49 protein-coding genes and 1 pseudogene are annotated in these 57,671 nt (G+C 52.4%); 31 read left to right on the forward strand and 19 right to left on the reverse strand.

Annotated elements, in window-relative coordinates; genetic code table 11:
* Positions 1–64: 64 nt before the first annotated feature.
* The 3 genes from DB48_RS04755 (at position 65) to rlmM (ending at position 2,333) form a co-directional block, all read left to right on the forward strand.
* Positions 65–760, forward strand: a complete 696-nt coding sequence (locus DB48_RS04755) for an alpha/beta fold hydrolase (protein WP_041509170.1) — start codon at positions 65–67, stop codon at positions 758–760.
* A complete protein-coding gene (locus DB48_RS04760) occupies positions 753–1,142 on the forward strand; it encodes a DUF423 domain-containing protein (protein ID WP_041509171.1) in 390 nt (129 codons plus the stop codon). Before DB48_RS04755 ends, DB48_RS04760 begins: the two co-directional genes overlap by 8 nt.
* A gap of 99 nt (positions 1,143–1,241) precedes the next feature.
* The gene (rlmM, locus tag DB48_RS04765) at positions 1,242–2,333 is read left to right on the forward strand and encodes a 23S rRNA (cytidine(2498)-2'-O)-methyltransferase RlmM (protein ID WP_041509172.1); all 1,092 of its coding nucleotides are present in this window, start codon (positions 1,242–1,244) and stop codon (positions 2,331–2,333) included.
* 118 nt (positions 2,334–2,451) lie between these two features.
* Here rlmM and DB48_RS04770 read toward each other — a convergent pair whose 3' ends face one another.
* Positions 2,452–3,459, reverse strand: coding sequence for an isocitrate dehydrogenase (locus tag DB48_RS04770; RefSeq protein WP_041509173.1), 1,008 nt, complete (start codon positions 3,457–3,459; stop codon positions 2,452–2,454).
* A gap of 300 nt (positions 3,460–3,759) precedes the next feature.
* On the opposite strand from DB48_RS04770, the gene DB48_RS04775 reads away from it, so the two are divergent.
* Both DB48_RS04775 and DB48_RS04780 read left to right on the forward strand, forming a co-directional pair.
* The gene (locus DB48_RS04775) at positions 3,760–6,573 is read left to right on the forward strand and encodes an alpha/beta hydrolase family protein (RefSeq protein ID WP_041509174.1); all 2,814 of its coding nucleotides are present in this window, start codon (positions 3,760–3,762) and stop codon (positions 6,571–6,573) included.
* A 214-nt stretch (positions 6,574–6,787) separates the two neighbouring features.
* A complete protein-coding gene (locus tag DB48_RS04780) occupies positions 6,788–7,270 on the forward strand; it encodes a methyltransferase family protein (protein ID WP_041509175.1) in 483 nt (160 codons plus the stop codon).
* A gap of 23 nt (positions 7,271–7,293) precedes the next feature.
* Here DB48_RS04780 and DB48_RS04785 read toward each other — a convergent pair whose 3' ends face one another.
* The 5 genes from DB48_RS04785 to DB48_RS04805 form a co-directional block, all read right to left on the reverse strand.
* On the reverse strand, positions 7,294–7,680 hold the full coding sequence (locus tag DB48_RS04785; RefSeq protein ID WP_041509176.1) for a DUF3192 domain-containing protein: 387 nt from the start codon (positions 7,678–7,680) through the stop codon (positions 7,294–7,296).
* Positions 7,681–7,832: 152 nt separating this feature from the next.
* Positions 7,833–8,603, reverse strand: a complete 771-nt coding sequence (gene xni, locus DB48_RS04790) for a flap endonuclease Xni (protein ID WP_041509177.1) — start codon at positions 8,601–8,603, stop codon at positions 7,833–7,835.
* Positions 8,604–8,621: 18 nt separating this feature from the next.
* Positions 8,622–9,974 (reverse strand): nucleotide 5'-monophosphate nucleosidase PpnN, encoded by a 1,353-nt coding sequence (gene ppnN / locus DB48_RS04795; protein ID WP_041509178.1) that lies wholly within the window; start codon positions 9,972–9,974, stop codon positions 8,622–8,624.
* Between the two features lie 74 nt (positions 9,975–10,048).
* Complete coding sequence (locus DB48_RS04800) at positions 10,049–11,605, reverse strand: GGDEF domain-containing protein (protein WP_041509179.1); 1,557 nt, start codon at positions 11,603–11,605, stop codon at positions 10,049–10,051.
* A 191-nt stretch (positions 11,606–11,796) separates the two neighbouring features.
* Positions 11,797–13,953 carry a tetratricopeptide repeat protein gene (locus DB48_RS04805; RefSeq protein WP_041509180.1) on the reverse strand — a complete coding sequence of 719 codons (2,157 nt, stop codon included), beginning with the start codon at positions 13,951–13,953 and terminating at the stop codon, positions 11,797–11,799.
* A 127-nt stretch (positions 13,954–14,080) separates the two neighbouring features.
* Here DB48_RS04805 and DB48_RS04810 point away from each other — a divergent pair, with 127 nt between their 5' ends.
* Positions 14,081–15,877 carry a M61 family metallopeptidase gene (locus DB48_RS04810; RefSeq protein WP_041509181.1) on the forward strand — a complete coding sequence of 599 codons (1,797 nt, stop codon included), beginning with the start codon at positions 14,081–14,083 and terminating at the stop codon, positions 15,875–15,877.
* Positions 15,878–16,054: 177 nt separating this feature from the next.
* Here the strand turns inward: DB48_RS04810 and rdgC are convergent, their stop codons facing one another.
* Entirely contained in the window at positions 16,055–16,966 is a 912-nt protein-coding gene (gene rdgC, locus DB48_RS04815) for a recombination-associated protein RdgC (protein ID WP_041509182.1), read from the reverse strand.
* A gap of 301 nt (positions 16,967–17,267) precedes the next feature.
* Between rdgC and DB48_RS04820 the strand changes: the two genes are divergently transcribed.
* The 7 genes from DB48_RS04820 (at position 17,268) to DB48_RS04845 (ending at position 25,921) form a co-directional block, all read left to right on the forward strand.
* Positions 17,268–18,218 carry a porin gene (locus tag DB48_RS04820; RefSeq protein WP_041509183.1) on the forward strand — a complete coding sequence of 317 codons (951 nt, stop codon included), beginning with the start codon at positions 17,268–17,270 and terminating at the stop codon, positions 18,216–18,218.
* A gap of 187 nt (positions 18,219–18,405) precedes the next feature.
* Positions 18,406–19,095 carry a phosphate regulon transcriptional regulator PhoB gene (phoB, locus tag DB48_RS04825; protein WP_041406681.1) on the forward strand — a complete coding sequence of 230 codons (690 nt, stop codon included), beginning with the start codon at positions 18,406–18,408 and terminating at the stop codon, positions 19,093–19,095.
* A gap of 358 nt (positions 19,096–19,453) precedes the next feature.
* A complete protein-coding gene (phoR, locus tag DB48_RS04830) occupies positions 19,454–20,746 on the forward strand; it encodes a phosphate regulon sensor histidine kinase PhoR (protein ID WP_041509184.1) in 1,293 nt (430 codons plus the stop codon).
* A 278-nt stretch (positions 20,747–21,024) separates the two neighbouring features.
* On the forward strand, positions 21,025–21,996 hold the full coding sequence (locus DB48_RS04835) for a PstS family phosphate ABC transporter substrate-binding protein (protein WP_041509185.1): 972 nt from the start codon (positions 21,025–21,027) through the stop codon (positions 21,994–21,996).
* Positions 21,997–22,632: 636 nt separating this feature from the next.
* Complete coding sequence (locus DB48_RS04840) at positions 22,633–23,583, forward strand: phage exclusion protein Lit family protein (protein WP_041509186.1); 951 nt, start codon at positions 22,633–22,635, stop codon at positions 23,581–23,583.
* A gap of 43 nt (positions 23,584–23,626) precedes the next feature.
* A complete protein-coding gene (locus DB48_RS20060) occupies positions 23,627–24,001 on the forward strand; it encodes a hypothetical protein (RefSeq protein WP_152619098.1) in 375 nt (124 codons plus the stop codon).
* Positions 24,002–24,961: 960 nt separating this feature from the next.
* Positions 24,962–25,921: an alpha/beta hydrolase gene (locus DB48_RS04845; protein WP_052813661.1), complete on the forward strand. Its 960-nt coding sequence runs from the start codon at positions 24,962–24,964 to the stop codon at positions 25,919–25,921.
* Positions 25,922–26,000: 79 nt separating this feature from the next.
* Here the strand turns inward: DB48_RS04845 and DB48_RS04850 are convergent, their stop codons facing one another.
* Complete coding sequence (locus tag DB48_RS04850; RefSeq protein ID WP_041509187.1) at positions 26,001–26,882, reverse strand: collagenase; 882 nt, start codon at positions 26,880–26,882, stop codon at positions 26,001–26,003.
* A 184-nt stretch (positions 26,883–27,066) separates the two neighbouring features.
* On the opposite strand from DB48_RS04850, the gene DB48_RS04855 reads away from it, so the two are divergent.
* Positions 27,067–28,887, forward strand: a complete 1,821-nt coding sequence (locus DB48_RS04855) for a M1 family metallopeptidase (RefSeq protein WP_052813662.1) — start codon at positions 27,067–27,069, stop codon at positions 28,885–28,887.
* 859 nt (positions 28,888–29,746) lie between these two features.
* Here DB48_RS04855 and DB48_RS04860 read toward each other — a convergent pair.
* Positions 29,747–30,226 carry a glutathione peroxidase gene (locus tag DB48_RS04860; RefSeq protein WP_041509189.1) on the reverse strand — a complete coding sequence of 160 codons (480 nt, stop codon included), beginning with the start codon at positions 30,224–30,226 and terminating at the stop codon, positions 29,747–29,749.
* Between the two features lie 384 nt (positions 30,227–30,610).
* Between DB48_RS04860 and DB48_RS04865 the strand changes: the two genes are divergently transcribed.
* Positions 30,611–31,144, forward strand: a complete 534-nt coding sequence (locus DB48_RS04865; RefSeq protein WP_041509190.1) for a YfaZ family outer membrane protein — start codon at positions 30,611–30,613, stop codon at positions 31,142–31,144.
* Positions 31,145–31,203: 59 nt separating this feature from the next.
* On the opposite strand, the gene DB48_RS20200 is transcribed toward DB48_RS04865, so the two are convergent.
* Positions 31,204–31,374 carry a hypothetical protein gene (locus DB48_RS20200; protein ID WP_160290139.1) on the reverse strand — a complete coding sequence of 57 codons (171 nt, stop codon included), beginning with the start codon at positions 31,372–31,374 and terminating at the stop codon, positions 31,204–31,206.
* Between the two features lie 173 nt (positions 31,375–31,547).
* A pseudogene (locus DB48_RS04870) lies at positions 31,548–32,983 on the reverse strand (RsmB/NOP family class I SAM-dependent RNA methyltransferase).
* Positions 32,984–33,374: 391 nt separating this feature from the next.
* Between DB48_RS04870 and DB48_RS04875 the strand changes: the two are divergent.
* From DB48_RS04875 to DB48_RS04925, 11 genes are all read left to right on the forward strand, one after another.
* Positions 33,375–33,818, forward strand: a complete 444-nt coding sequence (locus tag DB48_RS04875; protein WP_041509191.1) for a carboxymuconolactone decarboxylase family protein — start codon at positions 33,375–33,377, stop codon at positions 33,816–33,818.
* Between the two features lie 615 nt (positions 33,819–34,433).
* Entirely contained in the window at positions 34,434–35,039 is a 606-nt protein-coding gene (betI, locus tag DB48_RS04880) for a transcriptional regulator BetI (protein WP_041509192.1), read from the forward strand.
* Positions 35,030–36,493 carry a betaine-aldehyde dehydrogenase gene (gene betB / locus DB48_RS04885; protein WP_041509193.1) on the forward strand — a complete coding sequence of 488 codons (1,464 nt, stop codon included), beginning with the start codon at positions 35,030–35,032 and terminating at the stop codon, positions 36,491–36,493. The genes betI and betB overlap by 10 nt, the downstream gene beginning before the upstream one ends.
* A gap of 9 nt (positions 36,494–36,502) precedes the next feature.
* Positions 36,503–38,194, forward strand: coding sequence for a choline dehydrogenase (gene betA / locus DB48_RS04890; protein WP_041509194.1), 1,692 nt, complete (start codon positions 36,503–36,505; stop codon positions 38,192–38,194).
* A gap of 258 nt (positions 38,195–38,452) precedes the next feature.
* Complete coding sequence (locus DB48_RS04895; RefSeq protein WP_041509195.1) at positions 38,453–39,670, forward strand: choline transporter; 1,218 nt, start codon at positions 38,453–38,455, stop codon at positions 39,668–39,670.
* 49 nt (positions 39,671–39,719) lie between these two features.
* Positions 39,720–40,424: a TorF family putative porin gene (locus tag DB48_RS04900; protein ID WP_041509196.1), complete on the forward strand. Its 705-nt coding sequence runs from the start codon at positions 39,720–39,722 to the stop codon at positions 40,422–40,424.
* Between the two features lie 161 nt (positions 40,425–40,585).
* Positions 40,586–41,062, forward strand: coding sequence for a MarR family winged helix-turn-helix transcriptional regulator (locus DB48_RS04905; RefSeq protein ID WP_041509527.1), 477 nt, complete (start codon positions 40,586–40,588; stop codon positions 41,060–41,062).
* Positions 41,063–41,064: 2 nt separating this feature from the next.
* The gene (locus tag DB48_RS04910; RefSeq protein WP_082035582.1) at positions 41,065–41,985 is read left to right on the forward strand and encodes a patatin-like phospholipase family protein; all 921 of its coding nucleotides are present in this window, start codon (positions 41,065–41,067) and stop codon (positions 41,983–41,985) included.
* Between the two features lie 354 nt (positions 41,986–42,339).
* Positions 42,340–42,726, forward strand: a complete 387-nt coding sequence (gene pcaC / locus DB48_RS04915) for a 4-carboxymuconolactone decarboxylase (RefSeq protein WP_041509197.1) — start codon at positions 42,340–42,342, stop codon at positions 42,724–42,726.
* A 518-nt stretch (positions 42,727–43,244) separates the two neighbouring features.
* Positions 43,245–43,679 (forward strand): hypothetical protein, encoded by a 435-nt coding sequence (locus DB48_RS04920; protein WP_041509198.1) that lies wholly within the window; start codon positions 43,245–43,247, stop codon positions 43,677–43,679.
* Positions 43,680–43,768: 89 nt separating this feature from the next.
* Positions 43,769–44,287: an NADPH-dependent FMN reductase gene (locus DB48_RS04925; RefSeq protein ID WP_041509199.1), complete on the forward strand. Its 519-nt coding sequence runs from the start codon at positions 43,769–43,771 to the stop codon at positions 44,285–44,287.
* Between the two features lie 99 nt (positions 44,288–44,386).
* Here the strand turns inward: DB48_RS04925 and DB48_RS04930 are convergent, their stop codons facing one another.
* Positions 44,387–45,022, reverse strand: a complete 636-nt coding sequence (locus DB48_RS04930) for a glutathione S-transferase (protein ID WP_041509200.1) — start codon at positions 45,020–45,022, stop codon at positions 44,387–44,389.
* A gap of 202 nt (positions 45,023–45,224) precedes the next feature.
* Here DB48_RS04930 and DB48_RS04935 point away from each other — a divergent pair, with 202 nt between their 5' ends.
* The gene (locus tag DB48_RS04935) at positions 45,225–45,824 is read left to right on the forward strand and encodes a TetR/AcrR family transcriptional regulator (RefSeq protein ID WP_041509201.1); all 600 of its coding nucleotides are present in this window, start codon (positions 45,225–45,227) and stop codon (positions 45,822–45,824) included.
* A gap of 34 nt (positions 45,825–45,858) precedes the next feature.
* Here the strand turns inward: DB48_RS04935 and DB48_RS04940 are convergent, their stop codons facing one another.
* Together DB48_RS04940 and DB48_RS04945 are read right to left on the reverse strand one after the other, a co-directional pair.
* Positions 45,859–46,728 (reverse strand): SPFH domain-containing protein, encoded by an 870-nt coding sequence (locus DB48_RS04940; RefSeq protein WP_235375342.1) that lies wholly within the window; start codon positions 46,726–46,728, stop codon positions 45,859–45,861.
* A gap of 12 nt (positions 46,729–46,740) precedes the next feature.
* The gene (locus tag DB48_RS04945; RefSeq protein ID WP_041509202.1) at positions 46,741–47,439 is read right to left on the reverse strand and encodes a DUF2461 domain-containing protein; all 699 of its coding nucleotides are present in this window, start codon (positions 47,437–47,439) and stop codon (positions 46,741–46,743) included.
* A gap of 326 nt (positions 47,440–47,765) precedes the next feature.
* Here DB48_RS04945 and DB48_RS04950 point away from each other — a divergent pair, with 326 nt between their 5' ends.
* The 3 genes from DB48_RS04950 to DB48_RS04960 all read left to right on the forward strand — a co-directional run bounded on the left by DB48_RS04950 (position 47,766) and on the right by DB48_RS04960 (position 50,484).
* Positions 47,766–48,218, forward strand: a complete 453-nt coding sequence (locus DB48_RS04950; protein ID WP_041509203.1) for a YaiI/YqxD family protein — start codon at positions 47,766–47,768, stop codon at positions 48,216–48,218.
* A gap of 266 nt (positions 48,219–48,484) precedes the next feature.
* Positions 48,485–49,576: a PfkB family carbohydrate kinase gene (locus DB48_RS04955; RefSeq protein ID WP_041509530.1), complete on the forward strand. Its 1,092-nt coding sequence runs from the start codon at positions 48,485–48,487 to the stop codon at positions 49,574–49,576.
* A complete protein-coding gene (locus DB48_RS04960; RefSeq protein ID WP_041509204.1) occupies positions 49,570–50,484 on the forward strand; it encodes a pseudouridine-5'-phosphate glycosidase in 915 nt (304 codons plus the stop codon). The genes DB48_RS04955 and DB48_RS04960 overlap by 7 nt, the downstream gene beginning before the upstream one ends.
* 80 nt (positions 50,485–50,564) lie before the next feature.
* On the opposite strand, the gene DB48_RS04965 is transcribed toward DB48_RS04960, so the two are convergent.
* From DB48_RS04965 to DB48_RS04975, 3 genes are all read right to left on the reverse strand, one after another.
* A complete protein-coding gene (locus tag DB48_RS04965) occupies positions 50,565–51,101 on the reverse strand; it encodes an NUDIX domain-containing protein (RefSeq protein WP_041509205.1) in 537 nt (178 codons plus the stop codon).
* Positions 51,102–51,156: 55 nt separating this feature from the next.
* The gene (locus DB48_RS04970; RefSeq protein WP_041509206.1) at positions 51,157–51,858 is read right to left on the reverse strand and encodes a tRNA (adenine(22)-N(1))-methyltransferase; all 702 of its coding nucleotides are present in this window, start codon (positions 51,856–51,858) and stop codon (positions 51,157–51,159) included.
* A 145-nt stretch (positions 51,859–52,003) separates the two neighbouring features.
* Positions 52,004–52,252 carry a hypothetical protein gene (locus DB48_RS04975; RefSeq protein ID WP_041509207.1) on the reverse strand — a complete coding sequence of 83 codons (249 nt, stop codon included), beginning with the start codon at positions 52,250–52,252 and terminating at the stop codon, positions 52,004–52,006.
* Between the two features lie 356 nt (positions 52,253–52,608).
* On the opposite strand from DB48_RS04975, the gene DB48_RS04980 reads away from it, so the two are divergent.
* Entirely contained in the window at positions 52,609–54,438 is a 1,830-nt protein-coding gene (locus DB48_RS04980; protein WP_041509208.1) for a S8 family serine peptidase, read from the forward strand.
* A 282-nt stretch (positions 54,439–54,720) separates the two neighbouring features.
* On the opposite strand, the gene rsmS is transcribed toward DB48_RS04980, so the two are convergent.
* Complete coding sequence (gene rsmS, locus DB48_RS04985) at positions 54,721–54,915, reverse strand: pleiotropic regulatory protein RsmS (RefSeq protein WP_041509209.1); 195 nt, start codon at positions 54,913–54,915, stop codon at positions 54,721–54,723.
* A gap of 141 nt (positions 54,916–55,056) precedes the next feature.
* Positions 55,057–57,468 (reverse strand): TonB-dependent receptor plug domain-containing protein, encoded by a 2,412-nt coding sequence (locus DB48_RS04990; RefSeq protein WP_041509210.1) that lies wholly within the window; start codon positions 57,466–57,468, stop codon positions 55,057–55,059.
* Between the last annotated feature and the right edge of the window lie 203 nt (positions 57,469–57,671).

Here is a 57,671-nt window from a genome sequence, read left to right on the forward strand (position 1 = left end):
CTATTCATTAAATCAGTCGCGAGTCGTGCCTCTTATGGGGCCTGACCAAAGATAAAGAGTTGAGATGAGTTTTACGCAAAAATTAGATGCGCGGCTTAAGCAGGCCGAGCTGCCCGCGAGTCAGTGTCTGTTTTCCGGCGCCGTCGATGACAGTGGCCTTGATTGTGACACCTTAGTCGTGCTGGCCCATGGGGCAGGCGCCAACATGGCACACGATTTCATGGCGCAGATGGCCGAGCGTCTCGCAGGCCAGGGGCTTGGGGTGATCCGCTTTAATTTTCCCTACATGCGCAACAACGCCATCGATGGCAAGCGCAGGCCGCCGGACAGGGCGCCTAAGCTGATTAAGGATTTTAGCCTGCTGATAGAGACGGTGCGTGAGGTTTACCAGCCCAAGCGTTTGATTGTGATGGGTAAGTCCATGGGCGGACGCATGGCGGCGATGCTCGGTGCCGAGCAAGCGCTCGATGGCGTGATCTGCCTTGGTTATCCCTTCGTGCCGCCTAAAGGGGGCGAGCCCAGACTCGAGCCTATCGGTGAGTGTCGGGCGCCGCTGCTGGTGATACAGGGCGAGCGTGATAAGTTTGGCGCCAAGGGCCAGGTCGAACCTTGGCTTGCACCTTTTAACGCCAAACTCGAGTGGTTAACCGATGGGGATCATAGTTTTCTGCCAAGAAAGTCGTCAGGCACGACCCAAAGCGCTAATCTGGATCGGGCAGTCTCACATAGTATTCAATTTATTAGGGGGTTAGATGCGTAAAGGTTTTCTATTGCTGGCAGCCTTGAGTGGTTTTTTAGCCGTGGCCCTGGGCGCCTTTGGTGCCCATGGACTCAAGCAGGTGACCACGCCAGAGATGATCGACATCTTTAATCTGGGTGTCGAGTATCAGTTTTATCACACCTTTGCCCTGATCGCCGTGGCCTTTAGCGGTCACTGGCTCAAGTCTCGCCTGATCGACTGGGCGGGTTATCTGTTTCTGCTGGGCATAGTGATGTTTTCCGGCTCGCTCTATCTCTACGTGCTGGTGGGCAGCAAGTGGACAGGGCCCGTGACCCCCATGGGTGGTGTCTGCTTCCTGCTGGGCTGGTTGTTTATCGCGGTGGCCGTGTGGCGTAATCGTGTGGTGGAGCTGGACGATTAGCACCGCGAGCGGGCGTTAAGATAATCGTATTCATTTTCGAGAAAGTGTAGAATGGCGGCCCAATGATATGGGTCGCCATTTTTTATTCAGGATGTTCCGATGATAAACCTATTTTTATATTGCCGTGCCGGCTACGAGAAAGACTGCGCAGCCGAGATCCAGCAGCGAGCCGCGGAGCTGAATGTTGGCGGCTTTGTAAAGACTAATCGTAACGACGGTTACGTGATTTTTCAGTGCTTTCAGGCGGGTGATGCCGATCTCTTGGCCGAGCAGCTCGAGCTGGATTCCTTGATCTTCACCCGTCAGATGTTTGCCGCCAACGAGCTGCTAAAAGATTTGCCCGAGGGCGATCGGGTTACGCCTATCGTCGATGCCCTGGCAAAGGTGAATAAGGCGGGTGAGCTTAGGGTCGAGACGCCTGATACCAACGAGGCCAAGGAGCTGTCGACCTTCTGTCGTAAGTTTACCGTGCCCCTGAGACAGGCGCTAAAACGCAGCGGTGCCTTGCTTGAGAAGGAAAATCCCAAGCGTCCCATCATCCACGTCTGTTTCGTCGGTCCGGGCACCGCCTACGTGGGCTATTCGCTGAGCCACAACAGCTCTCCCTATTTCATGGGGATCCCAAGGCTCAAGATGGCCAGCGATGCGCCGAGCCGCTCGACCCTCAAGCTGGATGAGGCCTTCATCCACTTTATTCCCAAGTCGGAGCAGGAGCAGCGTCTACGCAGCGGCATGAACTCGGTCGATCTCGGTGCCTGTCCAGGTGGCTGGACCTATCAGCTGGTTCGCCGCGGCATGTTCGTGGCGGCGGTCGATAATGGCCCCATGGCGCAGAACCTGATGGACACAGGGCAGGTGAGACATTATCAGGCCGACGGCTTCCGTTTCGAGCCGCCGAAGAAGAATATCTACTGGCTGGTGTGCGACATGGTAGAGAAACCCTCGCGTGTGGCCGAGCTGATGGAGGCCTGGGCGATCAACGGTTGGTTTAAGGAGGCTATTTTTAACCTCAAGCTGCCGATGAAGAGCCGTTATAAAGAGGTGTCGACTATCCTGGCCACCATGCAAGAGGTGCTAAGGGAAAATGGTATCGATGATTTCCATCTGGCCTGTAAGCATCTTTATCATGATAGAGATGAGGTGACTGTGCATCTGTGGCTGCGCCCCAGCGTCGGATTTAACTTTGGTTAACAACAGAACCAATGGTTAATTTAAGAAATGTCGGTTAATTAAAGAATTTTCGGATAGAATAAAGCCCCGCGTTTGCGGGGCTTTTCTATTTCAGCAATTAGATCTCGCAGCTTGTCGATTACAGACGCTCGAGTACCGCCTGGGTGAAGTCAGAAGTACCGTGGGTACCGCCAAGGTCGCGAGTGGTGCGATCGCCTTCTTCGATCACGGCAGAGACTGCCGAGCGAATGGCTGCCGCCTTGTCAGACATGCCCAGGTATTCCAGCATCTGGATAGAAGCCAGGATAACTGAAGTCGGGTTAGCCAGGTTCTTACCTGCGATATCTGGCGCACTGCCGTGAACCGCTTCGAAGATCGCCGCGTCCTTGCCGATGTTGGCGCCTGGGGCCATGCCCAGGCCGCCTACCAGACCGGCACACAGATCCGATAGGATGTCGCCGAACAGGTTGGTGGTAACGATCACGTCGAAGTTTTCTGGGTTCATTACCAGCTTCATGCAGGTTGCGTCGACAATCATCTCTTCGGTGGTGATGTCTGGGTAACGCTGGCTGACTTCACGAGCCACCTTCAGGAACAGGCCTGAGGTCGACTTCATGATGTTGGCCTTGTGTACGATAGTCACCTTCTTACGACCCTCTTTGCGCGCTAGCTCGTAGGCGAAGGTGGTGATCTGCTCGGCACCCTGACGGGTAATGATACTGGTGGCTTCTGCCGTCGCACCGTCTTCAGAAACGGTTTGACCTAGGCCAGAGTACATACCTTCGGTGTTTTCACGTACCGTGATGATGTCGATGTTGTCATAACGTGCCTGAGTGCCTTTAAAAGACAATACAGGGCGTACGTTGGCATATAAGCTGAATTTTTTACGTAAAGTGACGTTGATTGAGGTGAAACCTTCGCCAACAGGGGTCGTTAATGGCCCTTTAAGCGTGATACGGTTCTTCTCGATCATATCCAGTGTACGTTGAGGTAGAAGTTCACCTTGTTTCTCAAGTGCGGCTAGACCAGCATCGGCAAACTCGTATTCGAAATCACATCCTGCTTTATCTAAGATCTTGATTGCTGAGTCGATTATGCTTGGGCCAATCCCATCACCCGGGATAACGGTAATAGTTCTTTTTGACATGGAGAGTCCTTCCACGGTTGGTCGTTACTGCTATTGTCTGACCATGTCGAAAGACACGGTGTTATGACTATGAATTTTTAGAATCTTTATCGGCTTTATTTTAACTACTTTTGCGCAAATTTCACAGGAATTAGTGAGCAATCTCACGTTTTTTTGTGTAGGCTAACTTGCAATAACAAAGGCTAATGACGATGATTGATCCTTAACCGTTAAAAAAGTCTACTTTAGTCTAATACCCCAGGCTACACACGTTAATGACAAGCTGCATCCGTTAATAATAAGTTAAAAATGAGGAAGACCTTGAAGCCATTACCGACCCTATCTCTCCTGTGCGCCAGTCTCTTTTCCTGCGCTACCTTTAGCGCCGATGTGACACCCGATGTCATCATGAAATTCGAATCCCTCAAGAAACCGGTGCTCTCGGCCAATGGCAGTGCCTTTGCCGTCGAAGTGAGTCCGGATCGGGGAGACAATCATGGCATGGTGAAGCGCCTAGACGGCGACCAAAGCTTTACCGTGGCGGGAGGCAGTAAGCCACTGATCAGCCACGATGGTCGCTTTGCCGCCTTCGCTATCGAACCTGCCTTGCTTGAGCAGGAGAAGGCCAGCCCTAAGGCCCGCAAGAAGCTCAAGGCCGGTTTGGCATTATTGGATACCGAGTCTGGCAAGGAGACGCGTTACGATAAGGTCAAGGAGTTCGCCTTTAACGAGGCGGGAACCCATCTCGCTATCTGGTATGAGGCCGGTGAAGAGGACGATGGTGACAAGCAGGACGAGGGCGAAACCAACGACAAAAATAGTCAGGCCAAGGCCAAAGAGAGCGAAAGCAAGCCAAAAGTCGACAAATATGACAAGGGGCGCACTCTAGAGGTGGTTAACCTCAAGGCGGGGAGCAGTGAGAAACTGGCCCATGTTACCGCCTACTATTTCGATAAGGCGGGCCGTAGCCTGGTCGCTGCCCAAAACGATATTGCCAATAATCTGCACCGGGTGCAGCGCCTGGATCTCAACAGCGGTGAGCTTGAGGTGGTTGCCGGGTTTGTGGATCAGCAAATAGGCGCGGTCTCCGCCAGTGAAGACGGCAAATATGTCGCCTTCACCTATGGTAATGCCAGCGAGGCGCCCTGGGGACGTGAATATCATCTCGCCCTGCACCAGTCGGGCAGTGACAAGCTGCATAGGGTGGCCAACACCAAGGAGTGGACCCTAAACCGTTATAGCGAACTGACGTTTTCTGAAGACAGTAAGCGACTCTTCTTCGGCCGCGTGCCCGAGGTGAGCCAGCAGCTGGAGTTACCTAAGGTGGCCAAGGCTGACGATCTCTATGATGCGGATGTGATAGCTGGCCAGCGCGAGCTGCGCGTCTGGCATGGGGACGACCCTCGCATCAAGCCAAACGAGGTAAAGCAGTACAAGAAAGCCCTTAAACAAACCTATCTGGCGGTTTTGCATCTTGGTTCTAAGCAGGTGGTACAGTTGGCAGATCAGGCGGTGCCGGATATTGAGCTTGGCCAGCAGCAACGCTTCATGCTCGCCAGCACAGATGTGCCTTACCTTAAGATGATCACCTGGGCCGGTTTCTACCGCGACTATTACCTGGTGGATCTCAACACGGGACGCAAGCAGGCGTTTCTTATCCAGCAGCCGGTAGGCCAGGAGCCATCGCTTTCTCCCAACGAGCGTTTTGTGGCCTACTATCAGCAGGGCAATATCTTCCTCTATCAGATAGCGCAGGATAGCCGAGTCAAGCTGACCAAAGATTTCAAGACGCCATTTGCCGACGAAGATCATGACTATCCTTCGGTAGCCCCAGGCTATGGTCTAGGCCCCTGGGTCGAAGATGGCTCGGCCTTCCTCGCCTACGACAAGTATGATATCTGGCAGTTTAATACCGACTCATTAGATGCATTTCGCCTCACGGCCGCCAAGGGACGCAAGGCGCAGATCCAGTATCGCGTCACGGGTCTGCTAGAAAAGGCGGATAAGCCGGTTCGATTACAGCCGGATCAGAGCCTACTGCTTCATGGCTATAACGAGCGCACTAAGGGTGATGGCTTCTATACCGCCAAGGTAAGCGTCTCCGGCGTTAAGCCTCTGATGCAGGGCGACTATAAGCTTAAGCTTTTGGCCCGCGCCGAAGAGAGTGACAAGGTGCTGTTTTCCAAGCAGCGTTACGATCTCTATCCTGACCTCTATGCCAGCGATCTGCTGAGCCCTGAGCAGGCGAGTCGCCAGACCCGACTCGATGATCAGAAGCGTCAGCTCGATTGGGGCAAAGCTGAGTTGGTGCATTGGACCAATGGTGACGGCAAGCCACTCGATGGCGTGCTGATCAAGCCCTCTAACTATGTGGCGGGTAAGCGTTATCCCGTGTTGGTTTATTTCTACCGATTCATGAGCGACAGGTTGCATGCCTTCCCAGACATGAAGCTCAACCACAGACCTAACTTCGCCTGGTATGCCGATAACGGCTACGCCATCTTCCTGCCGGATATCCGTTTCGAGGTGGGTTACCCAGGTGCAAGTTCGGTACAGGCGCTGACCTCGGGCGTGCAGAAGCTCATCGATATGGGTATTGCCGATGCGAACGCGGTAGGTATTCAGGGTCACTCCTGGGGCGGCTATCAGACCGCCTTCGCGGTGACTCAGACCTCTATCTTTAAGGCGGCGGTCACCGGCGCACCTGTCTCTAACATGACCAGCGCCTACAGTGGTATTCGTCACGGTACCGGGCTTGCGCGTCAGTTCCAGTATGAGACGGGGCAGAGCCGCATCGGTGAGAGCCTGTTTAAGGCGCCACAGAAATATATCGAAAACTCACCCGTCTTCTATGTCGAGCGGATCAAGACCCCTATGATGATCATGTTCGGCGACAAAGACGATGCTGTGCCTTGGGAGCAAGGGGTCGAGCTGTATCTGGCCATGCGCCGTGCGGGTAAGGATGTGGTGTTCCTGCAGTATCAGGATGAGCCTCATCATCTGAAGAAATACCCGAACAAGCTCGACTATAGCCTGCGCATGATGCAATACTTCGATCATTACCTGAAGGGCAAGCCGGCACCTAAGTGGCTGTCTGAGGGCGAGGCCTATCAAGAATATAAGAAGGCGGGTTAAGCCCCAGGTGCATTGCGTAAGCCGGGCCTAGCCCGGCTTTTTTATGCTGCTCAATGAGGCGCAGCATTTGAGAGGATGAACTCAGGGCTTATAGCCGTTAAAGGCATTCAGGGCTTTAGACGCTCAGGGCTTAAGGTGTTTAGGTTTCAAGATGTTTAGGTGTTCAGGGTTTAAAGACGGTTAGGTTTAAAAGGATTGAGGAGAGTAAAGGAATATGGCGCAGGGGATTACAGAAACCGATAGCAAGGGAGCCAGCGTCAAGGTGCCGCCGCCTCTTATCTTTATCTTATCTATGCTGGCGGCATTGGGATGTGAGAAGCTCTTTCCCTTGGGCTTGCCCACCCATCCAATCGGTCAGGTTGCCGGTGTCGCCCTGCTGGTCACGACGACTCTGGTCTTGTTACATATCTTATTGATCTTCAAGCGGCGCCAGACGGCTATCGAGCCCTGGAAGCCCACCTCCAACATCATTACTGCCGGCTACTACGGTTATAGTCGTAACCCTATCTATGTGGCCTTCTGTGGTTTTCCCCTGGGACTTGGGCTACTGCTGGCGTCACCCTGGTTGGTGTTGAGCATCTTGCCGGCCTGTATAGGGGTCTATTGGCTGGCGATTCGCCGTGAGGAGGCCTATCTGCTGGCGAAATTTCCCAAGGAGTATGGCGCGTATAGACGCCGTGTCAGGCGCTGGTTGTGACAGCGCCTGCAGGAGTGCGGCGGTTAGCCGCCAATGGGGGAGTCGAGATATTGCTGATAGGTGTCCTGGCCCCAGGCGATCAGCTTGTTGTTCTTAAACAGTAGCGGCGTACATTCGTCGCGGGTCGTCTCACCGTCTGACTTGCTGTGATGGGTGCGATAAAAGAGTACCTGTAGGGTATCTTGGTTACTGCTCTTGGCCTCAGAGAAGTCGGCCTTACCCATGAGTGTTCTGATCTGCTCTATCGGCTGGCCTATAGAGAGCTCGGTTAATTTAGCGTTGTTGTAGGCCTGTCTGTCTTCCCAGTCCATATCATCTGGTGTGGGTTCATAAACCAGGACGACGACGGCGACAAAGGCCAGATAGGCCGCAAAGATTGAGCCTATTATCACTGGAACTTTAGATTTCATCTTACCTTGGGATCCTTCCATGCTGCGGGTGTATCTGCAGTGGATTAAACCACTGCAACATATTGGTTACAATATAAAGCAGATGAAAAAGGGATGGTAGTACCCTTTTCGCTTGCGGCGTCGACAAAGCCAATAAATAAGTAAGCGAATGTTTACGCCTTCGCGGTCTGCTCGACCCTGAAGTTCGCCAGGCGGGTATTGAGGGGGATATCTGTCTGCAGTTGCACCAGCTTGTAGCTTAACCTCGCCGACGCGCGCCCCTCCTCGAGCTTCTTAGCCTGTTTTGCGCCTATCTTATCCAGTGAGGCGTAGACATTGGCCAGGCTGCGGAAGGTTTTCAGCAGCTCACAGGCCGACTTAGGGCCTATGCCTGGGATGCCGGGGATCTTGTTACCGCTGTCGCCGGCCATGGCGAGAAAATCGATAAACTGACTGCGATCGACGCCCAGTTGCTGCTCACGATCTTCTATGCTGATGACCTGCTGATTAAAGTGATCCCACAGCTGTATTTGGGGAGAAAGCAACTGGGTAAAGCCCTTGTCGGTGGAGACGATGATCGCCTCGCCATTGGCCTTAACCATCTTGCTGGCCAGGGTGGCGATGACATCATCGGCCTCGGCAATGGCATCGATGGAGTGAAAGCCCCGTTCGGCCAGGTGTTGCTTAAGCGCGGGTAGGGCCTGGCTCAAGGCCTCGGGCATCGGCTTGCGCCCCTTCTTATAGTCACCATAGAGCTGTTTGCGCCAGGAGATGGCATCGCCGTCCCAGACCAGGGTGACGTGGCTGGGGTCGTGTTTGTTTAGCAGCTTACGACAGGCGGAGGTGACCCGCTCGGGCAGGCCATTAACATCGTTCTCGTTTGGCTGGGCGGCGTGGATGCGCCGCACCAGGTTGAGTCCATCTATGATTAAAAATCGATTCATTATCTATCTAGCGTTAGGTTAAGTCGCTATCCGATAGCAGGGAACATAGGCGCTGCCGGGCAGCTTCATCCGCTGCTGATCGACGAAGGCCTGCAGCAGGGTGTCCATCAGCTTCATCAGTTGTTTATCCCCTCGAATCTCGAAGGGGCCCGAACGTGCTATCTCTCGCATTGTGTCCATCTTGACGTTGCCCGCCACTATACCAGAAAACGCGCGTCTCAGGTTGGCCGCCAGATCTGCCTTATTGGGCTGATAGTAGAGATTGAGGTTGTTCATGATCTCATGATCCGGCACGAAGGGCAGCTGAAACTCGGGTTCTATCTTCAGCGACCAGTTGTACTGGTAGGAGTCGCCCGTGTCTCTACGGTGCTGTTTGATGACCGTCATGCCATGGCTCATGATGCGCGCCACCCTTACCGGATCATCGATGACTATCTCATACTTGCTCTGGGCCTCTTCACCTAGGGTGGCGGCGATAAACTCATCTATCTTGATGAAGTAATCGGCGCTCTCTCTGGGGCCGGTAAGCACCAAGGGGAAGGGGATGTTGGCATTTTCCTTGTTGAGCAGGATCCCCAGCAGATAGAGCAACTCCTCTGCGGTGCCGGCGCCGCCGGGGAAGATCACTATGCCGTGACCCAGGCGGACGAAGGCCTCCAGGCGCTTCTCGATATCGGGCAAGATCACCAGTTCGTTAACGATCTGATTGGGAGGCTCGGCGGCGATGATGCTGGGTTCTGTCAGGCCGATATAGCGGGCGGTACGCACTCGTTGTTTAGCATGGCCGATGGCGGCGCCCTTCATCGGTCCCTCCATGGCGCCCGGGCCGCAGCCGGTGCAGATATCCATGCTGCGTAGGCCAAGCTCGTAGCCCACCTCCCGGGTGTACTGGTATTCGTTGGGGTTTATGCTGTGGCCACCCCAGCAGACCACTATGTTGGGGTCCTGGCGCGGGATCACCTGTGCGTTACGTAAAATGTCGAACACCACGTTGGTGATATGGCTGGAGTTAGTCAGGTTGATGTGTTTCAAGTTGTCGTAGCGGTCGCTCAGATAGACGATATCCCTGAGTACCGCAAACAGATGCTCCTGGATCCCGGCGATGATGTGGCCATCGACGAAGGCGGCCTCGGGGGGATTGACCAGCTCTATCTTGATGCCGCGCTCACGCCTGAGCACGTTGATGTTGAAGTTGCTGTATTGCTCAAAAAGGGTGCAGGCGTTATCGCTCTGTAATCCTGAGGCGAGTACCGCCAGGGAACAGTTGCGGAAGAGTTGATAGAGTTCACTGCTAGCGTTTTGCTTGAGGCGATCAACTTCCAACTGGGAAAGTTGATCCATACTGCCTCTGGGACTGATATTGACGATCATGGCGACTCCTTAGCTGCAGACTCGAGCCATGACGCCGGGGAAAAGGATGGAGAATTCCTGGGGCAACCCCAGGATTAGGCGTCAATAATTACTCTGTCTCTGCTCTCATGTTTGGCCTTATAGAGTGCTGCGTCGGCGCGTTCGAAGGTTTCACTTATCTGCTCGTTTTCAAGAATTTGTGCAGCACCTATTGATACTGTAACTGTAATTCTCTGATTTTTAAACTTAAAGGGAATATTTTTTACTTTCTCCCTCACGCGATTCAACAGATGTTCTATGTCGTTGGCCGACACATCTGGGATGATGAGGACAAACTCTTCACCGCCGTAACGGGCGACAAACTCAGATTCACGCAGGGAGTTTTTCAGCGCCATGGCGATCACCTGTAGTGTCTTATCGCCCGTGCTGTGACCAAAGTTATCGTTGATGGACTTGAAGTGGTCTATGTCGGCCACGGCGACCCATAGCGGATGGCGGTGACGTTGATAGTTACGGAACTCCTGCTCCATACGCTCTTCCAGCGCCGCGCGGTTAGGCAGCTGGGTCAGGGTGTCGAGCAGGTTGAGTTTCTGCTGTTCGAACAGACGTTCCTTGTAGGCGTTGGCCTCTTTGCTCAGTTCGTTGAGCTCGTCGCGCATGGTCTCCATCGACTTGCGCAGCATCGCCTGTTCGCGCTGCTCCAGCGCCTCTTTGCGTCCCAGCGCGGTGCGGATAGAGGCCAGTTGTTCGGTGACCTGCAGCTTGAGATGGTCGATGTCGTCGATGTCGATGATGGCATCGCCCACATTGTCGACCCGCGAGTTGATCTCACGGTTGAGCTGTTTCTTCAGTTGATAGCTGCGCTGGTTGCTGTTGTAAGAGTCGTTCACCACCTCACGCACCGCAGAGAGGGCATCGTTGAGGGCGTAGAGGAACTCCTGAGAGGCACTCTTCTCCAGCGCGATATTATCCAGCAGCAGCGAGAGTATGGTCTGATAGGCGTCGATTAGACCATCGACATCGATTTCGCCGGCCAGATAATCCTTGATCACTAACACCTGGTCGCGCTGATCCTTACGAAACTCTATCTCGGAGATCATCTGTGCCAGTTCGTGGGCCAGCTGCCTGTGTTTTGGCAAGACCTCTAACTTGTCACCCTGGCTAAGCTGTTCATGCATGATGGCTTCGAAGAAGCCGACCAGGCGCTCCACCTTAGGGAAGTAGTCCCAGTAGGTGTGAAACGGCTTGCCCAGATCCTGCTTATAGTAGGCGATCTCTTTCTTGAGTTTGTCTGGTACTGAATCGACACGTTGCAGCTGACGTATCACCTTGGCGAGGCTGGCGCGACCATCTTCGAGCTGTCCCATCACATGGTGGTACTGCTGCTTGAGTAGCTGTTCGACCTCGAGTAGGTCGGGTAACACCTCTTCGATATGCTCGATATTGAGCAGGTTATGACGCAACTTGGCCAGCTTGTTGTCAAGCTCTATGCTCTGCCCCTTACAGGCGAGGCTGAGATGACCGATAAATTGCAGCAGTGAGCTTTGGCTCTGGGCCTTCTGATCGTTGAGTTCAGCCAAGGCAATTTTGGCAGAATGAAGTTTCTGCTGAAGGAGGGATACCTGGGAAAGGCTTGTCATAGCGTCTTTCATTCTAAACCTTGTCAATAAGCTTCAGCGTCAGTTGATGGAAGAAACTTCTATATTGTAAGCCGCTTAGAAGTTGCCGAACAATTTTACCATTGGCTAATGGAGAGCTATTTAATGCCAATGGTATCCTATCTTTTAGGTTATGCAATTGTACCTTCGAGGGGATGTGACCCAAGCTGGATACTTTTATAAAATTATGTGGGGTCTGCATCGTTTGTTCCCTGCCATTTTGGCCATTGGATGAGTGCCTTATTCTCATTGCATTCGACCTTAACCAATCCTCGGCTAATCCCTTTTTCCAAGTGTAAGTATAGCGGGTTAGATAAAATTGCCGCTGGGGCAAAGTTTAGTGGCGTGATGCTGACATAACAATCTTTTTGCGTCCCCAGGCTCGTGGCGCCCGCCACCAACATCTGCAGTACATTGAAGTAGGTATCTGGCGCCACCTTGACATCCGGGTTGCCCAGCAGCGGCACCTTGATGCAGCCCAGCTTGAAATGGGCCCCCTGGGTGTGAGGCTGCTCATCGAGCAAGCCGCGGATCTTATCCAGCAGGACTTGATGTTCGCTCACGCCGCTAAGGGATAACAGAATAAGCCCAGGGCGGATCAGGTAGGCTTCGCCGCCTAGCGTTCGACTCAGGGTGTCCATCAGGCGCGCCGTGGCTTCGAGATAGGTATCGGCTCCGAGGCGCTGATCCAGCTTATGGCCTTCGTCGAGTGAGAGCAGGGCCAGCTGGGCAATATCACTGCTGCGCATCATGCGTGCGATGAAGCCATGGTAGCCCGGCAGTTGGGTGATGGGCTCCTGATTCACCTTCTGTCTCAGGCTGGCCAGTTGTTGTTTCAGCTTGGCCTTGCCGCGCCACTGGTTGATGCCCACCAGAGCCAACAGCAGACTCACGATAAAGATGATACTGGCCGCCAGCCTAAACTGATGCGCCTGCTTCTCCTGTACCTTGTTCGATGCCTGAAGCTGATTGAGCTGCAGCTTGAGCTGCTGCTCGGCCAAGACGCTTGGGCTATAGTCTGAGGGTTTCTGACCCTCGTGTTCGAGTTCCTGGCTCAGGGTGATCAGTTGATCCAGCGCCACCAAGGCCTTGTCGATATCGCCCAGCTCTTTCAGGGCACGGGTCTTATACTGCAGCGCCTCAAACATCTGCTCGGGCAGTTTCTTCTCCCGGGCCAAGACAAAGGCCTTGGCGGCATAGGCGTTGACCATGCTCCAGTCCTCGAGTTGGCTCGCGACCTCGGCGATCAGCAGATCGTTATAGATAAGGTAGTGTTTACTCTTCTTCTGCAGAAACAGGCCGTTGGCCTTGATGAGGTTGCTCAGGGCGCGCTTGGGTTCCTTATTGTTGAAATAGGCTTCCCCCAGATTGTGCAGGTTGAGGGCCTGGGCAGTCAGGTTGCCGCGTCTGACATCAATCTGCTGGGCATTGAGGTAGTAATCGATCGCCTGATTCCAGCGTTCCTGCTCGCCATACACCATGGCGATGACCGTCATGGCGCTGGACAGATAGTTGTCTTTTCCGACCTTGGTAAAGCCATCTGCTGCCTTGTGGGCATAAGTCAATGCCTCGTCCCAAGACTTGAGATCGCGATAGACGCGGGCGAGACGCAGCGACAAGATGGCATTCAGGAAGGGCTTGTCCAGCCCCTCGGCCAGGCGGATCGCCTCTGTGTAGTGCTGCAGCGCCTTGGCAAATTGCTCATCGCCGCTGTAGTAGCGCCCAAGGGTCGCCTCGGCCTTGGCGATCAGGTAGTCGTCTCTGAGCTGGTAGGCCAACTCGCGATACTGGTTGAGATGGGTCAGGGCGGCATTCTTCTGTAGCGTGATGCGATAGACATCGCCTAACTGGTAGTGAATGCTGTGCAGCAGCAGCTGAGTGGCTAGATCTTCGCTGCTCTTGAGCTGGGCGAGCGCCTGCTGATAATGGGTGATTGCCTGCTGGTAATCTTGTTTTTCCCGGCCGACTTTACGCCCTGCGAGCATCAGCAGATAGGCCTTGTCGTAGGGCGTATCGGCGATGATCTCAAGCAAGGTCATCAGCCGCTGCGCCTTGTCCATGGCGTTATCGACCCCAATGCCGGGTTCCAGGTAGACACGGGCCAGCCACTGTAATTGTCGCTCCAATTCCTCGCCGCCAAAGCCCTGGCTGTCGGCGAGATGGTTGAATTCCACTTCGCTGCTAAATTCGATGGGGAAGGAGAGGCTGGCGATGGCGTCCTGGTAAAATTCGGCGGCCGACTCTTTAAACTTAACCTCTTTACTGATCAATTGACTGGAGGCCGCCTCGATCGAGGCTGCACAGCAAAAGAACAGAATCAGACTGTAGAGAAAAACGCGCATTTTTTAAGCATTACCTGGCCGCAGGCGGGCATATTATGTTTTTAGAATTCTGTCCGCAGTGTGAGGGATAAATCGGGTTATACTGACGAACTTCACATTACAACTATGATAACAGAAGGAAGCCAGAGTGAAACTAGCTGTACCCTTGATTTTGATTTTTAGTCCTTTTTTCCTAGCTCAAGCTCACGCAGATGTTAATTACCGGATCGATCTCACCCAGCCTCAGCACCACCTGGCTAAGGTCGAGGTCGACTTTCCCCGCAGCGAGGGCAACTTGCTCACGGTGAATCTGCCCGTATGGCGTACCGGCAAGTATCAGGTATTGCCACTTGCCGATGCTGTTCGTTATTTCAAGGCCGAAGATGAATCGGGTAAGGCGCTGGACTGGCAACGCAGTGCCAGCGGCGAGTGGCAGGTAAAATTGACTCAGCCGACGCAGGTTCGGGTCAGCTATCAGCTCTACGCCAACAGCCTGGGGCAGCGGGTGAGCCATATCGACGGCTCCCATGCCTACCTGGATGCCAGCGGGGTGTTTGTCTACAGCCCGGATTTTCGCGACCAGCCGGTAACCGTCTCGCTAGCGGTGCCAGAGGCCTGGCGCAGCTACTCGGGAATGGATTCGACTCGCGATCATCAGTTTAGCGCCGACAACTATGATGTGCTGGTGGACTCGCCCATAGAGACGGGGATAAGTCAGCACAGAGCCTTCTCGGCCGATGGCCGTGACTATGAACTCGTGGTCTGGGGCGAGGGTAACTATGATCTCGACAAGATGGTGGCCGATCTCACCCTGCTCAGTGGCCAGGCCAAGGCTATCTGGGAGGGCTATCCTTTTAAGCGTTACGTCTACATGGTGCACGCCACCAGTGGCGCCAGCGGTGCGACCGAGCACCTTAACTCTACCGTCATCCAGCGTCCGCGCTTTAGCTTTCGCGAGCGCCAAGACTACCTGGGTTTCATCAAGACGGCCTCCCATGAATTTATTCATACCTGGAATGTGAAGGCCTATCGTCCTCAGGGCCTGGTGCCCTATGACTATCAGCAGGAGGGGATCACCGAGCTGTTGTGGATCGCCGAGGGCTCGACCAGCTATTTTCAGAGTCAGCTGTTGCTACGTGCCGGTGTGCTTAGCCCTAAGGAGTTCCTGGAGGATCTCGCCAGACGCATCAGCCGCAACGAGCAGACCCCAGGCCGCGAGGTGCAGTCTGTTGCCGAGGCCAGCGCCGGTCAGTGGGTTGCCGGTGGGGGAGACTATGCCCAGAACCATAGCAGCAACATCTATTCGGAAGGCTATCTGACCTCGTTGGCACTGGATTTCAGCCTGCTGAGCGACACTCGTCTAGAGGCCTCTTATCGGGATCTGCATGCCAAGCTGTATCGGGACTTTAAGATCCCTAAGGGATATCAGGTGGGCGATGTACAGCAGATTCTGCGCGAGCTGTCGGGCAAAGATTATGGCGATTGGTGGCAGCGTCATGTTAACCGCCCCCTGGCGCTGGACTTCGATGCCCTGCTGGCTAAGGCCGGATTGAAGAAAGACTATGGCAGTGACAACAAGGCGATCGCCTATGCCGGTATGTCGACGCGTGAGGGGAGTCTGAGATTAAGCCATGTCAAACGTGAAGGCCCGGCCTGGCGTGCGGGGATAGTGGCGGGCGACGAGCTGCTGGCCATCGATGGGCTTAAGGTGACGGCCAAGGGGTTTGCGGCGCGCATCAAAGACTTTGTCCCAGGCGATACTATTAAGGTGACCCTGTTTAATAACGACCGCCTAAAAGAGGTGGCACTGACCTTGACCGAGCAGCCCAGTGAGAAGCTTAAGCTCACCAGTGTCGATAAGCCTAGCCGTCAGCAGAAGGCCTTCTTCGAGGCCTGGCTCGGGATTGACTGGCCCTTCGACGGCGAGGGCAAGTTAAAAGGTTAACTTGGACGCATAGCAATTGTTGCCTCGCAGCCAGGTTTGCCTAAAGCCAGCGATTAAAAAGCTATCCAATAAAAAGCCAGCTAACAAAAACAGCCAACAAAAAAACACCCCCAGGGGTGGTTTTTTATCAAGTGCTCGCTCGACGCGGCTCTCATACAGGCTGTCTTACAGGCTGTCTTACAGGCTGTCTTCCAGGCCACCTAGCACTTCTACCAGAGAGTTCATCAGGGCGATCAGCTCGCTGCCCATCAGGGCAAAGTCGGCGTCCAGACGCGCCAGTGGATCTTCTGTGCCCACCTCGTCGTTGTGGGCCCTGAACTCTTCTGAGAACTTCAGACGCTTGATGCCAGCATCTGACTGTAGCACGAAGGCGATAGACTGGCCAAAGTGCAGTGCCAGCTTATGCACCTGCTTGCCCACCTCAAGATGCGCCAGCACCTCATCTTCGGTCAGGTCTTGCTGCTTGAAGCGCACTATGCCGCCTTCATCCGAGTCTGACTTGAGCTCGGCCTCATCTTGCATCTCAAAAGGTGCCGGTGTGCTGTTGCTCTTGAGCCATTCGGTCATCTGGGCTTCGATTGGTGTCTTGAAGCTCATGGGGATCACAGGCAGCGAGCCCAGTGCCTTACGCAGCAACGCCAGCAACTCTTCAGCCTTAGTCGCGCTAGATGAGTCCACCAGGATCATCTCGATTTCAGGCAGGATCAGGGCGTGGATCTGGTTGCGACGAGAGAAGGCGCGTGGCAGTAGTGTGGTGGTGATCTCCTCCTTGAGCGCATCTTTCTCTTTCTTGGCCAGCTTGCGGTTCTCTTCATCTTCGATCTGCGCCACTTTTTCCTCTAGGGCTTCTTTTACCACCTGAGAAGGCAGGATCTTCTCCTCTTTGGTGGCGCAGATAAGGTGTCTGTTCTCGGCGCTGTGTACTAAGGTGTGGCCGAGTTTACCCAGGGCCTTTGAAAAGCCGAACTTGCTGATGTCCTGGCTGGAGCAGGGAGAAAAAGTAAAGTCTTCCAGGGACTTCTCTAGCGCTTCGGTATCGACAGAGAAAGGTTTATTAAAACGATATACGGTAAGATTCTTAAACCACATGATAGGCGCTCAATGAAAAATAAAGCCGCAGTGTAAGCCATTGTAGGGCGCGGGTAAACCGCTAACAAATTTCCTCAAAATGTCATAAATATTGCTCAAATGACATAATTCATCAAACTGTAATATTTCTTTCTACTCACCTGTATCGCCTACTCCACCTGGGTTTGTGGCCTGGGAGTGTCGTCCATATTGCCAAATCTATCCAGTTGCTAAATCGATGAAATAAAACTGCAACATAAAAGTTGCACACTTTCGGCCGTCCAAACCAATAACCAAGACGAACAAACGTCGAAAGGATTAAATGATGAACGTTTTTTGTAAAACACTACTCGCTTCTGCGCTAGCAACTGCCACTCTCGCTTCTGCACACGCTGCAGAGCCATTGACTGTTTACGGCAAACTAAACGTAACGGCTCAATCTAACGATGTAGATGATGATGCAACGACGACTATTCAGAGCAACGCTTCTCGTTTTGGCGTGAAGGGTGCTTTTGAGCTGAGCAGCTCACTGGAAGCTTTCTACACTGTCGAGTATGAAGTGGACACGGGTGATGACGTTAAGGAAAACTTCAAGGCTCGTAACCAGTTCGTTGGTTTAAAAGGTAACTTCGGTGCTTTCTCTGTGGGTCGTAACGACACCATGCTGAAGCAGTCTCAAGGTAAAGTTGACCAGTTCAACGACCTGTCTGGTGACCTGAAGAACCTGTTTAAGGGTGAAAACCGTATCGAACAGACTGCGACTTACATGACGCCTTCTTTCAGCGGTTTCAAGGTTGGTGTGACTTATGCCGCTGAAGGCGCAAGCTCACAGTATGGCCAAGACGGTTTCAGCGTTGCCGCTATGTACGGTGACAAGAAGTTGAAGAAGTCGCCAATCTTCGCCTCTATCGCTTACGATTCAGACGTTAAAGGCTACGAAGTTGTTCGTGCCACGGTTCAGGGTAAGATCGCTGGCCTGAAGATTGGTGGTATGTACCAGCAGCAGGAAGAGACTTACAAGAAAGACGGTACAGAAGTTGTGGGCGCCGACAGCAAGACAGGTTACCTGGTAAGCGCGGCCTACACTATCGACGCCGTGGTACTGAAGGCTCAGTATCAAGACATGGAAGACAAAGGTGATTCTTGGTCAATCGGTGGTGATTACAAGCTAGGCAAGCCAACTAAGCTGTTTGCCTTCTACACCAACCGTGACTTCGAAGGCGATGACAATACCGATAAGTTCTTCGGTATCGGTCTAGAGCACAAGTTCTAAGTTATTGATAAATAACATCCGCTCGCGAGTCGAGTGAAGAATAAAGGGAGGCTCAGGCCTCCCTTTTTGATGTAAGATTTATGACAAAATAAGCCGTTTTATGACAAACTAGCCCGGCGGTTTCATAATTTTGTAATAAAAAAGACCAATAATGGACACGTGGGAATTCACAGATAGAAGATCGCATATGACTGCTAGGATTTTGATAGTTGAAGATGAGCTAGCCATCCGAGAGATGTTAGCTTTTGTTTTAGAACAACATGGATTTACGACAACTACAGCAGAGGATTTCGACTCAGCATTGGATATGTTGTCAGAACCCTATCCAGATTTGGTGTTGCTCGATTGGATGTTCCCGGGCGGCAGTGGTATACAGCTGGCCAAGAAATTGCGTCAGGATGAGTTTACCCGTCACATTCCCGTTATCATGCTAACGGCCCGTGGCGAAGAGGAAGACAAGGTGAAGGGGCTCGAGGTGGGCGCCGATGATTATATTACCAAGCCTTTCTCACCCAAAGAGCTGGTGGCCCGTATCAAGGCGGTAATGCGCCGCGCGGCACCGACGGCACTGGAAGAGCCGATAGACGTACAAGGATTGGTACTCGACCCTGTGAGCCACCGCGTGACAGTGGGCGATCAGGTACTAGAGATGGGCCCGACCGAATTCAGGCTACTTCATTTCTTCATGACCCATCCGGAACGCGTCTACAGTCGCGAACAGTTGCTGGACAACGTGTGGGGCACCAATGTGTATGTCGAAGACAGAACCGTCGATGTGCATATTCGTCGTCTGCGTAAGGCCGTCGAACCGTCGAATCACGATCGCTTGATTCAAACCGTTCGTGGCGCGGGTTACCGCTTTTCGACCCGTCTCTAGGCGCTGTTTACCTTTGAGGTGTCATTTGCATTCAAACCGTTTTTGATTGTCGTGTTTTGTCGTTGAGCTCAGGTGCCCGGCTTTTTGCTTAGCGATTTGCTTGCCAGACAAGGCCAAATCAAGGATGAGCACGAATGCATTGAAGCGGTTTGGTCCAATTCTGAGGGCGGTTTTTGTGCTTGTTATGCTACCTGCTCATGCTATTGCTTATTAAGACATTAGTTGAGTAAGTTTCGGTATGACAACCCAAAAGATAGCCCCAGGAACAGGCTGGAAAGCTCGACACTTTCAAGCAAATTGATAGGCACAAGAGGCTATTTGCGCTATCTTGTGCCCATTCGCTCACTATGGCTTATCTATGTTTGATTCATATTCAGGGTATCAACTACTCACTCGGTTAGTGATATATCTACTGCTCTGTCTTGCCGTTGGATTACTCATAAATCAGGTGCTGTGGATCATGTTGCTGGGCAGTATCGCCCTGCTCATTTGGCACTATAAACAGATCTCAAGACTCAATTATTGGTTGTGGCGCGATAAGCGGCTAACGCCTCCCAACGGCAGTGGCAGTTGGGAAGGGGTGTTCAATGGTATCTATCGTCTACAGGGTAAAAACCGTAAACGTGTCAGCCAGCTCGCCTATCTTCTCGCCCGCTTCAGACAAGGGGCCGAGGCCCTGCCCGATGCGGCCGTGGTGCTCGACTCAGAGAACAATATCGCCTGGTGCAACAAACTGGCACAGCTGATGTTAGGCCTGGTGTGGCCCCAGGACAATGGCCAGCGGATCGATAACCTCATTCGTCATCCCGATTTCTCCAATTACCTCAAGCAGGCGGACTTCGACGAGCCTTTCGAGCTCATCGATACCCAGAGCGACAATCGTATCTTAGAGATACGCATCATGGGATACGGTTCGGGGCAGCGGTTGCTCATCGCCCGTGATATCACCCGTATTCGCCAGCTCGAAGGGATGCGTAAGGAGTTTGTGGCCAACGTCTCCCATGAACTCAAGACGCCGCTTACCGTGCTGCAGGGCTATCTTGAGATGATGCAGGGCATGGCCGAGCCGGATTCGCCCAATGCCAAGGCGATGTCGCAGATGCAGCAGCAGACCAACCGTATGCGCTCCATGGTCGAGCAGCTGCTGGTGCTGTCACGCATCGAAGATGGTAGCGCGGTCAACCTAGATACCAAGGTGAATATGGCACACCTGATGGAGACCCTAAAAGAGGAGGCGCAGGCCTTGGCCATGGGGCAGTATGAGTTGTCTATCGAGGCCGACCCCGGGCTTAACCTCTATGGCAGCGAGGTGCAGCTTCGCAGCGCCTGCTCTAACCTGGTGTCGAACGCCATTCGCTATACCGAGCCGGGCGGTAAGATCAGCATACGCTGGAAACGTGTGCCCATGGGCGCCGAGTTTAGCGTGACAGATACGGGTGAGGGGATTGCGCCGCAGCACCTTACCCGCCTGACCGAGCGTTTCTACCGGGTAGACAGTGCTCGCTCGCGCCAAAGCGGTGGTTCGGGATTGGGCCTGGCCATTACCAAACACGCGCTGCACCATCACCAGAGCGATCTCACCATAGAGAGTAAGCTCGGAGTGGGTAGCCGCTTTAGCTTCATTATCCCCAATCACCTGCTGGATCTTTAAAGGGGAGGGGTTAGTCGCTGGGGCCAGTGCTAGCCACTTTACAAAGCTATACGCCGTCGAGTATGACGGCGTTTTTTATGTCGCTCACCATGACGCAAACTTGACGATTTGATGTCAAACAGAATATGGCGACGCAAAAAAGCGCATTGGCGGCGAATTAATTTGTCATTGTCATCTAAGTGTCACATCACAGTCATAGACTTGTCACCGTTGCGATTGATACTGGCTGCAACTTAAATGAAACGAGTAAGCAAGTCCGCTTAACACTGGAGCATAGAATGAAACTTAAACAGCTTGTCGGTGCGGTGAGTTTAACAGCCGCTAGTGTATTCTCAGCAGCCTCTATGGCCGCGCTTGATCCATCACTGCCTACCTATGAAAAAACAAGTGGTGTATCGGGTAACCTATCTTCTGTAGGTTCAGACACTTTAGCCAACATGATGACCCTATGGGCGGAAGAGTACAAAGAGATGTACCCTAACGTTAACATTCAGATTCAAGCCGCGGGTTCATCTACTGCGCCACCAGCACTGACTGAGGGTACTTCACAGTTCGGTCCTATGAGCCGTAAGATGAAGCCTAACGAAATCGAAGCATTCGAAAAGCACTACGGTTACCAGCCAACGGCTATCCGTGTCGCAATCGATGCCCTGGCAGTATTCGTACACAAAGATAACCCAATCAAGGGACTAAGCATCGAGCAGATCGACGGCATCTTCTCTGCAACACACAAGTGTGGCGGTAGCGATGTTCAGCGTTGGGGCGATGTCGGCCTAGACGGTTCTTGGGCTGCTAAAGACGTACAGCTATATGGCCGTAACTCAGTATCTGGTACTTACGGTTACTTCAAGAAGAAAGCACTTTGTAAGGGCGACTTCAAGGCTAACGTCAACGAGCAACCAGGTTCTGCGTCAGTGGTTCAGTCTGTATCTCAATCACTAAACGCAATCGGTTACTCAGGTATCGGTTACAAGACGGCAGGCGTGAAAGCGGTTGCTATCTCTAAGAAGGGTGACAACTACATCGAAGCATCAGCCGCCAACGCTGCTGACGGTAGCTACCCACTATCACGTTACCTATACGTTTACGTGAACAAGCACCCTAACAAAGACTTGGCACCACTAGAGCGTGAATTCCTACGCTTCGTACTGTCAAAGCAGGGTCAGCAAATCGTAATGAAAGACGGTTATGTACCACTACCACGTAGTGTGACTGCGAAAGACCTGGAAAAAGCGGGTATCCGTCTGTAAGACACCAGCTTGAAGTGAAAAGGCCTCCTAGTGAGGCCTTTTTTGTCTTCCAAATAAGACGATATTTTTGTTTTCTTGAGTGATATTTGGCGGCAATCTCATTTGTTGAATGTGGTTGAAGGGCTCACCTTTATCGTAATCTAACGCCTGCCCGTCGGGCGTATCTACACTCAGTACTCAGTATTTAACGTTTCTTCGATTTAACTTCATCTGACAGTGCTATGGATTTTGGCTTTGGTTTATTTGGAATCAATGAGTGGATTGAAGGTTGTACCTTCATGGCAAGCTAACGCCTGCCCGGCGAGGGATGTGCAGATACGCCTGTGAGACGCCATGAATAAGTCCCTTTAGGCTCTGCCGAAACATCCTTGTTTCGGAAGCTCACCGGCGTATCTACACTCGGTATTCAACGCCTCTTCGATTTGACGGTATTGGTGTGTTTAAGGCGTAAAAGCTAACTGATTTTTGCCCCATTGCGCGTTTTTCTAGGTGGCATATTTGGCAAAATACTGATAAGTTCATTATATACAGATAGTTAGCTGTGCGCGTTTTCACTGGTCCAACGAGGTAAACGCGCATGCGCACTAATAAAATGTTAAATGCTCGCATCACCATCAACCAGAAGAAATAAGATTTATGGAAGCATCTGAATCTCAAGCTGTAAAAGCAGCCATAGTTGGTTCTGCACCGGAAAGGCAGGAGGAACTAGAAGAACTGTGGGAAGAGCATTCACCTCAGGTAAATCAAGTATCTGATAAAGAAGGGTTTACCCTTGAGGCAGGTTCATTTGGATTGATACTATTTGACCATAAAACAATGTGTAATTTGTGGCTTTTTGGGTTTTCTACGCAAGAGGCTTTTAATCTATTTCTTCCGTACTTGTACCTATCTCAAATTACAAAAATTCCGTTTAACCCGCACATACTAACTGAGGAAGATTCAAAGTCCTCACATGCATTACGCATAGATGAAATCATTAAAGCTATTCGAGCGCTCAAAGAAGTTGGCTCAATAGAAAATATAACTTGGCCTAGCAGTGTGCCTAAACCTTATTCAGGCAAACCATCTGATCTTAATGGGAGCATGGCTTTCGACTTGCTATGCATGGTTGCCGCATACTGCTTTTTGCATGAATTCAGGCATGTTCAAATTCGAAATGAAGGAAAAGTTTTAGATATCCATGAAGAGGAATTTGAGTGCGATAGTTACGCTAGAGATTTCCTCCTGGGAAAAATTGACGAGTATTCAAATACTACAGGATACGATAAAGCCCTTCTAATTAACAAAAGAAGTATGGCTATGGCGCTTGCTTCAGTGCTTCTTTATGTAATAACTCCGGACGCATACTGGAATGGCTCGTCAACTCACCCTGCCATCAGTGAACGAATTAAAAATATATCCAGCGCCTTAGAGGTTGAAGATGATGATTATTTTTGGACTTATCTATCATGTGCTCTGATATCCGTCGTTAGAATCGATGATATTGAAATTCAAAATATGGTTGTTGTAGATCAAAAGAGTTATGCGCTATTTCTAATTCAAAGCATAGAAAAGCATTTAACAAGTCAAAGCGCTCGGACGCAGTAAACTGCGCCGGTGTTTGAGGCGTTAGGTAAACTAAGGGAATTCAATGCTTTCTGAAAAAGAATTTAATATTCTACATCAATTAAAAAATAAATCGGTTCTAAGTAAAAGTGACTTTAAGGATACATCTGAATTTGATTACTCATGCGAACTTGCTCAAGGTTTATTAAATAAAGGTGTTATTCACACAAAAGCACAAGAACCTTTTCAAATGAATTACACTGGTGATGGTTCTAAGTATCAAGCAGCAGGTCGTTTTTTATTATCAACTCAAGCTTTAGATATTGTTAGTTCACATAAGAATTACAACTCATACGTTTCGTCTATACCCAAGCCGACTTTATTTAACATAGATCGTAGAATTGCCTTAATCAGTTTAATTGTGGCAGTTATATCACTTTATTTTGCAGCGGGCTTGTAGAATTACAATACAAGGCCTTTAAGTCGGAACAAAAACAGTTGGATTTGTTTCGTTCCTCAACGAGTGTAGCTAACTATTTTTGTCCGCTTAAGGCGGCGTTACTGATCAAATACTCTAACGCGTTTCAGTCCAGAATGATTTGGTGTTTGATCATCGCGTATACAGAAGCCGCTCAATCGAAGAGACGGATAGCCAGGTGTAAACACATTTGTGACCTTCCGAGGCATGGATGCCGAGGTAGAGCTCACAGGGAAGTGCTCGAAGCGTGTCACAAATGTGTTTGCACATAAGCCTGCCGCAGGCAATTCAAAACCATGAAGGCCAACGCTACCATCAGCGAAGGACAAGCCTATGCCACTAAAGGTTACAAGCTAAAAAGCCAATACCTTTATTCGAAGGTCTACTTACTTTTGTCCAAAAATGATTTGGTGTTTGATCGTCGCGGATACAGAAGTCGCTCAATCGAAGAGACGGATAGCCAGGTGTAAACACATAAGCCTGCCGCAGGCAATTCAAAACCATGAAGGTCAACTCACCCATCTGCGAAGTAAAAATCTCTACGGCAAGATGCTGTAAGCCTTAATGCCAGGCCCTTCATTCGAAGGTAAATGTCAGCAAATTCAGGATAAAAAAAAGCGACCCTGATGAGGTCGCTTAAGTTCCAAATTCGGAATCTAAGGATAGTTGCGCTAGAAACTATCTAAAGGGAATGATGATGAACGGTAAACACACTGATGATTAATTAAGACCTGTCACTGGATTAACTAATCGATGCAAATTCTGTTCATATTATCAGAGCGCTTTTATCGGGATTAGTTCAGAAAAATTCTTAAATATTTTCATATTTTTTAAAAAACCGTATTAAATCAACAAAAAAGCTTCATGTTTAGCACCGGCTAAAGTAGTCTGTTGCCTGACTCACTACTCATCTTTCGTCATCAATAAGGATATTGCGCCGACATGAAGTTACCCCATCTGCTCACATCGCTGGCTATCTTCTTAACCTTGTCTATGGCCACTCAGGCGTCCTCTGCGGTAGCGGTATCCGAACAAGCGGCGCCTGTTTCTCTGGCGCCTAATTCAAAGTCGCCAGCGTCTAATTCAACGTCGCCAGTGCCTAAGGTAGAGATCCCCCGCACAGCCGTGTTCGAGCTGACCGATCCCGTGAGTAAGCGCGTCTATCCACTCTGGGTTAAGCTGCCGCGATCCTATCAGTCTGACAGCGAAAGGCATTATCCGGTGATCTATGTGGCCGATGCCCCCTATGCCTTTCAGATTGTCTCGGGCATGACACGTTTTCCCATGAATAGCGGCAAGATGCGTGAGGCGATCATCGTTGGGCTCTCTTATGCCAAGGGGGATAAGGGGCCCCAGAGTCGGGTGCGCGACTATACCCAGGTAGTGGACAGCGGCTGGAAGCTAGAAACCGGCGGCGCCAGCCAATATGCAGACTATCTTCAGACTGTGGTCTTGCCCTTTGTGGCGGGGCGTTACCGGGTTAACGACAATGAGCTAACCTTCGTCGGTAACTCCCTCGGCGGCTTGTTGGGTGCTTATCTGCTACTCGAGCGGCCTAATCTGTTTGACCACTATGTGCTGGGCAGTCCCTCTGTGTGGTTTAAGGGAGAGCAGATCTTATCCCTGACGGCGAAGGCGAGGGTGGCGGCTAAACAGGCGCAGAAGCGGCGGGTGTTTCTGGCGGTCGGGGCATTGGAGACGCCAGCTAAGGCGGGCATGCTACACGACATGGTGGACGGGGCCGATAAACTCAGCAAGCATCTTAACAAACAGCTAGGAGATGTCCTGGAGCTGGAGGTGTTAACCATAGCGGGGGCGCGCCACGAAACCGCCTTTCCCACCACCGCGAGCCAAGGCCTCTATTGGCTCTTGGCGCGGGACGGGGAAGGCAATACCCAATAAACGGTTTGAGGAGCTCGTCCTAAGCAGGCTTTTTCTTACGCAGGCCTTTCCCTACGAAGCTTGGCCTGAATAAGATCTTTTAAGAAGCTTGCTCTGAGTTCAGGCGCTTGAGCCAGGTCCGAAATTCCTCATCCATGCTGGTGCCCCACTGCTTTACCAGTGCCTGATATCTGGGGTAATCGCCCTTGCGGGTAAAGCCCAGCATGGTGTCTATCTTGTCTTTGTGGTGTTCCATCATGAAGCGTACCGCCAGATAGCCCCAGCGATAGACGCGATCCGTGCCGCCGTTGTGCTCATAGCTGGTGTTAAACAGTTCACTCAATTCGAAGTGCTGCTTGGCGATGATGGCGATGGCCGCCGGGTTATCGTCCCCTTGAGAGATATATTCCCCCAGTCCCTCGCTCCACCAGACCAAGTGCGGCAATAGCGGCGCGGGCTTGGGGCAATACTCGGGGGCGCTATGGGAGTCGTGTAGCGAGGCGCAAAAATCGCCGTAGAGGTTGAAGTGGCCGTCGAGGTAATGCACATACTCGTGGGCCAGGTTCCAGATCTGTCCGCCGCGCTCATAGGCGACAAATTCAGCCTGATTACCCGGCTGGTGGGGCAGCCCTTCTAAGAACATGCCACCGTTGTCGCTGGGCACGTCGAAGTGCGCCGTCACATAGCGGGTATAGTCGTCGCGGCTGTGATAGACATTGGCGCGCATGCGTTGGTTGTTGTCATTGGCCACCGGCTTGCCCTGGGTGCCAAATAGCTGGTGGAACTTGGCTTCCTGCTTCTGCATCAGGGCGCAGGCCTTGGTTATCTGCTTCTGGGTGAGCGCCTGAGAGCGAATGGTGATCGTGGGGCTGCAGTCGTGATTCTGGCTTAAGATTTGTTGTAATGGTGCAACCGGCGAGGTTTCGCCTGCCTGCAGGGCGAAGCTGGTCAGCAGGGGCAGGGCCGCCGCACCGAGACGCATGAGAGATGAATGGGACACAGAGGTTTCCTTATTGTTATTTTTGTATAAAATATCCCAATTGTTCCATCTTCAACCGCTGAAGTCAATTTCCAGGCCGCTAGATTAGGTGACAGTTAGTCGACTCGCTTTACCTGTGGTCACGACATGCCAGGCGGCAATGACATTCCAGGCTTGCGGGACTAAAATGGCGCTAGCCCTTCATTATAAAAAAGGATTCCTTGTGACAGAGCAGTGGGATAATCAACAAGACCATCATTCGTTTGCCAATGTCGATGCAATTCGGGTCACGCATTTAAGCCTGGCCCTTGAGGTCGATTTTGCGGCGCGGCAGCTTATCGGTAGCGCCCGACTCAACCTAGACTACCTTGAACCGGCATGCCGTATCCTCTACTTAGATACCCGTGACCTTAGCATTAGCGGCGTGCAGGACGATGCCGGTAATGCCTTGGCCTATCGACTGGACGAGCAAGATGCGGTGCGCGGTCAGCGTCTGGCCATCGAGCTGACGGCGCCGAGCAAGCAGATCATCATCAAGTATCATACCTCGCCCTCGGCTCAGGGGCTGCAGTGGCTGTCGCCGGAGCAGACCAGTGGTAAACAGCTGCCGTTTCTGTTCAGTCAGTCTCAGCCCATCAACGCCCGCAGCTGGATCCCGCTGCAAGATAGTCCCAAGGCCAGAATCACCTTCGATGCCAAAATTACCGTGCCGCAAGGGATGCGCGCCGTGATGAGCGCCATGAACCATGGTGACGCGCCATTAACCGGTGAATTTAGCTTCGAGATGGAAAAGCCGATTCCTACTCATCTGCTGGCCATTGCCGTGGGCGATCTACACTTTGGCACCATCGGCCCGCGCACCGGCGTGTATGCCGAACCTGAGGTGCTCGGCGCCGCGGTGAAGGAGTTTGAAGATACCGAGAAGATGGTCGAGATCGCCGAGTCTCTGCTGGGCCCCTACGCCTGGGATCGCTACGACATGCTGATCTTACCGCCGAGCTTTCCCTTTGGCGGTATGGAAAACCCCAGACTCGCCTTCATGACCCCCACTCTAATTGCCGGCGATAAGAGTCTGGTCTCCACGGTTGCCCACGAGCTGGCGCACTCCTGGACGGGCAACTTGGTGAGCAACGCCACCTGGCGGGATCTCTGGCTAAACGAGGGCTTTACCACCTATTTCACTAACCGCATCGTCGAGGCCGTGTACGGCAAGGAGCTGGCCGAGCTGGAGGTGGTGCTGGAATATGGTCGCCTCAAGGAGGAGCTGGTCAGCATGCCGCTCGCGGCGCAGACTCTGCCGGCCAATGTGCAGGCGGGCGACCCCAACGATGCCTTTAACCGTTTCACCTATGACAAGGCCTCCATGTTTGTCCATGAGCTGGAGCGTCGCCTGGGACGTGAAGCCTTCGACAGCTTCCTGTTCGAGTATGTGAATCACTTTGCCTTCCAGGCGATCACCACGGAAACCTTCGTGGAGTACGCCAAGCAGACCCTGCTTATCCAACATGGCGATAAGTTAGCCGAGGCCGAGCTACTCGAGTGGGTCTACGGTGAGGGGATGCCGGCCTGGTTCGTGGCGCCGACTTCTGACAGCCTGGAGAAGGTCGATATCCTGCGCGCTGCCTGGCTCGCCGGTGAGCCCATCAACCGGGACAATACCGCCGATTGGCGCGTGCATCACTGGCAATATTTCCTAAGCAGCCTGCCCGAGGTGCTGGAACAAGAGGCATTGATCGACTTAGACAGCTGCTTCGATCTTAGCCGTAGTACCAATGCCGAGATCGCCTGTGACTGGTATCGTGTGGCCATACGTAATCATTACGATCCCGTGTTGCCCTTTGTCGAGGCTTATCTGATGAAGATAGGACGGGGTAAGTTTGTGCGTCCTCTGTACAACGAGTTACTGGCAGCAGGCTATGTTGAGGAGCTGCGTAGCATCTATAGCAAGGCGAGGGCAGGGTATCACCCCTCCTTGTCGGTACAGTTAGACAAGCAACTGCTGGCTTAGGATAAAAAAATGGCAACCCAAGGGGTTGCCATAACTATCTATTTGGAGAGAGAAATCTGTGCGCTAGCGAAATTTCTAAGCTCCAGAGACCAATAGGGTCTCGAAGGGAGATGATGAACAAACAATGATGAAAAATCTGTTACATCTCTTCAGAGTCCCCATCTTCGGGTTAGTTCCCTGCACTGCAAAAAAATAATCGAAAAAAGCAGATTTTCTGTGGTTCGCCGACTTGGCGGGCTCGAAAGCATTTAAACAGGCAAAAAAAATGGCAACCAAAGGTTGCCATGAATCAAATAAGTGTCGAGTCATAAACCCCATTGCGCTAGCGAGGTCGATGCTCTTGGGACCTAAAGGGTCACCAAAGGGAGATGATGATGAACAATGTAACTTGAGCCAGGTACGCTTACCGAATCATTCGTTAGCTAAATTACCCAACCCGCTAATCCGTTCACTTATTCAGAGTCCCCCGTAGCAGATAAGTTCAATAAAGCTTGTAAAAAATTCAAATTTTTTTGCCAACCGTCGCCAAAGGGGCAAATTTAACCTTTTAGTATAGATGTCGTTGGGAGATCTTGCCCTGTATAGCGTTATCAAACTCATTGAGGCGATAGGCGGTCTGGCGCTCTTTGTTAGAGCATAATCTATTGATCTGAGTTGAGTTTATAAAAAAAGGCAACCTAGGAGGTTGCCTGTCGATCCATCTAGATCTAGGGGGACTGCGCTAGAAGTCCCAGGGAGAATGATGAACATGAAAAAGCAAATCTTCGCGTTCAGTATTTGGAGTTTTCAAACGGTGAAAAGTTCAAAAAATAACCAAAAATGTTTGAAAATATTTCCAACATTCTCCTATCTGTTTGGATTAGTTCACTAAAGCAGCAATTTTTTCTGTTAAAGATTCCGGCGTCGTGGTGGGCGCGAAGCGCTCTAGTACCCGTCCGTTAGCGTCTACGAGGAACTTGGTGAAGTTCCATTTGATCGACTCGCTGCCCAGTAGCCCCTTGGCTTCACGTTTAAGGTAACGATACAGGGGGGGCGTCTTGTCGCCGTTCACCTCTATCTTGGCAAAGAGTGGGAAATTGACCCCGAAGTTAAGTTCGCAGAACTGACTGATCTCGCTCTCGTCTCCCTGTTCCTGTTTGCCAAATTGGTTACAGGGGAAGCCGAGCACGGCGAATCGCTCTGGGCCAAACTTATCATACAGGGCTTGCAGTGCCTGGTACTGTGGGGTGAAGCCACACTTGCTGGCGGTGTTGACGATAAGCAGTACCTTACCTTTGAAATCCGCCATCGACTGCGTGCTGCCATCGATGCGGGTGAGCGAAAAATCGTATATCGACATAATAGACTTCCTCCTGATGATGTTATTAGCCTAGCAACAAAATACATTGTGCGCAATTTAAATTGTCAGTTTAAGGCGATTGATGACCTCTAAGGGGCTAGCAGCTAGAGGTTAGAGGCTAGTTGCTAGAAGTTACGGCTGGCGGCTGGCGGCTGGTGGCTGGCGGCAGAGCACAGTGACCTGACAGGAAAATGGATTGCGTAATAGAGGCGCTGGTGACCTTTGTATCCTACTCATTGAACTTGTGGTGATCACGGTTGTTTTATGCAATGGGTTTGTTAATAAATCCTTTTAAAACAGCTTGATGAAGCATATTTAATGGTGGGCAAAAATACAGTCTGATACCCTCTTGCCCGACTAAAAACCGCATTTTAAGGGGTGACGATGAAAACTAAACTCGCGCTACTGCTGTTAGCCAGCCTGAGCCTGACGGCTCAGGCCAGCAACTTGAACCTTGGCATCAACGACGATGTGATCTCAACGGATCTGCAGATGGAGCTTAACCCGTCGGCTAATTTGGTGATGGGGTATCTCTATTCCAACGATGAGGGGCATATGGTCTCTGCCGCGGCGCACATGACCCATGATGCCGGGGTACATCACTTCGAGGTTGGGCCTAAGTTTTCCCACTATTGGGCTAAAAACAGCAGTAACGGTAGTGTGGTGGCGATCGGCGGACGCTATTCGCTGGATCTGGGCTCAAACATCGCCCTCAAGACCTCGGCCTACTATGCGCCATCTGTGCTCAGTTTCGGTAGTGTCGATGGCCAGTATGAGTTAGATGGCAAGATTCAGTTTCAGGTCAATCCGAGTCTTGGGCTGTTTGCCGGTTACCGCAATATACGCCTGCAGTATGACAACAGCCGCGATAACACCTTCGACAGTGGTTTCTATATCGGCGCCAGCGCCAACTTTTAGTAGCCCATAAGCTTGTTGGAGACTTGGGTGAGCGCAGCTAGGCGTTCACCCAAGCACGGCTAACGCCAGATATCTTCGTCAAACTCGTCGTCATGCTCATATCGCTTTGGCTGGTTGGCCTGATGACGACGTCGCTGCTTACCGCGCTTACTGCGTAGCTTATCCTGGGCATCGAACTCCCATGTGGGCGCCTGCTGTGATGCCATCTCAAATTCATCATAGTGTGACATGATCTCACCTGTCTCTCGTTACTGATCTTTACTGACCTATCTTGTGCTATCTAGGCCTAGCCGAAACCGCATGGTAAGAAGCTAATATGACGCCTGGGTGACAGGGATGAGACAAACAGGTGACAAGAGCGCCGCCCTATCGCGGCGCCAATTGGGAGCTGTGGGGGAGGGGCTTAGCCCTGACGAACCATCTTGGCCACAAACATGCCGTCGCTATCTGCCTGGTAGGGCAGTACCGTCAGCATCTGTGTCGCCTCATGGGTGAAGGGGTGAGTCAGTGTCTGCAGGCTAAAGTCGGAACGCATAGCCAGGAAAGCCTCGACGACCTCTTGGTTTTCGACCGGACTAATCGAGCAGGTGGCATAGACCAGGACGCCGCCGGGTCTTACCGCCTCACAGGCGCGGCTTAATATATCCAGCTGCAGGCTCGCCTTGTCTGTGATGGCGCTGGCGTCATCTAGCCAGCGCATATCTGGGTTGCGTCGCCAGGTGCCGGTGCAGCTGCAGGGGGCATCGACCAGCACGCCATCGAAGGCCTGCGCGGGTACAGGCAGGGCATCTGACTGCCAGGGCTGGGTGCTGATCTGGTTAAAACCGGCGCGTTTGGCGCGTTTAGCCAGCTCTTCGAGGGGCTTGCGGCGAATGTCTGAGGCGACCACGCTGCCGCTGGCCTGCTTATCTTGCTGCAGCATGAGTGAGCGAAGCTGCAGACTCTTGCCACCGGCGCCGCTGCAGGCATCCCACCATGACTCATCGGCCTTGGGCGCGCAGATGTTACCGATCACCTGAGAGCCGAGATCCTGGATCTCCAGCTTGCCTTCGCCGTAGAGAGTGACGGCGTTGAGGTTGATGCTCTTGTGCCCCAGGTTGATGGCATCAGTGAAATAGTCGCTGCCGCTGGTGTGGATCTCTTGTTTTGCCAGTTTGGCCTGTGCCTTGGCCAGAGAAATGCCCTGTAGTCGTCCCCAGATAGGTGGGCGAGTGCTTAGGCTCTCCAACAGGCGTTTCTGCTTGTCGCTGTCCTGGTCGAAATGGGCCCAGAACCAGTCGGGAGCCAGCGCCGTCAGGGGGAAGCCCTGGCCGGGGAAGGCGGCCTCAAGCATGGCCTGCTTGATCTTAAGAGCATCAGTGTCCGAGCCTGAGCCAGAACCTGAGTCTGCATGAGCAGTTATTGCTGGTTCAGCTAGCCCCGCAAACCCGCGCCAGGCGGAGACGATATCCTGCCAGGGGTGAGACTCCAGGGCGGCGGTCAAGGCTAACTGAGCGAACCACTGCTGGGTAATCGCCTGTTGGCTGGCGTCTTTCACGGGGATTAACCTTAGCCAGCCATGCCAGCGAAACAAGCCAAAGAGGCTCTCGCGAATCACCCGTCTGTCTTTGGAGCCTGCTTCTTATGGGCGCGGAAATAGTCGGCCAAGATGCGATCGCCCGGTAGCTTGCTTTGCAGCGTCTGGCAAAATAGCTGATGTATGGTCAGGCTGTAACTCAGGGCGCGTTTCTCGGCGCCGCTCTGGGCGTTTAGCGCCTGATGCAGCTGCTCGCCGTCGATGCTGGCTACCGCCAGGTGGGTCGCAGTTGAGGTGGTTGCCGAAGTTGTAGAGTCGCCCATGAATGTACGCCTAAGCTGAGATCTGTTTCTGAGGGCGCAAGTGTACCAGATGTCGGCATATTTGCTACCGCCGAGGCACGCGAAACAACCCATGAAACCTTGGTTTTAGACGCCACTCTCGCCTCATGCACACCTGCAGGTTATACCAATCACAGTAAGTATGTGATCAGAAATAGCGCAGGAAAAACGCTTGAGAACAAAGCAGGATTTTTACATAAGTAGTTATTCTACAATTAAAAATGCTAATACAGTTATCGAGCGTTTTAACAAGCTAGAATGATCAATTATTTATTACGATTGGTATTAAGTTCGCATTATGTCGAAAATGTACAATAGCGCCACCTCATGTCCTGACTATGCTGATGCTGACTCGTTTAACGGAGGAAGCAAGATGAGTATAAACATAGATTACGCCAAGGTGGCACCAGAGGCTCTGGCTATCTTAATCAGCCAGGAAAACTATCTAAAGCAAGTATTTAGTCAGCAAGATAAGTTGGGGCTGGCGGAACTTGAACTGGTAAAGCTGCATATATCCCAGGTGAATCAGTGCGCCTTTTGTATCAATATGCACACCAAGGCGGCACTGGAGCTAGGGGTAAGCCTGGACAAGATTGCTGGCCTCAGTGCCTGGCGCGGCCTGCCTTATTACACAGAGGCGGAGCGTGAGGCGCTCAGTTGGGCCGGGCAGTTTTTCTTGCCGCAGATCCCCTCTGAGGCAGTTGAACGGGCGCGGTGCTATTTTGGTGACAAGGCCCTGGTCGACCTGACCCTAGGGATCAACGCCATCAATAGTTGGAACCGCCTGTGTAAGGCGTTCAAACCCAGCCTGGCCTAGTCGCCTTGTGCCAGCCATGCCGAATTGGTCAAGCCGTGTTAATTACACGGCGCTAGTGAGATGGCGCTAATTGCATTGTATTAATTACAGAGTGCCAATCACGGCGCACCAATCACAGTGCAAGATAAAAGGGAGATGGAGTGAGTCGTAAGTGAGATTGCCATCTATTTGGCATCAGGGCTTGGCTCACTTCATCACTTTCTCACTTCATTACTTTCTTACTTCATCAATTCTTCACTTCCTCAGTTCCCCACTTTCCTCCTTTGTCTCTGTCCCTGTCCCAGAGCTTGAGGTCTTGGTGTTTTAGATAAAAGTTATTGCTGCAACTATTTGTCCGCGTTCCAACATCGGCCAAATGTTGGGGTTGTAACCATTTTCTGTTAACGAATAATTTCAAAAAATATTTCGTTAACAATTTCGCGCAAACCACCCTCAAAAATATCGCTATTGAACAATAGCTTATGTGTAGCGCCTGCCTCTCATCTTTTCTTTAAAAAAACTGTGATTAGCCGCGCAAAATTAGTAATTGGGTTGATAGTTACATCTCTAACTATTACCATTGTTATTAATTGAACGTTCAATTAACTAATTTTTAGACAGGGAGAAGTGGGTTTTATGGCACGTCCTCAGATGAAATCGGTAAGGCAACAGCAACTCATCGATGCCACCTTAGTCTCTGTCGAGCGACACGGTTTACACCACACCACGATCAACACCATCAGCGGCCTGGCGGGCATGTCATCGGGCATTATCAGCCACTATTTCGGGGGTAAGCAGGGGCTGATCGAGGCCACGCTGAAGTATCTATTGGATGAGCTGAAGCAGGCGCTGCTGGCAAGGACCTTAGGCAAGACACTGACCCCCATGGAACGCCTGTTTATGATCGTTGAGGCCAACTTTACCGAGCTGCAACGATCGAGCGCCGCCACCAAGACCTGGCTGAGCTTCTGGTCACAGGCGATGCACGACCCAGGACTCGCCAGACTGCAATGCATCAACCATCAACGCCTCTATGCCAATCTTAAATATTCTTTTCGTCCCTTACTCGGCGCGGCGGCCGCCTGTGAAGCGGCTAAACAGACGGCGGCGATGATCGATGGTTTTTGGCTACGCAGTGCGCTTAGCGCCTCACCAGAGAAAGATTTTGAGCAAGCTCAACAGTTATGTAAGTCCTTCATTGAGACTCGAGTGATGCAGTACGGAGAAAATGAATGTCACTAGTTGTATACCAAAATTACGTTCACGGTCGTTACCTGAGTAACGCAAGCGGTGAAACCTTCGATGTGGTCAATCCCGCGACGGGCGAGGTGGACTACCGCGTCGAAGTGGCCGACGACAAGATCAAACAGGCCGCCATCGACAGCGCCAAGGCGGGATTTGCCCTCTGGTCATCGATGACGCCCATGGAGCGCAGTCGTATTCTGCTTAAGGCGGTCGCCTTGCTGCGCGAACACAACGATGCCCTGGCGGCGATCGAAGTACAAGACACGGGTAAGCCTTGGCAAGAAGCCTCTGTGGTCGATGTGGTGACTGGCGCAGATGCCATCGAATTCTTTGCCGGGCTGGCGCCTAGCATAGAGGGGAATCAGCAGAGTGTGGGAGACGATTTCTATTACACTCGCCGTGAACCTCTGGGGATCTGTGCCGGTATCGGTGCCTGGAACTATCCGCTGCAGATCGCCTGTTGGAAATCTGCGCCGGCGCTAGCCTGTGGCAACGTGATGTTATTTAAGCCTTCCGAGGAGACGCCGCGCGGTGCCATGAAACTGGCGGAGATCTTCACCGAGGCGGGCGTACCCGATGGTGTATTTAACGTGATCCAGGGCGATGGACGAGTCGGTGCCTGGTTAACCCACCATGAGGAGATCGCTAAGGTCTCCTTTACCGGCGAGGTAGGCACAGGCACTAAGGTGATGGCCGCGGCGGCCAGCACCCTGAAAGAGGTGACCATGGAGCTGGGCGGCAAGTCGCCGCTGATCATCTTTGACGATGCCGATCTCGACAATGCCGTGTCGGCCGCCATGCTGGCCAACTTCTACACTCAGGGCGAGATTTGTACCAATGGTACCCGCGTCTTCGTGCACAAGGATGTCTACCCGCGCTTCATCGAGCAGTTACTCGAGCGTACTCAAAACAATATTGTCTGCGGCGATCCCATGGATGAGGCGACCAACTTCGGCGCTCTGATCTCCAAAGACCATCAACGCAAGGTGCTCGACTATATTGCCCTCGGTCAATCGGAAGGGGCGACCCTGCTAACCGGTGGCAAGGCCTTAAGCCCACAGAGTGCGCCTAACGGCTGCTTTGTCGCCCCCACCATCTTCACCGATTGCCAAGACGAGATGACAATCGTGAGAGAAGAGATCTTTGGCCCAGTGATGTCTGTGCTCACCTTCGACGATGAGCAAGAGGTGATTGCGCGCGCCAACGATACCCGTCTCGGCCTCGCCGCCGGGGTGTTTACCCAAGACATTACCCGTGCACACAGGGTGATTCATCAATTGCAGGCGGGGATCTGCTGGATAAATGCCTATGGCGCCTCGCCGTCAGAAATGCCGGTCGGTGGCTACAAGATGTCGGGCATTGGCCGCGAAAACGGCACAGAGACGCTAAAGGCCTACACCCAGATCAAGGCCGTGTATGTTGGCATGACGCCCCTTGAAAGCCCATTTTAAGGAGCGCCCATGACAGATACGACACAAAAATATGATTACATCATAGTCGGCGCCGGTAGCGCGGGCTGTGTGCTGGCCAACCGCTTGTCGCAAGATCCCAACAACAGGGTGCTGTTGCTGGAAACCGGCGGCAGCGACAAGAGCATCTTCATCCAGATGCCAACCGCACTGTCTATCCCGATGAATACCAAGAAGTATGCCTGGCAGTTTGAGACCGAGGCGGAACCTTACCTGGATAATCGCCGCATGCATTGTCCGCGCGGCAAGGTGCTTGGTGGCTCTTCGTCGATCAATGGCATGGTTTATGTGAGAGGCCATGCGCGTGACTTCAATGAGTGGCAGCAGGCGGGTGCTAAAGGCTGGGATTATGCCCATTGTCTGCCCTATTTTAAGAAGGCCGAAACCTGGGTCTTCGGCGGTGATGCCTATCGCGGTGACACCGGTCCGCTTGGGGTTAACAATGGCAACCAGATGAAGAACCCCTTGTATCAGGCATTTGTCGATGCGGGTGTCGATGCGGGCTATTTGTCGACCCAAGATTACAACGGCGCCCAGCAAGAGGGCTTTGGCCCCATGCACATGACGGTCAAAAACGGGGTGCGTTGGTCGACGGCCAACGCCTACCTGAGACCGGCGATGAAGCGCAGCAACCTGACGGTGATCACCCATGCGCTTGTGCATAAGGTACTGCTTGAAGGGAAGCGCGCCACAGGTGTGCGTTTCGAGCGTAAGGGCAAAGTGCAACAGGTGCTGGCGGCCAAAGAGGTGGTGTTATCGGCAGGTTCTATCGGCTCGCCGCACCTGTTGCAGCTGTCGGGCATAGGGGCGGCCGATGTGCTCGCCTCGGCGGGTGTCGAGCTGGCTCACGAGCTACCGGGCGTCGGTCAGAACCTGCAGGATCATCTGGAGTTTTATTTCCAGTTTAAGTGCCTTAAGCCTATCTCCCTCAACGGCAAACTCGACCCGTTAAACAAGCTGTTTATCGGTACCCGTTGGATACTGAACAAGTCTGGCTTGGGGGCGACCAACCATTTCGAGTCCTGCGGCTTTATTCGCTCCAAGGCGGGACTGGAATGGCCGGATCTGCAGTATCACTTCCTGCCGGCGGCCATGCGCTACGACGGTAGGGAAGCCTTTGCCGGACACGGTTTTCAGGTGCATATCGGCCATAACAAGCCTAAGAGTCGCGGCGCGGTCACCCTGGCGAGTGCCGACCCTAAGGTGGCGCCAAAGATACAGTTTAATTACCTGTCGCACCCCGAGGATATCGAGGGCTTTAGAGCCTGTGTGCGCCTGACCCGGGAGATCATCAATCAACCCGCGCTAGATGAGTATCGCGGCGAAGAGATCCAGCCTGGGATCGGCGTACAGAGTGACGAGGCCATCGATAAATTTGTCCGCAGTGCGGTAGAGAGCGCGTATCACCCCTCGTGTTCCTGCAAGATGGGCGAAGATGAGATGGCAGTGGTCAATAGCGAGACCAAGGTGCATGGCATCGACGGGCTAAGGGTGGTGGACTCCTCCATCTTCCCGACAATCCCCAACGGCAACCTTAACGCACCGACCATCATGGTGGCCGAGCGCGCCGCCGACCTTATCTTGGGGAAAGGCGTGCTGTCACCCAGTGATGCCGAGGTCGTGATAGCACCCGACTGGCAAGAGGCGCAGCGTCAGCATGCGCCGAAGAGGGCGGTTATCTGAGCAAAGCCGCTGACTAAAGTGTCTGGATAGATTCAACCGGGCCTAAGGCCAGCCTAAGCCGACAGCGTCTCTCGGGGCAAATCGGCTAAATGGCCTAATCCGTCAAAAACCGTTTATCAGGGTTTAAATATCGTTAAAGCGATATTTAAGGCTTGAGGGCTTCTTGCAGCCTTAAAACACGGTGATTGACACAAGACAAACTAAATAAAAATGAGTTAACACCATGTTTAATTTGAATTTTAATGTGAGGGAACAATGATGACCGCTTGGTTAACCATAGGGATCTTATTTACGTTCGCGGCGATAGCCTTCGTGCTGTATCGCTGGGGCAATGTGAAGTGTATCGGCGTGACGCCGGTGCGTACTTTTACCTTTATCGCCATTCTGTTTACCTCGGGTCTGGATGTGGGACTGATCATGTTTCCCCTGACCGAGTTTGCGGGCTATGCCGATCTGAGCACCAGCCCAGAGTATGGTTTTAGTAACCCGCTGGCTATCGAGTTTGGTTTCTGGGCCTTCTTGATTTGGGCGTTCTACTTCCTGACCTGTTTCTACTTCTGTGTGATTGAACCTAGGGTGAAGTTTTTCGAGATCCCGCTGGTGAAGTTTATCAATAACCTGGTGATCATCGGCACCTGTGCCTTTACCGCCTATCTGCTATTGACCAACTTGCCCTGGTATCTGCCGGAGATCGGCGACGGTGAATCTGTGGTCGGCACCTTCTATCTGATCGTCTTCGTGGTGATTGCCGCGGCAGTCTATTCCAGCACCAGCATTCGCTATGTACGCACCCTGAGCCTGGCCAGTACCTGGCTGTTTATCGGCTTGATCGCCCTGATGTGGGCCGGTGCCTTCCTCAGCCCCGAGTCGGGCGTGGGCGAGTTTGTGACCACCTTTGCCTTGTTGGGTGACTACTTCGGCAACCTGCATCACTTCGTCCTGCCGCTAAACGACTATCATGAATTTTACCTCTTCTGGTGGTTTGCCTGGAGCATCATGATAGGCCAGTTTACCTCGCGTTTCGTCGGTGGCATGAAGACCTATCAGGTGTTGATCGCCATGATGGTATTCCCCTCTATCCCCATCGCCATCTGGTTTAGCGTGCTCTATTACTACAGCGTCAACGAGATCGCCACCGCGGGCTTCTATAACATCGCCATGGTCACCGTAGGCATCACCTTCGTGGTGAACTCGTTAGATTCCTTGACCCGTCTTTATACCGACAACCTTAACCTCACGGTGCAGCGTTTCGGCAAGACCAAGTATGTGGTGGGCAATATTGTGCTGATGTCGGCGCTCACTCTGCTGTTTAGCCTCGACTTCTTACAGATCCAGTGGGTTGGCGCGCTGGCGATTGCCCTGATCTTGGCCTGTTTCGGTTACATAGTGGCGACCAAGTACCAGAAGGTGGCGGCCATTGAGCGCTCGCCAAAAGAAAACCAGATCGATTTCAACAAAATCGAATTGGCAAACTAATCTCAAATGCTAAGTGTGAAAATTAAAGTCATAAAATAAAGGGAAGATAATGAAACAATCTATCAAGCAATTGGCGCTTTGTGGTCTACTCCTGTTACCCGCTAGTGCGATGGCAGGCCTGAGTTCGACCGTCAATCTGACTTCAGATTACACCTTTAACGGTGTGAGCCAGACAGACAACGGCCCGGCGCTACAGGCAAGTTTAGATTATGGTGTCGATTCTGGTTGGTATGTAGGTACCTGGGCGTCAAATGTCGATTTCGGTGCGGGCGATGATACCTGGCTGGAGTGGGACTTTTACGCGGGTAAGTATATGGCCCTTACCGAGCGCGTGTCATTGGACGCGGGTATCGCCTATTACACCTATCACGGCGACTCCTTTTCAGATGACTATCAGTACCCGGAAGCCTACGCTAAGTTTGGTTACGCGTCGTCTGTGGGCCAGAGTGAGCTGAACTTCTGGTATTCCTGGGACTACTTTGGCGTCGATGCGGGCCACTACATCATGATGGCGGCGCATACCTTTACCCTGGCCGAAGGCCATGATATTCGCATCAGCTTCGATCGCTCGACCTCACAAGATGAAGACAAATGGTCGTGGAACGGTGACGATGCCTATAACCATTATCGCGTCGAGTACATGACCAGCTGGAAAGGGTTCGACTTTAACCTTGCCGCTGAAGACACAAGCATGGATACTGACAACAGCGATACCCGCGCTGTGCTATCTGTGTCACGTACCTTTGCTTTTTAAGCGTGATACGGCCAATGGCGATGTGATATAGCCTTAGGTTATAGACAGAAGTCATTAGTGCAAAAGCAGAGCAAGCGATAAGTTTGTTCTGCTTTTTTTCTATTTGAAGCATGAGTCTAGATAACATTTCTGGTATGGTGCGGCTGAAACGAGAGGAGATTATGGAAAAGTACGAACAACTACTGATTTCGCTGCGCCGTGTGATCCGCGCCATCGACATACATTCTCGCCAGCTGAATAAGCAGTCTGGCCTAACGGGCCCTCAGTTAATGGTGATGCAGACCATTGCCGCCTACGACCGTCCGCTGGCCAAGGAGATCGCTCAGGAAGTGGCCCTCAGCCCTGCCACGGTTGCCACCATTATCGACCGCCTCGAGGCGCGGGATCTGGTGGTGAGAACCCGTAGCGAGTCAGACAAGCGCAAGTGGCACCTGTCCCTTAGCGAGGCCGGCATAGATATTCTCAAGGCCGCGCCTAAGCCGCTACAGGATCACTTTATCAAGCGTTATCAAAACCTTGAAGACTGGGAACAGAGCCAGTTGCTCTCTGCCGTCGAGCGTATCGCCTCCATGATGGATGCCCAGGAGCTGGATGCGGCCCCTGTACTCCTGGTGGGACAGATCCAGGCGGAAGAATAACCGTGACGGGCGCAGTATTGCCTGACTTTGCAGCCGGCCGACATGAGGCGGCGGAGCTTAGGGTCGATAATTGCGCCTTAGTGCTGGAAGGGGGCGGCCTGCGGGCCATCTATACCGCAGGTGTGCTCGATGCCCTGCTACATGCGGGGATCCATTTTCAGTATCTGGTGGGCGTCTCCGCCGGCGCCATCTATCCCGCCTCCTACCTCTCGCGTCAGCTGGGGCGTAACCTTACCATTCAGCAAAATTTCCTCGCCGACAAGCGCTACATGGGGCTCAAACACCTGCTGCGCACCGGCAACTATGTCAACACCGACTTTACCTATCGGCGCATGGCCCATGAGCTGGTGCCCTATGATTTCGAGGCCTTTAGTCACAGTGAGGCCGAGTTTAAGGTGGGGGCCTTTAACTGCCTGACCGGCGAGACCGACTTCTTCGGCATGGCGGACTTTGCCGATCACGACACCTTCTTAGAGGTGCTCATCGCCTCCAGTAGTCTGCCCTTCATCTCTAAACCGACCTGGCTTGGCGACACGCCCTATCTCGATGGTGGCATAGGTGCGCCTATTCCCCTGGCTCAGGCCCGTGCAGATGGCTTTAAGCGCCAGGTGGTGATCCTCACCCAGGAGAGTGACTATCGCAAATCCGCCTTTAAGGCCAAATGGCTGGCCAGGCGCCTCTATCGTCGCTATCCCAAGGTGGCCAATGCCCTTATCGAGCGCCACCACACCTATAACCGGGCGCTGGATGAGCTAGCGAAGGCAGAATCCGAGGGCAGCGCCCTGGTGCTGCAACCCGCCACGCCACTCGGCTTGTCGCGCTTGGAGCGGGATGTCAGCAAGGTCGAGGCCGTCTATCGCCGCGGTCTTGAGGAGGGCAAGGCCTTTATCCCGCAGCTGCTGGCGTTTATCGCTAAGGGCTAATAACTCACACCTAAGGCTTCAGGTTTAACACCTAAGGCTTCAGGTTTAACACCTAGCGTTTTACGTCTAATACTCAGTCGCTAATCCCCAATGCCTGCTGGCTAGACTCTCATACCTATCACTCTGTCTCGATGCGCCTTGTCTGCTAAGCCGCTATTCCTTGATCACTGCGTGCGCTACGTTCCAAGTGCTATGTTCCAAGCGCTATTTTCTAAGCGCTATAGTAATTCGCGGGTGCCCTAATGCTTTAGCCGCAGAGGGGCAGGTTTTGGTTGATCTTTGTCCAGTTTCCAAGCACCTTTAGAGGCTGTTTTGTCAAAGTCTCAATTGAATCATGATGTTAAAGGAGTTCCCATGGATAAGGTCAAGTATGAAAAAGGGTTAGGCGTCAGGCGCGAGGTGATGGGCGATGAGTTTGTCGACAGGGCGCTGTCATCGGCCAGCGATTTTACCCAGCCACTCCAGGAGCTGGTGACCCGTAACGCCTGGGGCGAGGTGTGGGCCAGAGAGGGACTCGACAGGCGCACCCGCAGCTTGATCACTATCGCCACTCTGGCTGCCCTCAAGGCTTCCACCGAACTCAAGGGCCATGTGCGCGGCGCGTTGCGTAATGGCTGCAGCGTCGAGGAGATCCAGGAGGTGCTGCTGCATGCCACCGTGTATTGCGGCATGCCGGCTGGGGTCGAGGCGTTTAGGGCGGCGAATGAGGTGATTTCGGAGTGGCAGGAAGGGGAGTCATAAGGGGACTCTTGCCCTTTGGTTTCTGTTGTAGCAATTACCGGGATTGTTATTGGAAGGGGCGTTGAAGGTCGAACCTTAATGTTAGTTAATTGCTTGCAGCAGGCTTTTGTGTAGATACATCTGCTACACGCCGACTCTTTATCTCAAAGAGAGTCGTCCATGGAGGCTCGGCGATGGCATCCATGCCATCGACGTCGGCAGATGCATCTACACCAAGTTTTTTGTCTCTTCGATTTGGCTTTAGTTGTGCTGATTGAATGAGTGGTCTTTGAGAGAGTATATGACTGGGCTTTTCGAGGTTTAAGTACGAACTGGTCATCTTCTGGTTTTCTGTGCACTCTTTCAGTTGCCTTCAGATGAGCAAGAGATGGTTGGTAATTTATTGAACATGTAAGTAGGATTAACCAATTTAGGATTGGTACTGCTAAAGCCTGCTTCAGTTCCATTTCTAGCTTTATTTTTAGCGGGCAACTAGATAAGTCCTTAATGGGGCGTTTACATAAAAAGGATATTTTGCATTGAGAAAGTTTTTAGATGGATTTTATTGGGGATTGGGTTTCGCTGTTGCCGTTTTATCTGTTTTTGTTACTTATGTGGTCGTCGGTCATGGCGAGGTAGAAAGAAGCTACCAAGAGTCTATGGACAAATGGCGGTCTGAGAACATTAGGTCATTTGTTGATGTCTTGGAGCTAGAACTAATTGAGGCAAAAAGAGTAGGTAACGAAATTCTAATAACGACAAAAATGAATAATTTGGGTTTTACAGCTAATTCGCTTGGACTCTCACTAAGATTTAGTCTCTATACAACCTCTGGTGCTTTCATGGGGCAATGTACTGATGCTATACCAGGTGTGGACTCTAAAGAGGAAAAAATAGACATGCTCTCAGTATGTACAACAAAATTTTATCCAGCAGAGGACTTTGAGAAGGCAACCCTGGCTGTCGTCAGGTAACAGAGGCATAAAGTTTTTATAGTTATAGTCTTTCGCTTGTGTATTAATAATGTGGGCTGTGGTTTGTAGAAAACTGAAAGGATTCGAACTTGAAGATATTAGCTATCTCTGGAAGTCTTAGGAAAGACTCTTACAATATGGCCTTACTTAAAGCCGTGAAGGCAAGTTCACCCTGCGGTGTCGAGATTAGGATATTTAATGGTCTTGCCGATATTCCTCCTTTTAATCCTGATATCGAACCGTCGAATGACCCAAATGTCATGGCGTTGAAGACGCTTGTCGCACAGTCGGATGGATTATTCATCTCAAGTCCAGAATATGCTCACGGAGTAAGTGGTGTCTTGAAGAATGCCTTAGATTGGTTGGTCAGCGGAGAAGAGTTTGTTTGTATGCCTGTCGCAATATTTAATACATCACCACGAGCCTTTCATGCACTCGAATCACTACATGAAATAATCCGCACTATGTCAGGTAAAATTGTAGAGGAGGCCTGCATTACGCTGCCATTACTTAGCAGTAACTTTTCATGTGAAGATATCCTCAGTGATAGCAGCATGTCAGCGTCTATTGAGCATGCTATAAAAGTCTTTACCTCTTCGGTGAGTTGATCAAAGGTGGATGCTTTCGTAAATTGCAGCCACTGTACCGTATGATTAGGGCGAGCTTCAGCATTTAAGCTCGCCACCATAGTTTCTTCTACCTCAAATTTAGCCGTTGACGGCTATGATGGCGGGGCGTTGTTCCATCTTGGTGAGCCAGGCGGTGAGGTTGGGCTGGTCGTCGCTTGGGGTGATCTCCAGGTGCTTGATGAAGCTCATCATCACGTAGGCGGTGATGTCGGCGATGGAGAACTTCTGTCCGGCGACAAAGGGCTGCAGGCTAAGCTGCTGCTCTAGCGTCGGCAGAAACTCTAACACTCTCAGGCGGGACTCTTCTCCCCAGGCCTCGACGCAGCGCTCTCTGTCTTCATACACCTTAGTGATGTTTCTAAAGGCCTGGAAGGCGACGAATAGGCCCTGCAGCTCGCAGATCCGCTGCCACATCTCAACCTGGGCCTTCTCTAGCGGCGTGTCGCCAAACAGCGAGTGTGCTGGCGCAGTGATTTCGTCGAAGTAGCGGCAGATGGCCACAGACTCACACAGGGTCTGGCCGTCGTCGAGTGCCAGCACTGGGATGCGGCCGTTGACGCTGATGGCCTTGAACTGGTCACTCAGGTTGTCGCCGGCGCGCAGGTTGAGGCTCTCACGCTCAAGGCCAAGGGCTTGCTCGTTGATGCCGAGTTCCTTTAGGAAGATATTGACGCGTCGGGCGCTGGGGGTCATGGCTAATTCGAAGAGTTTCATCTATCCCTCTCTGACTCTTGTCGTTGTTTATTCTGTTGATGTCTATCTTGTTGGTATTTACTTTGTCGATATTTACTTGAGTTCTGTCAGGCCGTTTGGCTTTAACTGAACGCTCGTTTAGAATAGAATCTAATTCATTTCTAAACGTTCGGTCAAGAAACTTGTTATGAACGTATGTGACTAATTCAGAGCAAAATCATCTATGGCGAGAAGTTGTAATTTCGATAGACAAGACAAGCTGATAGCAGCCATGGAGCTGTTTTGGCAGAAGGGCTATGCCGACACCTCGGTGGCGGATCTGGTGGCGCACCTTAAGATTAACCGTTTCAGCCTGTATAACAGCTTCGGTGATAAGTTGAGCCTGTACCGCGAGGCCCTGGGCTATTATCTGGCGCATTACGCCCAGCCAAGAATCACTCCCTTGCTGGCCGATGATGCCGATCTGCAGTCGATTGTCGACTATATTCAGGCGTTTGTGGCCCTGCAGGCCGAGCAGCCCTATGGCTGCTTTATGCAGAATGCGGTGCTGGAGAAGTACCTTAGCGATGAGGTGGTGCAGCAGCTTTGTGGCGAGTTGTTCGATGGTCTACATGAGGCCTTTGCGCGGGTGCTTACAGATGAGCAGCGCCTTGGGCGTGTGAACAGTGAGGTGAATCCCCAGGAGGTGGCCAGCTTCCTGGTGATGCAACTGCAAGGCATTCGGGTGCTGGGTAAGGCGAAGCAGTACGCGCTCATCGAGCAAGCCCGCCGAGTGTTGGCGGGCTATCTCGACGGACTATTTCTAAGGGCTATCACAGACTAGCCTAAAGGGCTGGGGCCCTAAATAAGCGAGAAGCTTATTTGGCGCCTTTAATCAGCGGGATGCCGTTGGTGCCCACCGGAATATAGACGGTGGTGTGATTGGGCGAGTCGGCCATCTTGAGCTGGGCGTTAATCGCCTCGTGCTGCAGATAGTTGGGGGTCAGGGTCTCGTTGATGATCTTCTGCGCCTGGGCGATACCCTTGGCCTCTTCGATGCGGATCTCGGCGTCCTTCTGGGCGATCTCCTTCTGGGTCTCCTTCTCCGACAACAGCTGCTGGGCGGCCAGCTTCTTCTCGACCGCGATGGCGACTATGTCGGGGTAGTTGATGTTACCCACAATCACGTTGTTGAGCTGAAAGGGCGAGGTCTTGAGGTAGTCTTTGAGCTTGACCGACACCGCCTGGGCGATCTCCGAGCGGTTTTCTTTCAGCGCCACACTGTCATAACGTTGCACCTCGTCACGCACATAGGTGCGAAAGGTCTCGCGCACGAAACGCACATACCAGTTTTCGGCGCCATATTGCTCTACTACCTGCTGCACCGTGCCGGACTTGATGGCGATCACCGCATGGAAGTTAAAGCTGATGTTGAGATCGTCCTTGGCGAGGATCTTGAAGTTTTCCGTGTAGGTGTTGGGGCGCATGTCGATGTTGATCACCTCGTTGCGCCACAGGGAGACACCATAGTTGCTGGGGCCTATGAGGGTGCCGCGATAGCCACCAGCGCCGAAGATGCGAGGCTTCTCAAACACATAGCCCTCTTCACCCGCCGGGGTGTTAGGGTTGGTGCAGCCCGTTAGGCCAGTGGCCAGCGGCAGCACGACCAGGAGCGGTGCGATAAATTTCAGACGGCCGAGTCCGCTTAGGCGTGGGCCGAAAGTCTTGTTGGCGTTACGATTAAACATCAAAAATCCTTTTTAATAATCTAGGTCCAGGGCGAAACAGAGGTAGCCCATGAGTTTGTTGACCTGGCTAAACTGCTTGGCGCACCAAGTATCGAAATCCTCGGCAAACAGCTGCCGGGTGTCGAGTGGTTTGATGGCGATAAAGTCTTTGCGCTTGAGTTCATCTAGCATGGGGTGATGCTTGTCGAAGCCCTTGGGCGGGCGCTGCAGGCTGTCACCCTCCATGTTAAATCCAGCGTCGCTCAGCTGCTTGAGCGCCTGTTTGTAGGCGTTGGGGTTGTCGTCGATGCAGCTGCGGATCTGGTTTAAGGCCTTGCTGTCTGGATGCCAGATGCCGGCGCCGAGGAAGCAGCCATCGTTGGCGATATGCAGGTAGAGGCCGGGGGCGTGCACATCTTTGCCCTGGAAGTGGCGAAACTGTATGCCGACGTTGACTTTATAAGGGGTCTTGTCCTTGCTAAAGCGGGCATCGCGTTGGGGGCGCATCAGGCTGCCACCCACCTTCTTGGGCACGGCCGTGAGGCGCGGCGAGAGCTGGGCGATATGGGGCGCCATGGCACTGATAAAGTTGAGCGCCGGGGTGCGTACCTTGGCCTCATACTCGTTTTGGTGGCTCTTGAACCAGTCGCGCTCGTTATTGCTGGCTAATTTGGCGAGAAAGTCGAGGCAGTCTGGGGTAAATATGGCTTCCCTGGGGGCCGATGTGGTCATAATCTGTGCCCTATGTCCTAATTATCAATATCTTGGCTAAATTACCATATTCCCTGCAAAGGGTGTTAATGCCAGGTTATACCAATCACAGTAAACATGTGATCAGAAATAGCGCAGGAAAAACGCTTGAGAACAAAGCAGGATTTTTAGATAAGTCGTATTCTACAATTAAAAATACTAATACAGTTATCGAGCGTTTTAACAAGCTAGAATGATCAATTATTTATTACGATTGGTATTAGTGCATTCTGCGAAGGGCGATAGCCGCTTGCTATGTTATAGTGCGCTCCATGCTCAACGCTATGTCGATATAACAGGAAAGAGAGATGAAAATTTGGGTCGATGCCGATGCCTGCCCGGGTGTGATTAAGGAGATATTGTTTCGCGCCGCCGAGCGCGCCGAGATCGCCGTGACCTTAGTGGCCAACCATGCCATGCGTATTCCGCCGTCGCGTTTTATCCAGCTGGTGACAGTGTCGTCTGGGTTCGATGTGGCCGACAATGAGATAGTGAGGCGAGTCGACGCGGGCGATCTGGTGATCACCGCCGATATTCCCCTGGCCTCAGAGGTGATCGACAAGGGGGCGCTGGCGCTCAATCCCCGGGGCGAGCTGTACACCGAGCATAACATTAAGTCTATCCTCAACATGCGCGATTTCATGGACACCATGCGCGCCAGCGGCGTGCAGACCGGCGGCCCGGCCGCCATAGGCCAGAGTGAGAAACAGGCCTTCGGTAACCAGTTGGATCGCCTGATCACCAAACATCACAAACGCTAGGCTGGTGCCTCGTAACAACGAATCCCTAAGCGCCAGGTTGGCGCTTTTTTTGTGCCTAAATGTGAGTGCATACTGACGCCACAACGCCTGTCAGCCTGGGATTGTGCCCCGAGCCCTGTGAGGCGCACCTCACATAACTACTTGATTGTGAATTTGTTTGTCTTGCACTGGCGGCATAAATCGATTAACGTAAAACAAAAGTTTGCAATACAAACATTTGTTTGTTTTGCGGCGATATATCCTTAATGCTGAGTGAGATTGCCGTAATGACGGAACGTGAATTAGAAATCCTAGCACTACTCAAGCAAGACCCTCTGATCCCCCAGCAGGAGCTGGCGGATCGCCTTGGGATCAGCCGCTCTGCGGTGGCTGGTCATATCATGAACCTGACCAACAAAGGCATTATCCGTGGCAAGGGCTATATTCTGGCCGAAGCCAAGTTTGCCATGGTGGTCGGCGGGGCCAACATGGATATTCTCGGTCGCCCGGCTGCCAACCTGAGGGTGGGGGATTCTAACCCCGGCAGCGTCAGCTGCTCCCCAGGTGGTGTGGGGCGTAACATTGCCGAGAATCTGGCGCGCCTGGGCTCAGATACTCGCCTGATGACCGCAGTGGGCAAAGATGCCTATGGCCAGCAGATCGTCGAGCATTGTCAGCGCGCCGGTATCGACATGAAACCCAGCTTGCAGCTGAGCGATGGCGTGACCTCCACCTACCTCTCGGTGCTCGATGGTGACAGCGACATGCATGTGGCGATCAACGACATGGCGATCCTCGAGCGACTGGGCGTCGAGCAGCTCAAGAGTCAGCAGGAGATGTTCAAACGGGCCAGCCTCATCATAGTCGACGCCAACTTGTCTGATGCAGCCTTAGCCTACTTGCTGAGCAACTTTGCCGATATCCCGCTGTTTGTCGATACCGTTTCCTGCGCCAAGGCGGAGAAGATTAAGCCCTACCTGAGCGCGGTACATACCCTCAAGCCCAACCTTAAAGAGGCCGAGCAGCTCTCTGGCATCGCCATTGCCAACTATGGCGAGTTGCCTATGCTGGCCAACTGGTTCCATGAGCAGGGCGTGCAGCGAATATTCCTGAGCCTGGGAACCGATGGGGTGTTTTACAGCGATGGTCAGGAGCAGGCCCTTGTTCCAGCCATTCCAGTCGAGATGGTCAATGCCAACGGCGCCGGTGACGCCTTCCTCGCGGGCCTGGCCCACGGCTTTATTCAAGGTTGGTCGACCCGTCAGTCGACCGAGTTTGCCATGGCGGCGGCGGTGGTTGCCCTGTCGGATCTGGCAACCATCAATCCAAATATGTCTGAAATATCAGTTAACCGAGTTATCAAGGAGTCTCTATGTTAGCGCAGTACCTAGATATCAACCCAGAAGTGAAAGCGGCATTGGATGCCGGCCGTCCCGTGGTGGCACTGGAATCGACCATCATCTCTCACGGTATGCCTTATCCGCAAAATGTCGAGACTGCCCTGAAGGTAGAGCAGATCATCCGTGATAACGGCGCCGTGCCTGCCACTATCGCGATTCTCAAGGGACGCCTCAAGGTGGGCATGACCCATGAGGAGATCGAGTATCTGGGTAAGGCAGGTCAGGCAGTGATCAAGACCAGCCGCCGCGACATCCCCTTCATCGTGGCCAAGCAGGCCGATGGCGCCACCACGGTAGCCTCGACCATGATCCTGGCGGCGATGGCGGGCATCAAGGTGTTTGCGACCGGTGGTATCGGCGGCGTACATCGCGGCGCCCAGCAGACCTTCGATATCTCGGCGGATCTGCAGGAGCTGGCCAACACAGATGTGGCCGTGGTATGCGCCGGTGCCAAGTCGATTCTGGATATCGGCCTGACCCTAGAGTATCTGGAGACCCAAGGGGTGCCGGTGGTCGGTTATGAAACCGAGACTCTGCCTGCCTTCTACACCCGCGAGAGTGATTTTGGTGTCGACTATCGCCTGGATACGCCTAAGCAGGTGGCCGATGCCATGACGGCCAAGTGGCAGATGGGCCTCAAGGGCGGCGTGGTTGTGGCTAATCCTATTCCTGCCGAGTATGCCCTGGATAAGGCGATGATCGATCAGGTGATTAAAGATGCCGTGGCCGAGATGGATGCCAAGGGGATCACGGGCAAGGCCTCTACGCCTTTCTTGTTGGCCAAGGTCGCCGAGAAGACCGAAGGCAGCAGCCTGGCCGCCAATATCCAGCTGGTGTTTAACAATGCTAAGCTGGCGGCGCAAATCGCCAGTGAATACAGCCGTTAAGGGTAATCTGACGGTGATAAAAAAGAGCGCTTAGGCGCTCTTTTTTTGTGAGTTTACGGGGCGTTTATCTTGAGATGATTTTAATTTGTGAGCAGCTCATCGACGATACGCCTTAGCAGGTAGGTCTCGCGCTCGATAGACAGGCCCTTCTTAGCGCTGTGGGCCATGGTATGTTCGTTGTGGGCGATCGCCTCATGAATATCTATCCATACCGGGCGCATGCCGTTTTGCAGTTCATGGTGCTCGAGCCTAGTATCGCCAAGCTCCTCGCCAGTTGCGCAGACAAAGCAGTAAGACTCCATCTGCACGAAGTCGAATCCTGGCTTGTGCCAGGGACGAAACTCCTGATAGCGACCGAACTCACTCAATATCTGTATGGTATGGGCGCCGGTTTCCTCTTCCAGCTCTCTCAGTAGCGCCTGGCGAATATCTTCGCCCTCATCCACACCGCCGCCGGGAATGCTGTAGTCGTGATAGCGCTCGGTGTAGAGCATTAATATTTGGCTGTCTCTGAGCACTATGGCCCGCGCCGCACGGCGTGTGAAGCCCTGTCCGGTTATCTCCTCTGGCGTGGCGGCGTTAAGGTCGGGATGTAGGGTGGATTTCAGCAGACGCATAAATTGACTCACTTGAAGAAGTAATAAGCAAAGGGAAAAGGTGGAAACTAGCAGGTTAGGCGCTAAGCAAGTCTAGCTGCGCCTGATAATCTGAGATGGCGCGCTCAAGCAGCGGTTTCTGCTCCTGCTTACTGCCTCTGATCACCTGATGGTAGTGTTTCAGCAGACGCCTTAGGTAGGCCTGCTGCAACTCAAACGGCGCCTGTGACCAGAGGTTGTCGCCAATCGCCGTGATGGGACGCTCGCCGCGGCGCGCCACATGCAAAAGCTCGTAGCAGCGCTTGTTCTCGCTGATGAGCCGCTCGTCGAAGTATCTGAGCCTTAGGATATCGAGTCTCTCTCTGAGCTGATAGGTGTGATGCACGGGGCAGAGCAGAAACTCTATCTCTTGGCCCAGTGCGTCGGCGCGCTGTTGAATCGCGCTCACCAGCTCGCCGGTGAGTTCGCCGCCGACGCCGGCGATGATCACCAAGTGCGGCGTCTCGCTGGGATAGTCGGCCAACGGCAGCTTGGCCACATCCATACAGTGCACCTGCCAGCGGCTCGCGCCTGTTGTGGGCGGAAAGAAGCGTTCGAGCTTGCCCTGCAGGCTCTGCATGATACCTGGGATGATATCGACGAAATGCACGTTTGTGGCGGCCTCTTGCCTTAGCAGGGCGGCGCCGAGCAGGCCGTGATCGCAGCAGCAGTCCCAGATATGTTGGTAAGGGCCATCGACCATGGCCTGCAGGTGAGAGAGGCGTTGACTGAGTTTCAAGCTATGACTCGTTATAGGTGATACATGATACGTGATACTTGGTAGCGCGATAGTATGATAGTGGGTCTGTACTGCCTTGCAGGCACAGCTGATGCTATATCGTATCTGGGCTTAAAATTCCTAGGCGGGCTTACTTTAGGCGAGGCTAGAGCAGCTCGATCTCCAGTTCGATATCCGTGCAACCTTTCTTACAAAACACACCGTAGTGGCCGGTTTGTGCCTTCTCTGTGGGTACGATTAACTGCAGTGGTTGTTTACAGGTCTGGCAATCGACCCGGTTGCCCTTAAACAGCCGCTTGATCAGGTTCTTCTGCTCGTTAAAGGAGCTGGCCGTGCTCTTGTTGATGGCCGAGAAGTCTATCGATTGGCTTGAGGCCTTGGCATTATTTGTCATCGTCAATGTCGTCAATGGTGGCAAATGAGCCCCTAGTATACCAGCCTTGGCGCTTTGCAACAGCGCTTTTACCCGCCGTGTCGCCGGCTTTATACATGGCCTAGCCGCTTGTCTGGTGAGGCAATGAGCTGGCCAGCGAATGCTACTGCCAAACAAATTGTACGCCTGTGCAACATATGTTTATTTTTTGTTAACGTCTTGTTGCCTTTGAGTTGGTGTGATAGCTTGTGCCTTGTTGTGTGGTAGTAAATGCCAAATCAGGTCGCAATTGAAGAGAGAAATACCGCGGCATTTGCTATTCAGGGAAGTTCTAATAAAAAGACTCTTAACAAAATAAATATAATGGAGAGACCTCTATGAAGTTAACTAAGTTGGCAAGTGCAGTAATGGCATTAAGTGTTGGCCTATCAACTCAGGCATTTGCCGATGATGATCGTTACATCATCCAGGTAGACAATGGCAGTAAGGGTGTCGTTAAGGCACTGGCAAAGCAGCTAGGCGCACAGATCCACGTTGATGGTGACGGCTTTATCGCTGCAACCTTTACGGGCAAAGATTTGGCCCAGGTCAAGGGACTGTTAAATAACCCACATGTAAAATTAGTCGAGGCGGATCAGCGTCGTCATCTGATGAGCTTTAGCGATGACGCGGGCAACCCGATGACGCAGCAGGTTACACCTTACGCCGTGTATCAGTCACAGGCCGATCAGGTAACCTTCAATGCGGCTGCTGGCATGAAGGTGTGTGTCATCGACTCTGGTCTGGACGCGTCTAACCCAGATTTCGTTTGGAACAACATCACAGGTGACAACGATTCGGGTACGGGTAACTGGAACGTCAACGGCGGTCCACACGGTACTCACGTTGCCGGTACTATCGGTGCCGCTGACAACAATGTTGGTGTGATCGGTATGGCGCCTGGCGTCGATATGCACATCATCAAGGTATTTAACGCCGAAGGTTGGGGTTACTCATCTGATCTGGCACACGCCACAAACCTGTGTAGCGCGGCCGGTGCCAACATCATCAGCATGAGCCTAGGTGGCGGCGGATCAAACTCTACCGAATCTAATGCCTTCCAAGCCTTCGTCGATGCGGGCGGCCTAGTGGTTGCTGCGGCGGGTAACGATGGTAACAGCGTACGTTCATACCCAGCTGGTTACCCATCTGTCATGATGGTGGGCGCGAACGATGCGAACAACAACATCGCCGATTTCTCTCAGTTCCCATCTTGTACTTCGGGTCGTGGTCCTAAGGCGACTTCAGATGAAACTATCTGTGTGGAAGTGACTGCAGGTGGTGTAGATACACTGTCTACTTACCCAGCAGGCATGGCGACAGCGTCTAACCTGACTGCCGATGGTGCTTCATTTGCCAGCAGCGCAATGGAAAACTCAGGCGTGGTTTCTGGTAACACCTATTTCATGGGCACTGCCGAGGCGACCGATGCGGGCGCTAACGGTAACATCTGTGTGATCGATCGCGGTGCGATCTCTTTCCACGACAAGGTGGCTAACTGTGAAAACTCTGGTGGTATCGGTGCGATCATCATCAACAACGAGCCTGGCATGCTGTATGGCACACTAGGTGATACCAACACCACTTCTATCCCTGCAGTGGGTACTACACAGGAAGATCGCGCGGCGCTATTGGCGGCGAGCACTGCAACTGTGGATATCGGTACCTCTGATTACGGCTTCATGAGCGGTACTTCTATGGCAACGCCAGCCGTGTCTGGTATTGCGGCCCTGGTTTGGTCTAACCATAACCAGTGTACCGGTAGCGAGATCCGTGCGGCGCTGAAGGCGACAGCTATGGACAGTGGTGCACCGGGTAAAGATGAGTACTTCGGTTACGGTATCGTTCAGGCTGCGGCTGCCGATGCTTACCTGACGGCTAACGGCTGTGGTGGCGGAGACAATGGTGGCGGAAACAACGGCGGCGGTGATTTCTCTATCTCAGCGAATGGTTATAAGAGTAAGGGCGTTAAGAAAGTTGACTTGACCTTCTCTGGTGCCGCGGGTGCAAATGTAGATGTTTACCGTGACGGTGGCAAGATTGCGACCACTTCGGCAAGCAGCACCTACACTGACACCATCAACACTAAGGGCGGCGGAACTTACGTTTACAAAGCCTGTGACGAAGGTACTTCTACCTGTACTGCAGAGCAGACAGTTGTTTTCTAAACAGTGTCCCTGAGTAACACAAAAAACGCAGCCTAGGCTGCGTTTTTTTTATCGTTAAGTTTCAGATGAATAGACCGTTATTGAAGGTGTGATAGGGTAAAGCTAAGGTGCTGACTTTAGGCTTTATACCAATCACAATAATATCAATCACAGTAAACATGTGAGCAGGAATAGCGCAGGAAAAACGCTTGAGAACAAAGCAGGATTTTTAGATAAGTAGTTATTCTACAATTAAAAATTCTAATACAGTTATCGAGCGTTTTAACAAGCTAGAATGATCAATTATTTATGACGATTGGTATTAGTTAATTTTCTTTGCAGATCTTGCTTAACTATCTCTAATGCCGCCAGTGCCACATCTGGCTCAATCTCATGGCTCTCCAGAAGATAAATAAGGTCTACGGCGAGTTTAATTTCATCACTTGCGTCATCTAGGCCTGTCTTAGCGCTGGTTGAATCATTCGCTGCTTGTGTCATATTTTCCCCTCAGTTGCATGCTGTCGATTTTCACACAGCGCAGCGATGGGGACAAGTTGCCTAAGCTCTCACCTTGATGGCTGGTCGAGATAAAAAAAACAGGCCATAAATGGCCTGTTTGAGTGTGATGAACTGATGGGGTTAGTAGGTATATTTCGCTTCTAGGAAGAAGTAACCACCATTAAAGCCAAACGGGGTGTTGGTTAATGGGTAGACGAAGATACCATTGAAATTATTGCTGTCTGGGCGCTTCTCTGGGTAGACATCAAACAGGTTTTGCGCGCCGGCGGTAAAGCTTAGTGCATCGGTTGCCGCATACTGCACCGACAGATCCATTATCCACTGGTCGCTGTAATTTACGTCGCCCGATGAATAGCCCACAGTATAGTCGCCGAAGTAGCTTAGACGAATATTGGTCTTAAAGTCGCCGAGTCTATGGGTGAGCCCCAGGTTGCCCGTGTTATTTGGCGTCGCCGAGGTCATACGGGTTTGTTCGATACGATTGAAGAGCTCTTTACCTACGCCGTCTAAGATCTGCGGGAAATGGATGTCTTGTATTTCCGTTTTGTTATAGGCATAGGCCAGGTTGGCTTGCAGGTCGCCCCAGGAACCGATATCAAAGTCCTGGCTTATCACCAGGTCGACGCCACGGGTACGGGTATCGACTGCGTTGATGAAGAAGCGCGCCGACTCGGCATTGGTGCCTGCCAATGCCTGTGCAACGGCCGGTGAATCATCAGGCGTGACCGAGCTTGACAAGATGATGCGGTCATCGACAGAGATTTGATAGGCATCCAAGGTCAGTGCCAGGCCTGCATCGTTACGATAGACCAGACCCAGACTGAAAGATTGTGATAACTCTGGAGCCAGCTCGTTGATCCCTAAGCCTTTCGTTACCGGTGACAGGGTGTTGAACGTACCCGATTCAGTCGGTACCAACTGACCCGTGACAGGATCTGGATTGAACAGGGTAGAGATATTGCTGAAGTACAGCTGCTGCACGCTAGGTGCTCTAAAGCCTGTGTTGATGGTGCCGCGCAGCGCTAAGTTGTCGGTAAGATCATAACGGCCCGCCAGCTTCCAGCTGGTGTTGTCGCCGAAGTCTGAATAGTCCTCGTAACGTAGTGCCGCCGCCCAGTAAAACTCATCGGTTAACTGGTTTTCGAGCTCGACATAAACGCCTGTGTTATTGCGGGTCTCGTCGACTTCAGATTCTGGGGTAAAGCCCGAAAATCCCTGGCTACCGGCGGCGCGGTTATCAAAACCACCATTGATGTAGGAACCCCTCTCGCCAGCCTCGATTTGGTAACCATTTTGGCGCCATGAAATACCTGCGGCAAAGAGTATCTCTGAGTCATTTGCAAAGGAAAAATAGCGTGACGCATCGATATTTAAGTTGGTTTCCCGGGTCGACAATGTGCCTGCATCAAACTCGGTTGGGCTGTCGGGGCCTAAAGATGCGTTTAATGTGTTAACAATATTGTAGTTAAATGCATTTTCGCCGTGGCCTGCGGATGTGTCGATATCCCACTCACCTAGGCTGAATTCATAGCCAAGCACTATCGAGGTGTCGATAATGTCGGGGTTGATCTGTGGCAAGAAACCATCGGGATAAATTTCGGTTAAGTTACGCTTATCTAGGGCTCTGCGGTAGAAGGCGCCAGATTTGGTTTCGCGTTTGCTCACGCCACCGAAGGCGTATAGCTTGCCATTATCTGAGATGGCCTTGGCGGCGTTGATAAACAAGCCTAAGTTGTCGTATTCGGCATCACCAACCTGGTGGCTCTTTCGATTAAATGTGGCTTCACGAGGGTCGAGTGAACCATCGGCCAATTCCGGATACTGCTGACGAGGATCTAACCCAGCGCGGTTAGTGCTGTCTTTATGGTGGGCTTCGAGTGAGACATTGATGAAGCCGTCGTCACCCAGGGCGATACCATGGTTGGCACCCACTCGCCACTGTTCACCGTCACCGGCGTAGGTTTGGCCCGCTTGCGCCGACAGGCTACCACCCTGTTCACTGTCTTTTAGCACCACGTTGATGACGCCGGCGATAGCGTCGGAACCATACTGGGCCGATGCGCCGTCACGTAGGATCTCGATACGTTTGATGGCCGTCATTGGAATGGCGTTTAAGTCGACGTTAGAAGAGCCTTTACCGACAGTGCCGCTCAAGTGGACCAATGCCGAGCCGTGGCGACGTTTACCGTTGACCAGCACTAGGGTGTGATCCGGTGATAGGCCGCGCAGGCTTGCCGGACGTACGGCATCTGAGCCATCGGTTACCGATGAGAATGGAAAGCTGTAACTTGGTGCGGCAAATTGCAGAGCCTTAGCCGTTTCTGTCATCCCCGTCGATTCGAGCTGCTCAGCGGTGATAATGTCCACCGGCGCCACGCTATCTGTGGCGGTACGCAGTGCGATACGTGAACCTATGATCTCGATTTTTTCGAAGCTGGCTTGTTGAGCTAAGCTGGCTTGTTGATCTTCAGCTTGGACGTTAGGAAGGATGAGTGCAGATGACACTGCTAATGCGGAAACAGCTAAGCGCATAAGGCCTCTTAATAAAATGTATGTAAAACAATAATGAGAAGGGCGCGATAGTATCACTGTAACAATTGTTACATTTAGAAGGATATGTACTAACTCATTGCCGACGGTTCTATTGGGCACGCATGCTGCTATAGAGAGGGGAAAGCCTTTCTCGCCAAACGCAATCCTCGAGCCTGGTGATGCTTGAGGGCTGCTAATGGCTT

Source organism: Shewanella sp. cp20 (assembly GCF_000832025.1).
Lineage (GTDB): Bacteria > Pseudomonadota > Gammaproteobacteria > Enterobacterales > Shewanellaceae > Shewanella.

Bases quoted from the DNA above. Each gene is read 5' to 3' on its own strand.
- DB48_RS04755 (WP_041509170.1), top strand. From the start codon at position 65: ATGAGTTTTACGCAAAAATTAGATGCGCGGCTTAAGCAGGCCGAGCTG.
- DB48_RS04760 (WP_041509171.1), top strand. From the start codon at position 753: ATGCGTAAAGGTTTTCTATTGCTGGCAGCCTTGAGTGGTTTTTTAGCC.
- rlmM (WP_041509172.1), top strand. From the start codon at position 1,242: ATGATAAACCTATTTTTATATTGCCGTGCCGGCTACGAGAAAGACTGC.
- DB48_RS04770 (WP_041509173.1), bottom strand. From the start codon at position 3,459: ATGTCAAAAAGAACTATTACCGTTATCCCGGGTGATGGGATTGGCCCA.
- DB48_RS04780 (WP_041509175.1), top strand. From the start codon at position 6,788: ATGGCGCAGGGGATTACAGAAACCGATAGCAAGGGAGCCAGCGTCAAG.
- DB48_RS04785 (WP_041509176.1), bottom strand. From the start codon at position 7,680: ATGAAATCTAAAGTTCCAGTGATAATAGGCTCAATCTTTGCGGCCTAT.
- xni (WP_041509177.1), bottom strand. From the start codon at position 8,603: ATGAATCGATTTTTAATCATAGATGGACTCAACCTGGTGCGGCGCATC.
- ppnN (WP_041509178.1), bottom strand. From the start codon at position 9,974: ATGATCGTCAATATCAGTCCCAGAGGCAGTATGGATCAACTTTCCCAG.
- DB48_RS04800 (WP_041509179.1), bottom strand. From the start codon at position 11,605: ATGAAAGACGCTATGACAAGCCTTTCCCAGGTATCCCTCCTTCAGCAG.
- DB48_RS04805 (WP_041509180.1), bottom strand. From the start codon at position 13,953: ATGCGCGTTTTTCTCTACAGTCTGATTCTGTTCTTTTGCTGTGCAGCC.
- rdgC (WP_041509182.1), bottom strand. From the start codon at position 16,966: ATGTGGTTTAAGAATCTTACCGTATATCGTTTTAATAAACCTTTCTCT.
- DB48_RS04820 (WP_041509183.1), top strand. From the start codon at position 17,268: ATGATGAACGTTTTTTGTAAAACACTACTCGCTTCTGCGCTAGCAACT.
- phoB (WP_041406681.1), top strand. From the start codon at position 18,406: ATGACTGCTAGGATTTTGATAGTTGAAGATGAGCTAGCCATCCGAGAG.
- phoR (WP_041509184.1), top strand. From the start codon at position 19,454: ATGTTTGATTCATATTCAGGGTATCAACTACTCACTCGGTTAGTGATA.
- DB48_RS04835 (WP_041509185.1), top strand. From the start codon at position 21,025: ATGAAACTTAAACAGCTTGTCGGTGCGGTGAGTTTAACAGCCGCTAGT.
- DB48_RS04840 (WP_041509186.1), top strand. From the start codon at position 22,633: ATGGAAGCATCTGAATCTCAAGCTGTAAAAGCAGCCATAGTTGGTTCT.
- DB48_RS20060 (WP_152619098.1), top strand. From the start codon at position 23,627: ATGCTTTCTGAAAAAGAATTTAATATTCTACATCAATTAAAAAATAAA.
- DB48_RS04845 (WP_052813661.1), top strand. From the start codon at position 24,962: ATGAAGTTACCCCATCTGCTCACATCGCTGGCTATCTTCTTAACCTTG.
- DB48_RS04850 (WP_041509187.1), bottom strand. From the start codon at position 26,882: ATGCGTCTCGGTGCGGCGGCCCTGCCCCTGCTGACCAGCTTCGCCCTG.
- DB48_RS04855 (WP_052813662.1), top strand. From the start codon at position 27,067: ATGGCGCTAGCCCTTCATTATAAAAAAGGATTCCTTGTGACAGAGCAG.
- DB48_RS04860 (WP_041509189.1), bottom strand. From the start codon at position 30,226: ATGTCGATATACGATTTTTCGCTCACCCGCATCGATGGCAGCACGCAG.
- DB48_RS04865 (WP_041509190.1), top strand. From the start codon at position 30,611: ATGAAAACTAAACTCGCGCTACTGCTGTTAGCCAGCCTGAGCCTGACG.
- DB48_RS20200 (WP_160290139.1), bottom strand. From the start codon at position 31,374: ATGTCACACTATGATGAATTTGAGATGGCATCACAGCAGGCGCCCACA.
- DB48_RS04875 (WP_041509191.1), top strand. From the start codon at position 33,375: ATGAGTATAAACATAGATTACGCCAAGGTGGCACCAGAGGCTCTGGCT.
- betI (WP_041509192.1), top strand. From the start codon at position 34,434: ATGGCACGTCCTCAGATGAAATCGGTAAGGCAACAGCAACTCATCGAT.
- betB (WP_041509193.1), top strand. From the start codon at position 35,030: ATGTCACTAGTTGTATACCAAAATTACGTTCACGGTCGTTACCTGAGT.
- betA (WP_041509194.1), top strand. From the start codon at position 36,503: ATGACAGATACGACACAAAAATATGATTACATCATAGTCGGCGCCGGT.
- DB48_RS04895 (WP_041509195.1), top strand. From the start codon at position 38,453: ATGACCGCTTGGTTAACCATAGGGATCTTATTTACGTTCGCGGCGATA.
- DB48_RS04900 (WP_041509196.1), top strand. From the start codon at position 39,720: ATGAAACAATCTATCAAGCAATTGGCGCTTTGTGGTCTACTCCTGTTA.
- DB48_RS04905 (WP_041509527.1), top strand. From the start codon at position 40,586: ATGGAAAAGTACGAACAACTACTGATTTCGCTGCGCCGTGTGATCCGC.
- pcaC (WP_041509197.1), top strand. From the start codon at position 42,340: ATGGATAAGGTCAAGTATGAAAAAGGGTTAGGCGTCAGGCGCGAGGTG.
- DB48_RS04930 (WP_041509200.1), bottom strand. From the start codon at position 45,022: ATGAAACTCTTCGAATTAGCCATGACCCCCAGCGCCCGACGCGTCAAT.
- DB48_RS04935 (WP_041509201.1), top strand. From the start codon at position 45,225: ATGGCGAGAAGTTGTAATTTCGATAGACAAGACAAGCTGATAGCAGCC.
- DB48_RS04940 (WP_235375342.1), bottom strand. From the start codon at position 46,728: ATGTTTAATCGTAACGCCAACAAGACTTTCGGCCCACGCCTAAGCGGA.
- DB48_RS04945 (WP_041509202.1), bottom strand. From the start codon at position 47,439: ATGACCACATCGGCCCCCAGGGAAGCCATATTTACCCCAGACTGCCTC.
- DB48_RS04950 (WP_041509203.1), top strand. From the start codon at position 47,766: ATGAAAATTTGGGTCGATGCCGATGCCTGCCCGGGTGTGATTAAGGAG.
- DB48_RS04955 (WP_041509530.1), top strand. From the start codon at position 48,485: ATGACGGAACGTGAATTAGAAATCCTAGCACTACTCAAGCAAGACCCT.
- DB48_RS04960 (WP_041509204.1), top strand. From the start codon at position 49,570: ATGTTAGCGCAGTACCTAGATATCAACCCAGAAGTGAAAGCGGCATTG.
- DB48_RS04965 (WP_041509205.1), bottom strand. From the start codon at position 51,101: ATGCGTCTGCTGAAATCCACCCTACATCCCGACCTTAACGCCGCCACG.
- DB48_RS04975 (WP_041509207.1), bottom strand. From the start codon at position 52,252: ATGACAAATAATGCCAAGGCCTCAAGCCAATCGATAGACTTCTCGGCC.
- DB48_RS04980 (WP_041509208.1), top strand. From the start codon at position 52,609: ATGAAGTTAACTAAGTTGGCAAGTGCAGTAATGGCATTAAGTGTTGGC.
- rsmS (WP_041509209.1), bottom strand. From the start codon at position 54,915: ATGACACAAGCAGCGAATGATTCAACCAGCGCTAAGACAGGCCTAGAT.
- DB48_RS04990 (WP_041509210.1), bottom strand. From the start codon at position 57,468: ATGCGCTTAGCTGTTTCCGCATTAGCAGTGTCATCTGCACTCATCCTT.